This is a genomic window from Porphyromonas crevioricanis, from assembly GCF_900167225.1.
GTDB lineage: Bacteria > Bacteroidota > Bacteroidia > Bacteroidales > Porphyromonadaceae > Porphyromonas > Porphyromonas crevioricanis.
In genome coordinates this window covers 1-57,671 of the sequence record NZ_FUXH01000008.1, presented here as the reverse complement: position 1 = coordinate 57,671, position 57,671 = coordinate 1, and the positions used below count along the sequence as shown (strand labels likewise).

At 45.4% G+C, this 57,671-nt stretch carries 31 protein-coding genes and 1 pseudogene (1 of these 32 running past the window's edge); 20 read left to right on the top strand and 12 right to left on the bottom strand.

The genetic code is table 11. The features are described from left to right. The 11 genes from ftsH to feoB form a co-directional block, all read left to right on the top strand. Positions 1-1,127, top strand: the 3' portion of a protein-coding gene (ftsH, locus tag B5D48_RS05650) for an ATP-dependent zinc metalloprotease FtsH (protein ID WP_042120078.1). 877 nt of this gene lie to the left of the window's left edge; the window shows 1,127 of its 2,004 coding nt (coding positions 878-2,004); the start codon falls outside the window, past its left edge; the stop codon is at positions 1,125-1,127. Between the two features lie 18 nt (positions 1,128-1,145). Next, on the top strand, positions 1,146-1,991 hold the full coding sequence (locus B5D48_RS05645) for a phosphatidate cytidylyltransferase (RefSeq protein WP_023935768.1): 846 nt from the start codon (positions 1,146-1,148) through the stop codon (positions 1,989-1,991). 69 nt (positions 1,992-2,060) lie between these two features. After that, the gene (locus B5D48_RS05640; RefSeq protein ID WP_023935770.1) at positions 2,061-3,476 is read left to right on the top strand and encodes a DUF389 domain-containing protein; all 1,416 of its coding nucleotides are present in this window, start codon (positions 2,061-2,063) and stop codon (positions 3,474-3,476) included. A 188-nt stretch (positions 3,477-3,664) separates the two neighbouring features. Beyond that, the gene (locus tag B5D48_RS05635; protein WP_023935772.1) at positions 3,665-4,216 is read left to right on the top strand and encodes a pyruvoyl-dependent arginine decarboxylase; all 552 of its coding nucleotides are present in this window, start codon (positions 3,665-3,667) and stop codon (positions 4,214-4,216) included. Positions 4,217-4,427: 211 nt separating this feature from the next. After that, positions 4,428-6,092: a T9SS type A sorting domain-containing protein gene (locus B5D48_RS05630; RefSeq protein ID WP_023935774.1), complete on the top strand. Its 1,665-nt coding sequence runs from the start codon at positions 4,428-4,430 to the stop codon at positions 6,090-6,092. A 425-nt stretch (positions 6,093-6,517) separates the two neighbouring features. Beyond that, positions 6,518-7,855 (top strand): NADP-specific glutamate dehydrogenase, encoded by a 1,338-nt coding sequence (gdhA, locus tag B5D48_RS05625; RefSeq protein WP_023935776.1) that lies wholly within the window; start codon positions 6,518-6,520, stop codon positions 7,853-7,855. A 104-nt stretch (positions 7,856-7,959) separates the two neighbouring features. After that, positions 7,960-8,502: an HD domain-containing protein gene (locus B5D48_RS05620; protein ID WP_023935780.1), complete on the top strand. Its 543-nt coding sequence runs from the start codon at positions 7,960-7,962 to the stop codon at positions 8,500-8,502. Positions 8,503-8,605: 103 nt separating this feature from the next. Further along, complete coding sequence (locus B5D48_RS05615; RefSeq protein ID WP_023935782.1) at positions 8,606-9,850, top strand: N-acetylmuramoyl-L-alanine amidase family protein; 1,245 nt, start codon at positions 8,606-8,608, stop codon at positions 9,848-9,850. A 44-nt stretch (positions 9,851-9,894) separates the two neighbouring features. After that, positions 9,895-10,788, top strand: coding sequence for an MlaD family protein (locus B5D48_RS05610; protein WP_042120079.1), 894 nt, complete (start codon positions 9,895-9,897; stop codon positions 10,786-10,788). Positions 10,789-10,852: 64 nt separating this feature from the next. Further along, positions 10,853-12,388 carry an MBOAT family O-acyltransferase gene (locus B5D48_RS05605; protein WP_023935786.1) on the top strand — a complete coding sequence of 512 codons (1,536 nt, stop codon included), beginning with the start codon at positions 10,853-10,855 and terminating at the stop codon, positions 12,386-12,388. 179 nt (positions 12,389-12,567) lie between these two features. Further along, positions 12,568-15,126 carry a ferrous iron transport protein B gene (gene feoB / locus B5D48_RS05600; RefSeq protein WP_042120080.1) on the top strand — a complete coding sequence of 853 codons (2,559 nt, stop codon included), beginning with the start codon at positions 12,568-12,570 and terminating at the stop codon, positions 15,124-15,126. A 771-nt stretch (positions 15,127-15,897) separates the two neighbouring features. Here feoB and porU read toward each other — a convergent pair. The 3 genes from porU to B5D48_RS05580 form a co-directional block, all read right to left on the bottom strand. Next, positions 15,898-19,386 carry a type IX secretion system sortase PorU gene (gene porU, locus B5D48_RS05590; protein WP_023935796.1) on the bottom strand — a complete coding sequence of 1,163 codons (3,489 nt, stop codon included), beginning with the start codon at positions 19,384-19,386 and terminating at the stop codon, positions 15,898-15,900. Between the two features lie 65 nt (positions 19,387-19,451). Then, on the bottom strand, positions 19,452-20,078 hold the full coding sequence (locus tag B5D48_RS05585; RefSeq protein WP_023935798.1) for a fumarylacetoacetate hydrolase family protein: 627 nt from the start codon (positions 20,076-20,078) through the stop codon (positions 19,452-19,454). A gap of 65 nt (positions 20,079-20,143) precedes the next feature. After that, entirely contained in the window at positions 20,144-21,370 is a 1,227-nt protein-coding gene (locus B5D48_RS05580; RefSeq protein ID WP_036888533.1) for an S-adenosylmethionine:tRNA ribosyltransferase-isomerase, read from the bottom strand. A gap of 163 nt (positions 21,371-21,533) precedes the next feature. Between B5D48_RS05580 and B5D48_RS05575 the strand changes: the two genes are divergently transcribed. The 7 genes and pseudogenes from B5D48_RS05575 (at position 21,534) to B5D48_RS05540 (ending at position 41,028) form a co-directional block, all read left to right on the top strand. Then, the gene (locus B5D48_RS05575) at positions 21,534-22,790 is read left to right on the top strand and encodes a hypothetical protein (protein WP_111759346.1); all 1,257 of its coding nucleotides are present in this window, start codon (positions 21,534-21,536) and stop codon (positions 22,788-22,790) included. Between the two features lie 151 nt (positions 22,791-22,941). Then, positions 22,942-23,550, top strand: a pseudogene (locus B5D48_RS05570) (transposase); the annotation flags it as partial. 783 nt (positions 23,551-24,333) lie between these two features. Then, positions 24,334-29,763, top strand: coding sequence for a DUF6603 domain-containing protein (locus B5D48_RS05560; protein ID WP_143742815.1), 5,430 nt, complete (start codon positions 24,334-24,336; stop codon positions 29,761-29,763). A 20-nt stretch (positions 29,764-29,783) separates the two neighbouring features. Beyond that, positions 29,784-33,464, top strand: coding sequence for a hypothetical protein (locus B5D48_RS05555; RefSeq protein ID WP_143742814.1), 3,681 nt, complete (start codon positions 29,784-29,786; stop codon positions 33,462-33,464). Positions 33,465-33,477: 13 nt separating this feature from the next. Continuing rightward, positions 33,478-38,244 carry a hypothetical protein gene (locus B5D48_RS05550; protein WP_042120243.1) on the top strand — a complete coding sequence of 1,589 codons (4,767 nt, stop codon included), beginning with the start codon at positions 33,478-33,480 and terminating at the stop codon, positions 38,242-38,244. Between the two features lie 25 nt (positions 38,245-38,269). Next, positions 38,270-40,165 (top strand): hypothetical protein, encoded by a 1,896-nt coding sequence (locus B5D48_RS05545; RefSeq protein WP_042120242.1) that lies wholly within the window; start codon positions 38,270-38,272, stop codon positions 40,163-40,165. Continuing rightward, positions 40,162-41,028: a DUF6734 family protein gene (locus tag B5D48_RS05540; protein ID WP_023937437.1), complete on the top strand. Its 867-nt coding sequence runs from the start codon at positions 40,162-40,164 to the stop codon at positions 41,026-41,028. The genes B5D48_RS05545 and B5D48_RS05540 overlap by 4 nt, the downstream gene beginning before the upstream one ends. A gap of 345 nt (positions 41,029-41,373) precedes the next feature. Here the strand turns inward: B5D48_RS05540 and B5D48_RS05535 are convergent, their stop codons facing one another. From B5D48_RS05535 to B5D48_RS05525, 3 genes are read right to left on the bottom strand one after another with little or no spacing between them, the layout of a single operon-like run. Beyond that, positions 41,374-43,122, bottom strand: a complete 1,749-nt coding sequence (locus B5D48_RS05535; RefSeq protein ID WP_023937436.1) for a DUF5689 domain-containing protein — start codon at positions 43,120-43,122, stop codon at positions 41,374-41,376. 56 nt (positions 43,123-43,178) lie between these two features. After that, a complete protein-coding gene (locus B5D48_RS05530; RefSeq protein ID WP_023937435.1) occupies positions 43,179-43,988 on the bottom strand; it encodes a DUF5689 domain-containing protein in 810 nt (269 codons plus the stop codon). 54 nt (positions 43,989-44,042) lie between these two features. Further along, a complete protein-coding gene (locus B5D48_RS05525) occupies positions 44,043-46,793 on the bottom strand; it encodes a carboxypeptidase-like regulatory domain-containing protein (protein ID WP_023937433.1) in 2,751 nt (916 codons plus the stop codon). A 252-nt stretch (positions 46,794-47,045) separates the two neighbouring features. Between B5D48_RS05525 and msrA the strand changes: the two genes are divergently transcribed. Continuing rightward, positions 47,046-47,528, top strand: a complete 483-nt coding sequence (msrA, locus tag B5D48_RS05520; protein WP_036889491.1) for a peptide-methionine (S)-S-oxide reductase MsrA — start codon at positions 47,046-47,048, stop codon at positions 47,526-47,528. A 53-nt stretch (positions 47,529-47,581) separates the two neighbouring features. Then, positions 47,582-47,797 carry a hypothetical protein gene (locus B5D48_RS05515; RefSeq protein WP_023937429.1) on the top strand — a complete coding sequence of 72 codons (216 nt, stop codon included), beginning with the start codon at positions 47,582-47,584 and terminating at the stop codon, positions 47,795-47,797. On the opposite strand, the gene B5D48_RS05510 is transcribed toward B5D48_RS05515, so the two are convergent. From B5D48_RS05510 to B5D48_RS05485, 6 genes are all read right to left on the bottom strand, one after another. After that, the gene (locus tag B5D48_RS05510; RefSeq protein WP_023937427.1) at positions 47,788-49,617 is read right to left on the bottom strand and encodes a peptidase U32 family protein; all 1,830 of its coding nucleotides are present in this window, start codon (positions 49,615-49,617) and stop codon (positions 47,788-47,790) included. The genes B5D48_RS05515 and B5D48_RS05510 overlap by 10 nt on opposite strands. A 3-nt stretch (positions 49,618-49,620) precedes the next feature. Continuing rightward, positions 49,621-50,271: a uracil phosphoribosyltransferase gene (gene upp, locus B5D48_RS05505; RefSeq protein WP_036888547.1), complete on the bottom strand. Its 651-nt coding sequence runs from the start codon at positions 50,269-50,271 to the stop codon at positions 49,621-49,623. 28 nt (positions 50,272-50,299) lie between these two features. Beyond that, the gene (gene mfd, locus B5D48_RS05500) at positions 50,300-53,710 is read right to left on the bottom strand and encodes a transcription-repair coupling factor (RefSeq protein WP_078801694.1); all 3,411 of its coding nucleotides are present in this window, start codon (positions 53,708-53,710) and stop codon (positions 50,300-50,302) included. Then, positions 53,694-54,647, bottom strand: a complete 954-nt coding sequence (locus B5D48_RS05495) for an alkaline phosphatase family protein (protein WP_023937424.1) — start codon at positions 54,645-54,647, stop codon at positions 53,694-53,696. The genes mfd and B5D48_RS05495 overlap by 17 nt, the downstream gene beginning before the upstream one ends. A 29-nt stretch (positions 54,648-54,676) precedes the next feature. Continuing rightward, entirely contained in the window at positions 54,677-56,386 is a 1,710-nt protein-coding gene (locus B5D48_RS05490; protein WP_023937423.1) for a putative transporter, read from the bottom strand. 227 nt (positions 56,387-56,613) lie between these two features. Next, positions 56,614-57,671: T9SS type A sorting domain-containing protein (locus B5D48_RS05485; protein ID WP_143742813.1), on the bottom strand; the 1,058-nt coding region annotated here is incomplete at its 5' end.

Sequence of the window (57,671 nt, the reverse complement as noted above, 5' to 3'; positions counted from 1 at the left end):
AGATAGATGCGGTGGGGCGAGCTCGTGGTAAGAATGGTAATTTCGGAGGAAACGATGAGCGAGAAAATACGCTTAATCAGTTGCTTACCGAGATGGACGGATTTGGCACCAACTCGGGGGTGATCATCTTGGCTGCGACGAACAGGGCCGATATTTTGGACAAAGCTCTGCTCAGAGCCGGGCGCTTTGACCGTCAGATCTATGTGGATTTGCCTGATCTGAATGATCGAAAAGAGATCTTCCTTGTTCACTTAAAGCCTATCAAGACCGATGCTACCGTGAATGTCGACCTTTTGGCTCGACAAACACCTGGCTTTAGCGGAGCCGATATTGCCAATGTTTGTAACGAAGCTGCTCTTATTGCAGCTCGTGAGGGTAAGGCTTTTGTCGGTTGGCAGGACTTTATGAATGCAGTAGACCGTATCGTTGGAGGGCTGGAGAAGAAAAACAGGATCACCACGGCAGAGGAGAAGAAAAGTATTGCTATCCATGAGAGTGGTCATGCTACAATTAGCTGGATGCTTGAGTATGCGAATCCTCTGGTGAAAGTGACGATTGTTCCCCGAGGTAAGGCTTTGGGGGCTGCATGGTATCTCCCCGAAGAGCGACAAATCACCATTACAGAGGCTTTGTTGGATCAGATGTGTGCAACCTTGGGAGGCCGAGCTGCAGAGGAACTTTTCTTGGGACGTATTTCCACCGGAGCTGCCAATGATCTTGAGCGAGTGACACAGTTGGCCTATGCCATGGTGACTATATATGGGATGAGCTCCAAGTTGCCCAATCTGAATTACTATGCCATGCAGGGTGATGGCTACAATTTTACCAAACCCTACAGCGAGTCTACCGCTATGCTTATAGATGAGGAGGTGCAGCGGATTATAAATGATCAGTATGACCGGGCGAAGAGGATTTTGCAGGAAAATAAGGAGGGACATGCCCGACTTTCCGACCTTCTGCTTGAGCGAGAAGTCATCTACACAGAAGACGTAGAAAAGATCTTCGGAAAACGTCCATGGAAGTCCCGTACAGATGAGTTGCTTTCTTCCTCGTCGGAGGTAACTGTCAAGGACGAACCCTCTCCGGTAGAGGAGTCTGATCCTCATTTGCCCGACAAAGAATCGTAATAAAGACTTTATAGCACGATGAAGACCTTGATTATTCGCTCCATCTCAGGCCTGGTATATGTGGCACTGCTTGTTTGTCCCATTTTTTTCAAATTGCCGGGTTTCTATGTTGCAGTCTTTTCCCTGATTGCCCTATTGTCTTTGAGAGAGTTTGCCTTATTGGTAAATCTGAATCGTAAACGCTGGCTGCGTACCATATTAGATTGTCTGGCTGGGGCTTACCTTTTTATGGGGCATCTGCTATACTGCACGGACACGATGGGGATAGAGGTCTTTTTCCCCTACCTTTTCTATCTGTTGTACACTTTGATCCGCAATATCTATTCGGATAGAGAACAGATGGTACGAGATACATCCTTGACTTTTATGGGGCAGGCTTATGTTGTGTTGCCTTTGCTTTGTGCCAATTTGATTGCCTTTGGACCTCATACCACCTCTTTTCAGGATATGAGAGTCGGGTTGTTGCTCACTGTCTTTGTGTTGATCTGGGTCAATGATACTTTCGCATTCCTTTCCGGCTTGTCTTTTGGTCGCAGGAAACTTTTCCCCTCAGTCTCTCCCAAAAAGACTTGGGAAGGTTTTTTAGGCGGTGTATTGGCAAGCATGATAGCAGCGACTTTAATAGGCCGCTTCTTGATAGAAGGAGGTGGTGGGTCGAATTTTTTGATGTGGCCATTGCTCGGACTGATTGTTTCTGCGACTTCGACTTGGGGAGATTTGTTTGAATCCAACCTAAAGCGTTTGGCTGGTGTCAAAGACTCTGGAAACTTGATCCCGGGGCATGGAGGGATGCTTGATCGTATAGATAGTGCTCTTTTTGCTTTGCCTGCAGCTTTTTTTGTCTACACCGTATTTATCCCGTAGATCATTATCGCCACCACGGGACAGCAGGTGTTCTTGTGAAGTCCAACAATATAAATAGCAGCTCGGATCATGGAAGAACATTCAACAACTGATACCTCCAATAATCAACCGGAAGAACAGGAGAGAGGTACCTTCTCTATACTGTGTGAGTTAAAGGAACGATTTCTCCATATCATCAACCTGAAGGAGGGACGGGAGGATGATCAGTGGATTATCGAGAATATAAAGGCCGATGTCGATTTTCGAGGATCTAAATTGTGGATTCTTGTTTGCGCTATTTTCATCGCATCGTTAGGGTTGAATGTCAATTCTACGGCCGTAATAATAGGAGCGATGTTGATTTCCCCTCTCATGGGGCCTATCATCGGTTTTGGTTTGGGGTTGGGAATCTCCGATTTTGCCCTAATCAAACGCTCTTTGCGCAATTTAGCCTTGACAACGGTTTTCAGTATCCTAACGGCTACGATCTATTTCCTCATCTCTCCTCTTAATCAGGCTCAATCCGAATTATTGGCCCGTATTCAGCCGAGCATCTACGATGTATTGATAGCTTTTGTCGGTGGTGCCGCCGGTATGATTGCCGGTAGTAACAAGAGCAAAGGGAATGTCATCCCGGGTGTGGCTATTGCTACAGCTCTTATGCCTCCTCTTTGTACAGCCGGCTATGGCTTGGCAACTTGGCAGATGCAGTTCTTTTTCGGAGCTTTTTATCTCTACATCATCAATTCTGTTTTTATTGCAGCTGCCACTTTCCTTTTCGCCCGTCTTTTGCACTTGCCTCGTAAGGTGTTTGTGGACAAAGAGAAAGAGAGAAAAGTGCGCCGATTAGTGACCGTTTTTGCTGTCGGAACTATTTTGCCCAGTATATACCTGAGCTATGGGATGATCCGTGAAAGCTATATGGAAGACGCCGCCATACGCTTTGTGAAGGAGCAATTCAATGATCCACAAACACAAGTGATAGGTAGTCAGTTGCACAAAGAAGAGAAAGGCAGACATCGTTTGGAGGTAATTCTTTTCGGAGCCAGTTTGTCTGATGTGGAGATTGAGGATTTGTCTGCCAAGATGCCGAATTATGGTTTGAATGATGTCTCTCTGATTGTTAAACAGGGCTTTGAGCAGGAGGCAGATATGAAAGAGTTGCGAGAGGTATTGCTCAGAGATATGTATGATAACAGCGAGCGAATAATTACACGTCAGCGTTTGCAGATAGACTCTCTGACAGCCGTACTATCGTCTTACTCCAAATATGCTCAAATAGAAAGACAGGTGAGTAAAGAGGCTTCGCAGCTTTTCCCTTCGGTCAATTCTACTTTGCTTGTTCCCTCGGCGGCATACATCAGTGGTCAGGATTCCACTCTTACAGTGATCGTTGAAGCCGGCAACAAACTGAGTGAGAAAGATCGTCAGAAACTGGAATCCTGGCTCCACACCCGCACCGATGCCAAGAAGTTGAGAATGGTCGTAATGAATGCTACTCCGTGACACTGCACGGTATAGGAGGAGAGGTGCATCTCCTTTCTCAAGTGTGAGTTTCTATCGTGTTTATGGCAAATGGAAACTTTGCTACCTTTGCAAGGCTGTACTCGGGGGAGTTTGCTTTTGAAGTCTTGCTCCATAGTAGCCGGCATAAGTGATATTTTTAGTAACGTTTAAGTATTCAGCTGATTGAGATGAACAAATTCTATGCGAATGTAATACCCAACAAGTTCTTCGTTACCAAAGGAAGTGGCGAATCCGATTTGGAGCTTCATGCCGGCTCATACCATATGGCTCTCTACGATGCCGGTATTTCGGATTTTAATATCATGACTTACTCCTCTGTCTTACCCGCTACTGCCCATTTGGCAACGATGGATGAGATCGATTTACCTCCCTTCGGATCTGAAATGAAGACTATCATGTCTGTCTCTCATGGTTTCCAAGATGAGTTCGTTTCTGCCGGTGTGGTGTATGCTTGGATGTACAAAGACGAAAACTTCGATGAGAAAGTCGGAGGTTTGGTTTGTGAGGTAAGTGGTCGTTACCGTATTGAAGAGTTGGAAAGCCGTCTGATACGTGTTATCAACGATCTGCACCGAAAGACATATTCTCAGTATTACCTTGGTGAGCTGAATTTTATCACGGAAGGGATCACTATAGAGAAACGCTATGGGACAGCCTTGGCAGCTCTCTGTTTTGTGGACTTTATTACACCAGAGATACAAGTCAATCCGGAGCATTGATTCTTTTTGATTTTTTACTAAAAACAGGACACCCTTTATGCAATGTTTCGTAGAGGGTGTTCTTTTTTTAGAAGGATAGAGATGAAAGACGGATTTTTTTTCTACATTTACCTCGCGCTTTCGGGGTCCTTTTGTGAAATATTCTTGCTCATATATAGGGAGGACTAAAGATGTAAGTTTTTTTAGGTGTAGAAAACATAAAGTTTTAGTTATGAAAAAGATTACAAGATTTTTCTCTGGAGGGTTATTTGTTGCTTTGGTCATCTTATTGTCTGGGTTGTTGCCATGGCAGGTTGCTGCTCAGTCTGACAAAAATGTCATTACAATAGAAACAAAAAAAGAGATAGGGGTAGAAATCAAATTGAAGATCTCTGCTGAGGGTAGCGTAACCATCAAGGGAGTAAAAGATCCTGAGAAATTCCAAAATGGTAAGGAGATCGTTTATAGAGTTGATAATTCCAAGATTCAGATTGAGGGGAATGTAACTGATTTCCAGTGTCGATTTGGAGAGCTTTCTGCTCTTTTCATCTCAAATCATACTTCGATTGTCAATTTGGTATGTAACAACAACAAGTTGACGAAGTTGGATGCTTCGAATTGTGAGAAGTTGGAAAGTTTGAAATGCTACAATAATCGCTTGGAAGCATTGAATGTTTCTGGCTGTACTTCCCTAAAGGAGTTGGATGCTAGCAACAATACGATATCAGAAACAAATTTTGCTAAATGCCAAAGCCTTGTATCGTTGATATGCAGTGAAAATAGTCTAGCAGAGATAAATCTTGAGGACTGTAGATCTTTGGAAGAAGCACGCCTTCAAGAGAATGCCCTTAAAGGCTTGGATGTTAGTAATAATAAAGCCTTGAAGAAACTATCCTTGCACACTAACTTTATCCAAGGGGATAGAATGAGGACTCTCGTTAATAGTTTGCCCGAACGGGATAATAAAAATCGAGGAGAATTGGTAGTGGTAAACCAATATGGAGATAATAATGTATGCCTCGTGGAAGATGTGGAAATTGCAAAAAATCGCAAGTGGGATGTCCTAAATAGAGAGAGGGGTTTTTACCCCGGGCGTGCTCCGATAGGGAATGGTGTAACTCGGTTGATCTTCGATGAGTCTGTCGAAGTTGGTCGTGTAATCAATCTCAACATCAAAACAGTAGAAGGCGATTTTGATGTTGAGGGGGCTTGGGTGAAGAGTGCTACATCTTGGAATAGTACCTATGTAATTACTTCTAAAGAGCTGGTGATAAAGGGAGACTTATTAAGATTGAGTTGCAATAGGAATGACTTGAAGAGTGTTGATATTACCGCTTGTCCTACAATGTCTTCTTTGGATTGTAGTGTAAATAAACTCACGAGCTTGAAGATCTCACCCAATTCATCTCTCACAAGGATAAGCTGTTATTCAAATCAGCTTGTAGGAGAGGAAATGGTTGATATGCTTAATAATTTGCCCGATTTATCTTCTGCTCCCCAAAAAGGAGAATTGTATGTGATTAATACCAAGGCTCAACCGAGAGATAAGAATGTTTGTACTCCAGAGGATATCAAGATACCTTACGGGCGTGGTTGGATTGTATATGACCAAAAGGGGAATGATGTCGTGGAATTCCCAGGTCGTTACCCCCTGTCTGTTGCAAGTGATATGAAGTCGGGATCTGTGAAGCTGTATCCTAATCCTGCACGAGCTTTCCTGAATATAGAGGGCTTACCGGTTGGCACCATGGTGCATGTATATTCTCTTGTCGGGGAAAGGCTTCTTTCCGCCGAGAGTTCTGTGGTGGGCAAGATGACTCTTGATGTTTCTAGTTTGCCTCGTGGAGTCTATCTATTGTCTGCAGGAGAGACGGTTTTCCGTGTTACATTGAAGTAAGTGTAGGTACGCTTTTTAGTCGCTGTCCTGCGTATTGAAGGGAAAGTGTATATGCGAGCATCCCACAGCCTCCTATCAAGTTGTGGGATGCTCGTTTCTGAGAAACTTGAAGAGACTGCTGCATAGCACGGACACTTGCTTAGTTGTTTTTGATATTCGAGCTTGGCATAACGAAAAGTATACTTTTTATTCTCGTTTTCAATTTCTTGCATTTTCCGTATCCTGTAGAGTCAATGAAATGGTAAGTTTTAATGGTTATTTCGAGGCTTATGCAAAATTCTTTTTAGAGAAGGAATACAGGGAACCATTAGTTTGTTGAACAGTCTCATTCGGAAGCTTTTATTCCTTCAAACCGTTGTTTATTGCAACGCAAAGCTCTACCTTTGCCGAAGTGATTATTCCAAACCTAAAACAGTGTTTCTATTATGAAGACTAGTGAAATCATGGCCCAGCTTGAAGCCAAGCACCCGGGCGAAAGCGAGTTCCTTCAGGCAGTTCGTGAAGTACTTCTTTCAGTTGAGGAAGTTTACAATCAGCACCCTGAATTTGAAAAGAATGGTATCATCGAGCGTATTGTAGAGCCCGATCGTATCTTCACTTTCCGTGTGCCTTGGGTAGATGATGCAGGTAAGGTGCATGTTAATATCGGTTACCGTGTACAGTTCAATAATGCTATTGGGCCGTACAAGGGGGGGATTCGATTCCATCCATCTGTAAACCTCTCTATCTTGAAATTCCTCGGATTTGAGCAGACATTCAAAAATGCTCTTACAACACTTCCTATGGGTGGAGGAAAGGGTGGTTCAGACTTCGCTCCTAAAGGACGTAGTGAAGCCGAAATCATGCGTTTCTGCCAAAGCTTCATGACCGAGTTGTGGCAAAATATTGGTCCTGACACGGATATTCCTGCAGGTGATATAGGTGTAGGTGGTCGTGAGGTGGCTTATATGTATGGTATGTACAAGAAGCTCGCACGCGAATGTACAGGTACGATGACCGGTAAGGGCTTTGAATTTGGAGGCTCTCGTCTCCGTCCTGAGTCTACAGGTTTTGGTGCCGTATACTTCGTACACAATATGTGCAAGGCTCACAACATCGATCTCAAGGGTAAGACTGTAGCAATCTCCGGCTTCGGTAATGTGGCTTGGGGTGTAGCTATGAAGGCTACCGAATTGGGTGCCAAGGTTGTAACCATTTCTGGTCCTGATGGATACGTATATGATGAGGAAGGTATCAACACTCCTGAGAAGTTCGCCTGCATGCTTGAACTTCGTTCTAGCGGTAATGATGTTGTATCTGACTATGTGAAGAAGTTCCCCAACGCTAAATTCTTCGCAGGTAAGAAGCCTTGGGAGCAGAAAGTAGATATCGCCATGCCTTGTGCTACTCAAAACGAGATGAATCTCGAAGATGCCAAGATGCTGCACAAGAATGGTGTAACGCTGGTTGCCGAAACTTCTAACATGGGTTGTACAGCTGAAGCAAGTGAATACTATGTAGCACAGAAGATGCTCTTTGCTCCAGGTAAGGCTGTAAACGCTGGTGGTGTATCTTGCTCTGGTCTTGAAATGACACAGAATGCTATGCACCTCTCTTGGAGCAACGAAGAAGTAGACAAGTGGTTGCACCAGATCATGAACGATATACATGAGCAGTGTGTTACTTATGGTAAGCAAGGCGACTATATCGACTACGTAAAGGGTGCCAACATTGCCGGCTTCATGAAGGTTGCCAAGGCTATGGTAGCTCAGGGCGTATGTTGATGATCGGATCGAAAATATTCAGATCATAAATAATGGAAAAGGGGGGCTCGCAGTTGCTTGTGAGTACCCCCTTTTCTCTGTTTAAATCTCCCCCTACAAAGAGAATGAATCCCATAGCAGTTATAGAGAAATACTATCGACCTGAGACAGAGCTGTATCAGATATTGATGAAACACAGTACCGATGTGGCTGAGTATGCTTGCCGGTTAGCCCAGAAATATGGCTCCGAAGCAAACAAAGACTTTGTCTATGAAGCAGCTATGTTGCACGATATTGGTATTTTCCTTACCAATGCTCCATCCATATGCTGCAGTGGAGAGTCCGGATATATCTATCATGGTATCCTTGGTGCTGAATTGTTGAGACGAGAAGGCTTATTGGAGCATGCTTTGGTGGCTGAACGACATACTGGTACAGGGATTTATCCCGAAGAAATAGCAAGCCGAGGTTTGGATTTTCCTCCTGATAGGATATACTATCCGATAAGTTTGGAGGAGCAGCTTATTTGTTACGCAGATCTTTTTTTTAGCAAAACGAAGCTGGAAGGCCCTAAGAATGTCGAGCAAATCCGGAGATCTGTGAGTAAATGGGGAGAGGAAAGTCTGGCTAGATTTGAAGAAATGCACTCTCGTTTTTCTCTCCTTTGAGAGAAGTGGAGATGATGGAAGGTTGTTTTTCGCTTGAGGAACGAAAGAACCAGAAAGATCTTTCATGAGATTAATGACTACCTTTGCCCAATGTATATAACAGATGTGTACACTGCATAATTTTGGTCGTATGGCGCAGCCGCTGAGTATTTCCTTTGGGAGAGTGCGAGGGATGTTGCTTCTGCTTCTGACTTTGCTGTGGGGGATAGCCTTTTCTTCTTCTGCCGCAGAGAGACGATCGCAGAAGTCTTTTGTTGTGGTTGTAGATGCCGGACATGGAGGACACGATGCCGGCACTTGTGGAAACGGACTCAAAGAAAAGGATATTACTCTTGATATTGCACTTAAGGTAGGGCACTCTATTAAGGCTCGTTACCCTCAGGTCAGGGTGTTGTACACTCGAGACAAGGATGTTTTTGTCAAACTCCATGAGAGAGCCGGATTTGCTAATCGCAATAAGGCCGATCTTTTCATCAGCATACATGTCAATAGTGCTCCCAATAAGGCTGTTTATGGTACAGAAACCTTTGTCTTGGGATCGGACAAGGCAGACAAAAATGAGATTGTAAACGAGACGAACTTGAGAGTTGTGATGAGAGAGAACCAAGCAATCACCCTCGAGGATGACTATCGAGAGACTTACCATGGATTTGATCCTTCATCTACAGAGAGTTATATTGCTTTCTCCATGATCAAGAACATACACTACGACCAGAGTGTGGAGCTGGGCACTTATATTCAGGAGGCTTATCACAGTGCCGGTCGTAAAGCAGATCGAGGTGTAAGGCCTGGAGATTTGTTGGTTGTTCGCAATGTGGCGATGCCCAGTGTATTGACGGAAGTTGGCTTTATTACAAATAAATCGGAGGCGCAGTTTATGGCCGGTCAGACCGGACGCAAACAACTGGCTGATGCCATTGTTAGAGGGTTTGGGAGGTATTACCGTCGTTTTACCGGATCGGTTTCGGAGACGACTGTTTCCGAAGATTCAACAAAAGAGGAAAAAGTTGTGGGTGATGATTCAGGAAAGGATGAGAATGCCACTGAGGTTGCACCCGAAACGACTGTCCGGACTTCTGAAAAAACTCCCAAGCAGGCGTCTCAAACTCAGGGGACAACCTATGGGGTACAACTCATATCGGCAAGCAAAAAGGTCAAAGTCAATGATCCTCAGTTTAAGGGCTACGCAGTGCGTTGCGAACTGGTGGGCAAGCGCTATGCTTACATCCATGGATCTGTGAACAGCCTCGACAAAGCCAAACAGCTAAGAAAAAAGGTGCGTAAGCATTTCAAAGACGCTTTTATCGTTCGTTACAAGGATGGAAAGCGGGAAGAAGCAATCTACTGAACTTGAGTGCAATACAACAGTCTAAATCTCTCAATACCATAATCATGAAACTTTCGGAGAAAACCAAAATAGGTATCCTCGCTATTCTTGCTTTGATACTCGTTTATTTCGGTATCAATTATCTCAAGGGAATCAACTTGCTCAAAAAACCAAATATTTATCATGTCTCTTTCGAGGAAGTTCACAACGTCAATAAGGCTTCTCCCGTGTTGATAGATGGCTATAAGGTGGGGATTGTCAAGGATATGATTTTTGACTTTAAGAAAGGTCGTGGGATCACATTGGTGTTGGATCTTGTCTCGGATATGAAAGTCGAGAAGGGCACTTCGGTAGCTATAAAGCAAACAGCTCTCAGCGGTGCAGAGGTGCATCTATCTCGTCCGGAACAGGGAGGGCAGGGCTACCACTCCGTAGGAGATACCTTGCTGGCATCACCAGGTAGTGGAGATATTCTGGCTATGACCAATAATAAGATTATGCCGGCCATTGTAAATCTGCTTCCTAAGGCAGACTCTCTGCTGTCAAGTCTTACTCGGTTGGCAAACAGTTCGGAGTTTAGTACCATCCTGCTGAGTCTAGAGCTCAGTGCCAAGGAACTCAATAAATCAATGGCACAAATCAATCAGGTTGTGAGGAGAGATTTCGACCCTATGATGGCCAACCTGAATGAGACAGCCGGTAACATCAAACAAGTTTCGGAAACCCTTTCCAAGGTAGACATGGATCGTATACATCAGACGCTTTCGGATCTCAGTGCAATGACGCACGAACTGAAGCGAGCTGTCGCGCAACTTGAAAAGACGGATAATATAGCTGGCCTATTACTCAATGATGACAAATTATACAAGCGTATAGATAGTCTGGCGAATAGTGCGGATATGTTGATGAAGGATATACGAGAAAATCCGAAACGCTATGTACATTTCTCAATCTTTTGATTGAAACCTTAGCTCTCCCTTGTTGTTTTTATCTTTCTGGCCCGAGACTTTATCTCAATTCTGAATGGATTTTTTCTCTTCGCTCGACTTCTCGAGAGTTTGGGAGCTGCTTTGCTATGACCCACAGTCTCCTATTATCTTTTCCGGAGGCTTGTTTTTTCTCCTCTTCCTTCTGTTTCTCCCTATCTATATGATGCTCAGGCGTACAACCTTGTTGCGCATCATGTACGTTACCCTTTTCTCTCTCTTTTTCTATTACAAGAGCAGTGGCGTATATGTTGGCCTTTTGGTATTAGCTGCAAGCAGTGATTTTTTGATAGGATCGTTGCTATTCAAAACAGCTGATCAAAAAAGAAAAAAGCTCTGGGTTGCTCTCAGTATGTGTATCAATCTGGGAGTTCTTGCCTACTTCAAATACTTCAATTTTTTGTTGGATTTGTCCACCAATATTCTCCAAAATGTGGGGGACTGGTGGGGAATAGCCGAGTTGTCAGCTATCGAATACACTCCCATGGACATATTCCTGCCCGTGGGTATATCATTCTATACATTTCAGACGATGAGCTATATCATAGATATATACAGAGGTCGAATCAGGCCCCTAAATCGCTGGATTGATTATTTGTTTTATGTGTCGTTTTTCCCGCAATTGGTAGCTGGCCCGATTGTACGGGCGCGGGATTTTATCCCTCAAATCTACAAGAAGCCTCTCGTTACAAGGAGTGAGTTCGGCGAAGGATTGTTTTTGATTATTTCCGGATTACTCAAGAAAGCCGTCATCAGTGACTATATCAGTCTGAATTTTGTAGATCGCATTTTTGATCAACCCTTGCTCTATCATGGGGTTGAAAATTTAATGGGGATTTACGGATATACTTTGCAGATTTACTGCGATTTTTCCGGGTATTCCGATATGGCTATTGGCATAGCTCTTTTGTTGGGTTTCCGTTTTAACATCAACTTTGATGCACCCTATCAGTCGGCTACTATTACCGAGTTCTGGCGCAGGTGGCATATTTCTCTCTCTTCCTGGCTCAAAGATTATCTCTATATATCGCTTGGAGGAAATAGAAAAGGAAAGTTCCGTACCTATCTCAACTTGCTTATTACGATGTTGCTGGGAGGCCTATGGCACGGAGCCGCTTTGAGGTTTGTGTTGTGGGGAGCCATACATGGCACGGCCTTGGCTGTACATAAATTTGTGATGCATCTGTTCCCTCGTGCTAAGGCCGAGGGCGGAGATATGAAGCCTTTGTGGCGATTCTTAGGTGTAATATTCACTTTTCATCTTGTAGCTTTCAGTTGGGTACCTTTCAGGGCCGCTAATATGGAAACTGTGGTCCAGATTTTCTCTCAAATCATACATGATTTCCAGCCACAAGTCTTCTCTCAAATGTTGGTTGGATACCCCTACGTTTTTCTTCTTATGCTATTGGGCTATTTGGCTCATTTCACCCCTAAGAAGTGGGATTTGGGCATACGCTCTGTAGTCAGTCGTTCTCCTTTTGTGCTCCAAGCATTCTATCTGTTGATTGCTGTCTTTATTGTTTTCCAAATAAAGAGTGCGGAAGTACAGCCTTTTATCTATTTCCAATTCTGATAACACTCCTGTCCAAATACCTATTTATGGGTAGTTTTTTGGTGTATAAATGCCCCTCTGCAGGGGGCATAAATTCGTACTTTTGGACCCAAAGAGTTTCGGTTTGAGCATGGCATCTTTCCGGCAGGCTGTAAGTTCTTATCAAAGGGTCGGCCTAAATCCTCTTTTTGCTATCACAAATGAAATTGTCAGAATTAAAAACAGGCCAGCGAGCTGTTATTAAGGCGGTAGGGGGTAGAGGAGTCTTTCATAAGCGCATCATGGAGATGGGGTTTATAAAAGGCAAGGAAGTAACGGCTGTATTGGTAGCTCCTCTTCAAGATCCGGTCTACTACAAGATATTGGATTATAATGTGTCTCTGCGCCGAGAGGACGCTAAGCGCATTGAGGTAGAGTTGCTCCCCACAGTCGCTCATCAAGAATTTGTGGAATCCTCCTTCTCCATTACTTCTGAAGAGGAGGCTATTAACGTTTCTAGCGAAAGAGATGCTATCACTTACCCTTACCCGGATAGGCAGCATATACGTGTAGCTCTTTTGGGAAATCCCAATTGTGGCAAGACTTCTCTATTCAACCAAGCAAGCGGAGCACATGAGCATGTCGGGAATTATAGTGGAGTGACGGTAGAGGCCAAGACAGCCCACTTCACACACCGAGGGTGTCGCATCGAGATTGTAGATCTTCCTGGTACTTACTCTCTGTCTCCATACAGTCCGGAGGAGCTTTATATCAGGGAATATCTCACCGGAGATTCTCGCCCGGATATTATCCTGAATGTAGTGGATACGACAAATCTGGAACGTAATCTCTACCTCAGTGTACAGGCCAAGGAAATAGGTTTGCCTATCGTAATGGCCTTGAATATGTACGATGAGTACGAGAAGAGTGGAGACAGGCTCGATCACCGGCAGCTTTCCACACTGCTTGGGATCCCGATGGTTCCTACTATTTGTCGAACTTCTCGAGGATTGGAAGAGTTGTTCGATTGTATCCTAAGGGTTTACAATTCACAGGAATCTCGTTTGCGGCCTATCAGTATTGACTATGGAAGTACTTTGGAACCGGTCATTGAAAAGCTAAGTCGTACTGTGGCTGAACATCTGGGAGATTTGCCAGTTGGCTTGTTGCCTCGTTATGTGGCTATAAAATTGGTGGAGGGAGACAGCCACACCGAGGATTATATTAGGAAGCGTTGCAAAAAGGCTGACTTTGTGATTGCAGCGAGAAACTTTGCTCTAAAAAATGTCGAAGATGAGTTGAGTGGAGAAGAATCTCCCGAGACAGTCATTACCGATCGTCGATATGGCTTTATCGCCGGAGCTTTGCGTGAGACGTATATCGCACGACATAAAACGGCACATACATTCTCAGACCGGATTGACCATTGGATTGCTCATAAGGTGTGGGGGTTCCCGATCTTTTTGCTTTTCATGTTCATTATGTTCGAGGCCACTTTTGTTCTCGGTGCTTATCCAATGGACTGGATAGAACAGGGTGTTGCCTTGTTGGGCGATGCCATAGGCAATCTAATGCCTGATGGGTCGTTCAAGGATCTACTGCTCGATGGCGTGATAGGAGGGGTAGGGGGAGTGATTGTCTTTTTGCCGAATATCTTGATCTTGTACTTCTTTATCTCACTCATGGAAGATAGTGGCTATATGAGCCGAGCTGCTTTCATTATGGATAAGTTGATGCATAAGATGGGGTTACATGGAAAATCCTTCATCCCCCTTGTTATGGGATTTGGTTGCAATGTGCCGGCAATTATGGCTACACGAACAATCGAAAGCCCCAAAAGTCGAATGATCACTATGCTTGTGTTGCCTTTGATGAGTTGTTCCGCGAGGTTACCTGTGTATTTGTTGTTAGCCGGAGCCTTTTTCCCTCAGTACGCAGGATTGGCCTTGTTCTCTATCTACTTACTGGGGATTGTGTTGGCTATTTTCATGGCACGACTTTTCAAAAAGACATTGTTTGCAGGGGAGGATATGCCTTTTGTCATGGAGCTTCCCCCATACCGTTTGCCGACATCTCGTTCGGTACTTATCCATATGTGGGAAAAGGGAAAGCAATACCTGCGCAAGATGGGTGGAGTCATTTTGCTTGCCTCTATTGTCATCTGGTTTTTGGGCTATTTCCCTCGCAATGATGAGCGAGACTTTAGCACTTTGGCACAGATAGATCATGTAGAGCAGACTTTGATAGAAGCCGAACAAAGGGCCGTCGTTGAGAAAAAGATCGAACCAATAGAAGACGAGGTCTCAAATCTTTCCACTACTGATGAATCGATCCGAGAGAAAGCTGAGCAGATTGTACAGCAGGAGAACTCTTATATCGGACGGATTGGCAAGTGGATAGAGCCGGTGATACGTCCTTTGGGATTTGACTGGAAAATAGGGGTGGCCCTGATCTCCGGAGCTGCTGCCAAGGAAATTGTGGTCAGCACATTGGGCGTTATATATATGGGAGACAATTCGGAAGATGCCGATAACCGGCTGACCGAACGACTTAAGGAAGAGCGCAATAGCCGAGGAGAGCTCTCTTTTACTCCGCTGATTGCGATCTCACTGATGGTCTTTGTCCTTATCTATTTCCCTTGTATAGCCGTGATTACAGCCATAGGCAAGGAGAGCGGTAGTTGGCGTTGGGCTCTCTTTTCTGCTCTTTATAGCTGTGCCTTGGCTTGGCTTATGTCGTTTATTGTTTTTCAGCTTGGTAGGCTCTTCGGCCTGGGGTAAAACAGATGGTGAGTCCGCGCAGATTGCAGTAAGCGCAAGGCACTGAGACTAGGGTTTGTCGTACATTCGTATATGACTAAGCTCGAATGTCGAAAACAATGCAGTGAGTGCCATGTTATGCAACAGCCTTTGTGGTTGTAGTCAACTTTTCATTGGAGAGTGTCTGCCCTTCTTTTCAGGGCAGACACTCTCTTTTTTTGATAGAAAAGATTTGATGGTTTGACTTTTTAGGCTGTTGCATGGCACTCAAAAACTCCTGCCTCCGGCCATTTTGAATGTATATGTTTTGTAAACTCTTTCATCCTCCAAGAATTGGAAAAAGAGAGAAAAAAGAGACTATTGTCAGCAAGTAAACAGCAGTCTTTTTTGTGCCTTATTTTGACCTCTCAAAACCCCGATGAATAGGGCGTTCTGGAAGGGACAAAATTCTCTCCTGAGAAAAATTTTGCTCTCTCCTGTGTTAGTGAAAATTCTCTCAGGAGAGAATTTTGTTCTCTCCCGTGTCAGTAAAAAATGGCTCCTGTTGATATCGAAAAAAGAGTGGGAAACCCCAGTAAAAGACCTCCAATTTGAGCAAGGGAAATCCCTTAAATCGAAAACGAAAAGATGCAAAAAGAAATAGAAAGCAACACTCTGGAAGGCTGCCTTATGAAATGCAGATAAGTCGAGAAAAATGCAGTCGGAAACCCACACGGAGAGCTTGTACAATCCGGAAGAGAATAGATTGTAATACTCTCTCCATTGGGTGGAGAGAGTAACAAAGGGAAGCTGTCATTGTCTTTGCAATAACAGCTTCCCCTCGGAATGATTCATTTGATCATTGTTGTGGCCGATAAAGATTCGATATAAATACAGCCCATCAATTAGCCCGGGATCTATTGAGAAAGTCAGGATAGCCGGGGCATCCGGCTGGCTACTGATGGTCGTTTGAGGAGTACGTTGGACCACTCTCCCTGTGAAATCGTAGAGCTCGGCATAGCATTGCAGTTCTACAGAAGGCTGGTTGGTCTGTATGGCTATATTCACTTGATCGGAACGCACTGGATTGGGTCTTACTGTTGTTGCCACATCTACCGGACTAAGCCCAGGTACTACCCTAAAGGCGAAATCATAGGTTGTCACGTTATTGAAAATATCCCAAACCGTGAAAGTTGCTGTATGGTCTCCTTCATTCAGCGTTGGCAGCACGAACGCCACTTCTCCCTTTCCACTCTCAAGAGAAGAGGGTGTGAAGTAGCTGTTTAACTCGTGTACGGCTGTTGTTGCTCCATGGATGGAGAGAGAGATACTGTGTCCTGGCCCTAATCCTGAATGGTTGATCCCACTTTTGTCGAAGAGCTTGGCTACAAATAGGGGCGATTCGTTGACTTTGTCTCCGCTTCGGAACTTCTCCACACCGAGATAGCAATGCTCGATTACTGGAGGTTCTTTGTCTTCGACATCTTGGGCCAACCCATGGTCTATGAAGAAAGACTTGTCGTATCCGGTGGCTTCTAACCCTCTCTTTTCGTCATAACAGTAGAAATTAGCTCGTCCCTCGGTTCCGGTGTAAATAAGATCTTTGGGAACAACGAAGCGACATTCAAATCGACCATTGACAACTTCGGCCAAACCTGCATAGATAACGCTCGGATAATCCTGTATGGTTTGGGTTTTCCCAGATTTGTCGGGGAAAGTGGTTAGCTCTTGCCGACTATCGAAGATTGACACATAGAGTTTACCATTGTACTGTTCGTCAAGATTGTCCCCCCCACTCTCCGTTACTTCTCCCTCTATTACCACCGATTGCATGGCTCGTAGGGGGATAAGGTCTTTTCCCCCGCTTGCCAAACCATTGATTTTCTTTACTCTGATTTGGTGGGTTGGTAGGCGTAAGCTTAGGGCCGGATCCCCAATGAGGAAGAAGCTTAACTTGTTGATTGTGTCAGAGGGACTGACATATTCGTTGGGATTCTTGGCCTGAGACAGTACCGAGCCCAATCGATAGCTGCGTTTGTTGAGAGTTTGCTTGAATAGCCTTCCTGTCAAGGCTTGGTTAAGCTCGAAATTAGGCACATCGAGTACCACCCTGGATGTCGTAAAGAGGGCAGGAGCTCCACTTTGTTCATTGAAAAGGACTTCTTCTCCTGCGGATGTAGAGAAATGGTCGAAGTTGCAAAAGTCACAAGTGGCTGTGATCCAGATGGGAAGGTTTTTGTACTTGAAGTTTTTGATCATTTGCAGGGTCAGTAGCTGCTCGTCGGCCCAGCCCTGAGGTCCTCCATGACCATTGTAGTTGATCAGTAAGGCTCCCTTGTTGAGTACATCCATGAGCTTTCGAGTTGCATCCGGTACGGTGGTTTTGCCATTGACGGAGACTAATTTGTACATATCCATCAATACTTTATCAACGATCAGAGACGGGTTTAGCTCTTGCAGGCCATCAGCGATTCTGTTGCTTTGCCTGAAATGAGAGAAGCCGTCTTGGTTGTCAGCAACAAATATGGCTCTGGTTTTCCACTGTCCGGGTTTCCTATCTTCGGCATAGCGGATTGTTTTGGTTACAACGGTATGTGCTTCGGCTAGTGTCCGCACCGGGATGCGCCCAACGCCGATCGTGTATTTTTGTGCTCCTATGGGTTTGTTGGATTCATTTGCATTTAGGGCAGTGAAATAGGAGTCTGCGGTATACGAATCTAGATTGAGTGAATTTTCACTTTGATAGGTGAGCAGGAAGTTGTATCCCTTGGAGCGATATTGTTTCCAATCTGTTGTAACCATACGGTTGTCGTAGCTACCGTCTCCGAAGAGTAATAGCTGTATTGGACAGGGCTTTTCCGAGGTGGAATTTTCTATCAGGTAGCCATCATAATAGGTTTTAGCCAGAAGCCTATAGGCTGTGGCATCGGGTGTACCTCCGGTAAATTCGTTGTACACCTGCTCATCCGTAGCTACAACAACTCTCATCCCATCTGCCGAACGGTGGTATTCGGCAAGTCTTTCTGCTTCTGGTTTGAGCCCGGTCGGGGTGATGATAATCAGATCCGGCCAAGTTTCACCTCTGAGATTTTGATTGGCAACAGGTCCTGTAATTTGGACTTTCCGTGCATCTGATAATCGGAAAGCGATATAAGTAGCTCCTCTGTCTCCCGGGGCTTCATCGACAAAGCCGTAGGTTCCATTGTATGGGCGAAGAGGACAGAGATATGGGTTACCTATTTCAGATGTAGAGAAAACTCTCGTTTCTGAATCGGCTCCATCTATCATGTAGCGCAATGCTTGCCCTTTTTTCTCAGGGCGAGGTAGCTGGTACATAGGTAACTGTTTGCCCGGTGATAGACGAAGTTGGCCATCGATATTCAATTCATAGTAGTCCAGATATACAGATTGCCCGGTTCGAGAATATTTGAGCTCTACCCATAGTTTTTCAGAGGTCGGTTGTACAGCGTCCTTGCTATAGGCAATGCAGTCGTATCCACGGACATAGGAAGAAAAGCGTTCGTTGTTAGGATCGATGCGGGTTTGGATGTCTTCTATCACATGCCGGTTATTCAGGCTCATTGTCATTTTCCCTTCGGTAGATCTGCGAGATACATATCGGAGCTTGGCACGAATATCTCCTGTGGCATGTGGGGGGAGTATCTCTTCAAATTGGTAATCAGTGCGAAAGGCAAAGGATTCACCCCATAGCTTGCGCCCTGAGAAAGCAAGCGAGGTGCGGTCTTCTTCGTGTAACAACACAGCTATTGTAGACCGTTCCTCTCCTTGTGCAGCCTCGGAAGGAGTTTTCTCTTGTATGCGTACAGGATCTGCTGCATCCGACAAGAGATAATAGCCGGATGAACTGTATATATTGGTCGTGTGTTGATAACGCTTTGTCTTACCGTCGTAGTACCAGGTTGTCGTCCCGGGTGAGTAGAAATAGAGAGCATTCCCCTCCCTCAAAGAGGGTTGTGCAGGAAGGTCCGTAGCCTTGATACGACGGAGATCTTCTGGGAGCATTGCCCCTCCATAGCCATATACTCCCACTTTTTCGGGATCTTTGAAGCCGGCTCTACGCAATTCTTCGTCAGTAATGCAATAGACACCACTTTCGGTAACATCTACTTTGACCCAATGCCCTGAATTCATAACCGAAGTTTGAGCAGCCAAAGGAAGAGCCTCCGAAGATGGAGGAGGGAAAGATTGGGCTTGGACCCGAGGAGAAGAAATGAATCCTACTGTACACAAGAGAGAGAGGCAGAGTAGGGATAGGAGGTGGTGGTATCTATGTACGGTCATCTTTTTTAGTCTTAAATCGAAACAGAGGGGGGCCTTCCGGTATCTCTAACAAGAGGGATACCCGACTATTTAACGCTCATCTCAAAAGCTTTATTGTTTCCCACGTACCCTACGAGAGTTTGTCCTATGGCTATGGGGCCTACCCCGGCAGGAGTACCACAGTAGAGCAGGTCTCCCATTCGAAGAGGGAAAATGCGACTGGCAGCGGCAATCAGCTGATCTATGGAAAATAGCATGTCATGAGTGTTGCCTTTTTGCACACAGTGCCCATCAATTTCCAAACGGAAATCCAAATTGGTGAGATCTCCGAATTGCTCTTTCGGAAAGAATTGCCCTACTACGGCTGAACTTTCAAAGGCCTTGGCAGCCGTCCATGGCTTGCCTGCTGCTTTGGCTTGTCGTTGCAGATCTCGAGCTGTGAGATCCAATCCCACTGTCAGTTCACTGTAATAGCGATGGGCAAATCTCTCATCTATATATTTACCAATGCGATCTATTCGCACAACGATTTCCGTCTCATATTCTATTTGACTCGATAGATCCGGGTAGAAAAAAGGATAACCCAGTCGGTGCACTGCATCTCCTTTGAGGAAAAAAATTGGAGACTCCGGTTTCGTTTGGCAAAGGATTGTACCAGTGCTCATTTCTGCGATGTGATCGCTATAGTTAGATGCAACAGCTATGATCTTCATACAGAGCAAATATAAGTCTTACGCAGATTAGGAGAAACTCTTTTTCTTTTTGGGGTTGTGGCAAATTAGCGTAACAGGAGAGAGCTGTCTCCATAGCTCAGGAAACGATAGTCTCTGTCGAGTGCATGTCTGTATATATCTCTCCACTGCTCTCCCACAAAAGCAGCAACCAGCAAAATAAGTGTGGATTGGGGTTGATGGAAATTCGTCAGTATACCCTCTACTACTCGATAGGTGTAGCCTGGAGCAATTAGTATGCCAGTGGGGAAAATCAGCTGCTCCAATTCATTTCTTTCCATATACCTCAAGAGAGTTGCAAAGGCTTCTGTGCGGTTGGGCAGAGATGTGGAGCGGATATAGGGACTCCACTGTTCGACTTGTAATTCAGAAACGGGAATGGAAGGATTTTCGGCAATTAAAACCGCTAAATAATACAGACTCTCCAGTGAGCGTACCGAGGTTGTCCCTACGGCAATGGGTTTGCGAGCGGTTGTGGCCAGTTCCTTGATTAAAGACTGGGAGGCTACAACTAATTCTCGATGCATGTGATGTTCGCCGATGGTAGCTGTTTTCACCGGTCGGAATGTACCGGCTCCTACATGAAGAGTCAAGTCCAGTACTGGTATTTGTTTACGAGCCAAATCGGTGAAGACTTTGGGAGTGAAGTGTAGCCCTGCAGTCGGAGCTGCTACCGACCCTTTAGCCTGGGCATAGACCGTTTGGTAGGTCTGCAGATCTTGCTCTTCTGTCTCTCTGTGCAGATAGGGAGGAATCGGAAGTACACCGCACAGCTCCAGTAGGTCTCCGAAGCATAGTTGTGGGTTGTCCCAAGAGAAGCGTACGATTTCGCCCTCTCCTTCTCTTTCTCCGGTTCGTTCTGCTCGTAGTGTTACTTGAGAACCGTCTCGATGTTGTATTTGGCACTCTAAAGGAGCTCCTCGCCACTTCTTGGCATTTCCGATCATGCAAATCCAACTGCACGTCTCAGTGGTAGTTAGATTGGTGTCATAACCGGCAGGGAGGTGAGGCTCCAGACAAAAGACTTCGATACGGGCACCATCTCCATTTTTTCTGAAAAGTAATCTGGCTCGGATTACCTTCGTGTTATTGCGCACCAAAATGGCATCTGAAGGCAATAAATCGGGCAAGTCAACAAATAAATGATCGGAAATGCCCCCTCGGTTGTAGAATAGTAGTTTGGAGTGCGAACGCTCGGGTAACGGATATTTGGCAATCCGCTCATCCGGCAATTCGTATGTATAGTCCGATATACAGATCTCTGTTGTTTTCATGACTGCAAAACTAATCATTAGTGATTGTTACACCATTCTATGGTAATAGATGCTTAGATACCTCAGAGAAATTTGATTAGAACCTGATAATTCGAGGCTAAAATCTTAATTTTGCGTAAGATTAAAACTGGTATCTATCAAATAAATTGTATTTGTAATGAAAATGTCATCATTTAGAAATTTTTGTGGGTTTAGTCTGGTCCTCTTTTTCAGCTTAGCTCCAATGCAGGCGCAGTTTGGCACTTTTGGTAAGAAATTGAAAGAGAAAGTCGTAAAAGTAGCAAAAGAAGTTTCGGAAGAAGTGAAGCAAGGGGTTGAATCAGAGATCAAGCAGGAGAAAAATCCTGTACAAACACCGATTCAGCAATCGGTTGTAGATGTTACTAAGCCCAAGGGAGGAAAAGTATTACAGAAGGAGTCCGATCCCCTATCTATAATGAAAACAGTACAGGTGGCAGAGCAAACAGATGATAGTTTTTATGCTCAGGCTTATCAAAGAGATAATGGGGGAGCTTTTGATGAAAAGCTGGATCTCCGTGCCCAGTTTGAATGTTTGGCCTATTATTTATTGAAGTTGAAAAAGGCTGTAGAACGGCGAGATATTGAATATATGGCTTGGCCTGATGATAATAAACATTTGTTGTATTTCTCCTCAGTTTCAAACAATCCAAGCAATAGAAGCATAGCTGACTTTTCTTGGAATGATTGGTCTGCCGAATATGACAGAGTAACAGGGGCTGTGAATAAGATCATGTTAGCTCCTTTCACTGGGTCATGGAATGGGTCTTCAGTGAGTTTGATAGAATTACTCAGCAAGATAGACGGGTATATCAACAGTAAAGCGACCCCAAATCAGAAGAAGTACTATTTGTTCGCAGCGGTGCAGAAGCTAACTGAAGGCTTGTATGATGGGCGATTGAGAGATGAAGATCTTCAGGTTCAGACTTTGGTTGCTTCGTTGAAAAAGACTTATTCTTTAATGGATAAAGAGTATCAAGATATTTATCCCAAGCCGATGAATCGAAGAGAGATAGATGAGAGATATCAGCAGCAAAAAAAGGAGCAAATCTCACGTATACAGGAGGAGTACAATGAGCGGAAGAATCGCGTCTACGACATGCCAAAAGCAGGACGAATGAATACGCCTCAGATGGTCGCAACTTTTGAGCAGATTATGCAAAAACAGTGGCCTAATGATAAAATAGTTAAGACGTTGATTAAGAGTGATGAGTGGACTATTCAGGATAATTCAACAGGTCGCTATAGGGTGGTATTTGGGTATGTGATTGTGAAGAAGCCAGATGGACGTTATCAGGCCATACCTTGTTCAATGGCAGGAAAATGGTCTCCTGGTGCAGGTAAGTTTGGTGCCTATAACTATCATTCGCTCGGAACACCTTTCTATGTGAATTATCGTTGAGACTTGCTGTGTATTAGGCTTAGTTGCAAGGTCCTGACTTTTGTAGCCATTTAGCAATCTTTTTCGATTAAGTATGAGGAGATTGCTAGAGGCTTTTTCGGTAAAAACATTATCTGAGACCTTTGCAGGCCAATTGCCGTGCAAAGGTCTCTATAAACCCAATGGAAGCATTACGATTGAAGTCGCAGACGACAGGGAAGACAATCGGAGCGAGCAGGAAAAAGAGGCGGCGGAGGATTATCAAAAACAGCTTGTCCGTCAGCGTAAAGGGACGGATGAATAAGCACGTTGGGTGTACAAACAAAAGTGTTATCACTATGGATACAAAAAGCATTGTTTGACCAATATTCAAGGCATTGTTCAAAGGGTGATAACGACTGCAGCGAACCGCAGTGATACGAAGGAGCTTATTCCGCTATTGGAGAGTATAAACATTCCACAAGGCACAGCCATCCTGGCGGACAAAGGATATGCTTCTCGAGAAAATCGTTCGTACCTGCAAACACATCACCTTCAAGATGGCATTATGCACAAGGCACAACGCAACAGGGCATTGACCAAGCAAGAGAAACAGCGAAACAAAGCCATCAGTCCGATACGGACTACTATCGAACACGCCTTTGGCAATATTCGTCGGAGGTTTCATGGCGGACGATGTCGCTACCGGGGGCTTGCAAAGACCCATACCCAAAACATTCTTGAGAGCATCGCCTTTAACCTATACAGAACACCAGGGATAATTATGTCCTTATGTGTATAGGATAAGACATATTATTACCCTTGCGGAGATCGTTCATGTAGCTCCGCAAGGGTAATTTACAAGCCATTTTATTCCTTGTCCCTTGCTTCCCCCCAAATTCTTCCCTCCTTTTATCCGAAGAATACCTCTTTCCTACATCTCCTTATTTTTCAAAGATTTCTATATATAATTTGACCTCGAATAGTTCTTTTGTGGAAGCTTGGATGCCAAATCTTGCTTTTGGATGACAGTTTTTGCAATATTTGATTTGTAGGATTAAAAAATATATCTTTGTGACACCGTGCAGATAACACGATATGGCTATGCCTACACAGAGGAATACCTTAATGGGACTTTCCAGCCAGCCTAAGCCTCGCGATTTATTTGGAGTCTTGAGATACTTCATTAAGTTTAGCTTGGAAGAGGAGAGAAGGGAGTTTTCCCTTTTCATAAAATGATAAATAGGCTCTGCTGGCGGATTTAACGAGAGACTTCCTTCTTGGGAACGAGAGATTTTAGTTGTTAGTTCGCAGTAGTTGCAGATGTCTGAGTCAGGTTGATTCTTCTTGTTGTACTGAGGCTTTGTTACTATTCAAAGGGATAGTTGTTCGTTTTGTTTTGTGTCGAAAGTGTGTTCCCTGAATAGATGATGATATTGACAAAATCTATAGAACTATGAGTGCCCTCCCTACTCATCCCACCTCCCTGCAAGGAGCTGAGAGAATACTCTCAAAAATTGGACTTGTGCTATCTAAGAGCAAAGAAGCTCTTTTGAAGGATCTGCTTCAGAATATCTCTGAATATATGCCGGACAAATCTGAGTTGGAGGATTATTCTCCCAAAGATTTCCTGTCCGAAGTAGAATCCGGAAAATTCAAATTTGAGGACTATGTCAACGGCCTTTTCCATAGACTTGGTTACGATCTCTCACAGTTTGAGAAGAATAGAGAATTGTTCGATTTGGTCAAATCTTGCATGGCTGTTTTGGTCAAACTTGGGAATGTGGTGCAAAGTCTCTCTACAACAGTCGACTGGAAGAGTGAGATTGATTTGGTTCTGACCAATCCATCTTCTGCCGGATCGAAAGCAGCGTCTTTTCTGACGGCTGCCAAAAAACTGTATGACCAGGGAGGATTGGGAGACTCTGAAGTACCAACAGATGAAGGGCTTCTTGGCAATATTTACAGTCTTCTGGAGCTAATTGTAGATCTTTTTGACATAGTCCGTAAATTCAAAGATATAGAGGGGGAGAAGCTGGTTTCTGAATATGAGGGTTTTCTGGATTTCCTTGATGACAACTTTTTCAATAAGGAATTTGCAGATCGAATTCTGGATCATATCCTCATAACTATCCTGAGCAATGCCAAGGACGTATTCTCAGACGATATCTGTGCTCTTGTCGACGGAGCTTCAGACATTTCTAAATATATCAGAGAAGGTATTGAGGAGCATTTAACTCGCCCTGTTAGCGAAGTTGTCGATGAGATCAAAGCCCTCGAAAAGGAAATAGCAGAGCTTGAAAGTCAGTTATGTGACAGGGCGGAAGAACTTGCGAAAGCAGCTAAAGAAAAAGGCCTGCAAGCGGTTAGGGAAGTAAGTTCTGATTTGACAGCAAGACTCAAGACCGCCAAGGCTAGGTTGGAGGAATTGGGCAACGAATTGTTTGATGACTACAACCAATTCGCTAATATTCTGAACAAGATCTATGTTGTGTTGGATTTCCTTAAGGTCTTTGATAAAGAGACTATCAAGGTTGCCAAATACATTCCTAATTCTATCGAACTTCCCTATTCGTGCATTCGGGCAGATATAGATCTTGTTTCGCAGGACTTTCAGGCAATTTTGTCTGATGCAAAGAAATCTGTCAGGGAGGTAAATGATCTTCTTTCTGATGCAGTTGCGAAAATGAAGGCAACCGCACCGACTGTCGAGATCCAAGTGATTAGGTGGTCACGCTTAAAACGCTTGTTCACTGATCCTATTGATTATCTGAGGGAGATTTACCCTATTGAAAGCTATGATGATGCCATCAATTTGATGGAAAAAGTTTTGAAGGTGATGCGAGCCTTCAATCCGCAGGTTCCGAATATTGAGGACATCCAACAGTTTTTGCATGAACTCCTGATCCGTATCAGCGAAAAGATCAAAGATTTTGGAGCTCAAATATCCAATACTGAGGCTGTTAAGAATCTGGAGAAATTCCGAGATTTCATTTTTGATGTCTTAAAGGTCATTTCTGAGTTTGGGACTGCTGTCAGGCAGGAATTGACAGAAGCCTACAAGAATGCAAAGAACGAGGCCAAATCTGTGTTCGACTCTCTGTCCAGTGGCGTCAGGAAAGAAATTGATCTCCTCATTACAGAGGGCAGCTCTGACATTGAAAGACTTCTGTTCGATTCGAAATTAGATATCAATAATGAATTTTTCGAGCGCGCTTTTGTAGATCCTTTCATTCGTATACTAAAGGAGAAGGCAGCGGAGCACGAGTTGTTTAAAAATGTTGATCCTGATGCTTGGGGAAAAGCCATTGTTGTTTCGGGAGCAAAGGATGCCAATGTTCTTCTTAATAACTTCCGACCATTGCTCCAATCCATGGATAAAATGGCAAGGGCACTTTTCGAAGAGGAAGTCTGGAGGAATAGACTCAAAGGTGTGATTGATGATCTTGGAGAGGAATTCGAAAAGCAGACGGAGAATATTCCCTCTTCTGTCAAAGATGTCGAGAAATATGGGAGAGATGTAATCGAAAAATTGCTCAAAGGAGGTTTGCCGAACAATCCCTTCTCGGGGTTCAATATCTACAGATACTTCGAGATCTTCAGGGACGCAATAGAAGAAATTTTGCCGGACTTTGGACCTCTTTATTATGACAAGTTCTTGACAGCTGTTGAATCAACTGTGACATCCTTGACTGAGTCTTCTCAGATAAGGGGTACATTGAGGTCTGTCAGCAATACAGTCGATGACTATCCGGATAAGCTCAAATCTTTTTCTGTAGATGTGTTCAGAGCTTATCTTGATCATCTCCTCACATCTCTCTACAACAATATCCTCAAACCGTACAAGAATGCCATTGAGAAGGCGGTGAAGACTTGGCTTAGAGAAGAGTTGTTGCCCAAGGCTGTTGCCAGTATCAGGAGGAATCTACCCAATATTCCGGACTTGAGAGAGTACGAGAAGTTGTTCAATCCCGAAAATCTCAAGTTTGCCGAACAGTTGATTGCTATTCCTCAGGAAGCTGCGGAGATTGATTCTTGGCAAGATGGTCTCCGATTTGCGATCAAGTTCTATAAGGCTGTACCCACAAGCGTGAAGAAGTATTTCAGGGAGCTGGTCGATTTGCCAGATTTCGATTTTGGAGCAGTCAAACTTCCTCCATATTCGTTAGATGTCAAAAATAAGTTCCTCTGTGTAACTCTTTATGAGTATGCCTCTTCACAGAAACCCTCTTCTTCATCCATATCAGGCAATGTGTCCATTAAGATTATTGCATTCGTAGGATCTCGGAAGATTGGAGAAAGCGATAAGGCTGGATTGTATCTCCTACCTATGATTTCCGGTGATTTTGGAGTAGAAATCAATCTCGGAGCCAATCATAAGCTAAAACTTGGTGCTTCCGAAAGCATGAACGGAGACTTCGATTTTGAGCGCGTTGATGAGGATGCCAAGAAAAAACTTCAGGATTCGCAGAAGTTGGGAGTATTCCTTACAACAAAGCCCGGAGACCGGTTACCTTCTATCATCCCTCTGGACGAAGTCTCTGGTTCGCTCAAGGCTTATCTCGAGTTGCTGTTTTCCCGGACAGAGAACAACAAGTTGATGATCTTTGGACCCGACCCTGACAAGATTTCTGATGAAGACGATAGCATTGCTTCACTCTCCATCATGGACTACCCTCAGAAGATTTACGTTGGATACAACGAAGGGTTTGATGCGGGGTACCTCGGAAGTCTACGCGACTTGGAGCTGAATTTGTTTTTGGCCAGTATGAATGACTTCTTTGCCAAGATATTCAAGAAGCCTATCAAAGTTGGCTTGGAGTCATTGGATATCGGGTATAGTGTTAAAGACGGATTTCGGATCAATGGTGATTACCTTGTCCAGATTCCTTTGGACAAGAATGTGGACCTGAATTTCGTGAAATTCAACAATTTGATGATAGAATTGGGAGGAGGTCCCAGCAACAATCTGCTTGCGGATTTCAATTCCTCTTTTACCGCTGATTTTCATGGAATAGCCATTTCGTTCGCAGATCTTGGATTTGGAATAGATGTCAATGTCTTTAATGACAAAGGTGGATTTGGAGACTTCGACATTAGACCGCATTTCAGTTTCCCCGATGGAATAGGGATTTCTATTGATACCAAGGCTGTAACCGGTGCCGGAATCATCAAATGGAGTAAGGAGAAAGAGGAGTTTCTGGGAGCAATTAGTATCGGAGTCTTGAATCTCTGTAGCGTGGATGCACTCCTTCTTTTCCGCATGCGTATGCCTGATGGTAGCAAGGGGTTCTCTTTTATGGCTGCACTGAGCACGACTTTCAAACCGGGAATCCAACTTGGAATGGGCTTTCAGTTGACCAAGATCGGTGGATCTCTGGGTATCAATAGACGGATTGACCAAGATAGACTCATCAGTGCTACTCGAGATGGAACTTTGGGTGCCGTACTCTTCATAGACGACATTGCCCAACATTTGGATACGATACTGGGTAATATCACGACTTATTTCCCGACTCAAGAAGAACAAGTCTTTTTCGGTTTCATGACCCGAATCACCTTCTCAGATGTTATGGAGATAGATGCAGGGCTTTTCATTCAGGCCCCTGATCCAGTCGTGATAATTATCGCCGGAGGAATGCATATCGGCCTTTCGAAGTCTTTGGATTGGCTTCTGTCGCTCAATGTCTACTTCTTCGGGATGATTGATTTTAGCAAGGGCCTCTCCTTCGATGCTTCGCTAGTTGATTCTCACATCGTAGGCATTGACCTTTATGGCGATGTGGCCTTCCGGATGTACTGGGCCGGTGATACCAAGGGCTTCCTTTTCTCGGCGGGAGGATTCCATCCTAAGTACAAGCCGGAAGCTGGTTTTAATGTCCGTGATATGCGGAGAATCGGAATGAAGTTGAATTATTCCGTGCTCAAATTCTCCCTCGATACTTACTTTGCGGTCACGTCCAATACCGTCCAGTTTGGAGCAAGGATGGAAATGGACATCAACCTATACATCTGTTCTATCTCAGGCTTCTTTGAGTTTAATGCGTTGTTCCAGTTCAACCCCTTCCTATTTATGGTCGAAGGATCTGCGGGAGTGAAGGTAAAATGTTGTGGAATCACATTGCTCGCAGTAGGTATTGCTCTGGAATTGAGTGGACCTGCAAGATGGCATGCCTCTGGAGAAGCTACTTTCCGGATCCTATTCGTCAAAAAACGTGCACATTTTAGTAAGACTTGGGGTAGAGCTCTGGAAGGCAGCGAAAAAAAGTACATCTCTATATTCCCCATCTTTGAAGCCGGCTTTACTGACAACACCAACTGGCAAGTTTTCTCAAACGATGTGGTCGATAGACTGGTTTCCTTCTCCGAAATCGAATCTGAAGGACTGGTCGCGAAGCCGTCTGATACAATCGCTTTCAGCCAAAGTGGTGTGCCACTCGGAGAACGAATGGAGAAGTATGGTGAGGCTGAACCCGGTGATGTTTGTCAGATCGAGATGGAAAAGCTCTGCATTTCCGGAATAGAGCTTACAAAGGAGGACGACTATGAGTTCCTGTCCACTTCCTTCGCCCCCGCACTAATCAAAGATCTGACCGATGAGGAAAAATTGGCAGCCCCTTCTTACCAGAAGATGAAGTCTGGTTTTATTCTGACCCATGGATTGCAGGAAGAGAAAGGGGAGGGAGTGGAAGTCAAACCAGCTCAAGAGCGTGTTTGCCAGTTCTTGGACGATGATGTATGGACTAAGTGGCAGAGATATTCTGTGGAGACATCCCAAACCGAATGGAGTACTCGGGAAGCATTATCCACTCGTAAGATGGGGATATCTGCTTTGAGGAATGTAAACGGTCCTTCTGATCCTCTAACACGTAAATTTTCTAAAGAAATAATGAACAGAAAACATTCTTCTTCCCAAAGGAGGAATGCAGAAGGCATTCGCCGATATATACTGCAATCAGATTGCACATTAAAGCGAAAGGCTCGTACTTTCATTGACCAACTCGAAAACGTATAAAGCACAATCCTTGCATGAAGATGGAAAAATACGCAACCACATACTATTTCCCTTGGGTTAAGAAAGGATTGGGAAATAGGATTGCCGAGGAGGATAAGCTCACAACATCTGAGATTCAGAAGGATCTTTGGTTGACAAAGCATCGGGCCGCACTGTTTCTCGAAGCTCACTTCTTGAATACAGACACTGCTTCGCAGGACGGAGATGAAGAAAAATCTACAATCATTAAGACCAAGGAAATTCAGTTTGTTGGCCCAAGCGACATTACACAGGTATTAGATCAGGCTATTTCCAAGGTGACTCCTAAGCCTCTGAGTACATCAATGCCTCCCCAGTATTTGCCCTATATCGAGTTCTGGGAGCCGGATTTCCCTTGGCGTTTTTCTCCTGTTAAGCCTAATGCTGATAATCGGATCCGACCGTGGTTGGCATTGCTTGTATGTGAGAAAAATCTTTGTGCTGAGAAAAAATCCGGGGATTTGAACTACGTTTCATTCAGTATTTCCGGAGAAGAGGTATACAAGAGCATTTTCCCTTCTCAAGAAGATTCTTGGAAGACTGCGCACGCTCAAGGATTTTCAAAAGAGACTCCGGTCTTCTCACGATTGCTGGCGTTACGTGCCGGAGGAGATCTGAAACCATTCACGGAGTATGTCGTCTTTTTGGTGCCTGCTTTTGAGACGGGAAGGCTTGCCGGATTGGGGTTTGATACGGAGAAAGTGAAAGATACCACAGCCCAAGCGCATGCATGGGAGTCGAGTTTTGAAGAACAAAAGACCATGCACCCTCGTCCTTTCGACTTTCCTGTGTACCATTCGTGGTCTTTCGTGACTGGGCAAGATAGTTTCGATAAGATGGCGGAGGATTTGAGGGTTTGGACGGAAGCCAAAACCTTTATCGACGTTGATATCACCAAGATGGGTGAAGGTGTGAGCTTTGATACCTTAGGTGAAGATGAACGACCGGAACGTCGTTCTATCCAGATGCCTGCTGCGGTAAGCTCCTTGAATAGAAAAGACGAACAGTGTTTCCCAGCTCCGGATGGGACGTTTCGTGAAGGTACTGTTTATCGCAGGTTGAAAAATCTTCTTTCCGGTAGCCCGGTTCTCATAGAGAATAAGGACATTCTTTCAGGGGAGAACGAAAGGGAAGAAATTGGTGGTGTTGATGATGATCCTTGGGTCGTCCCTCCCTTGTATGGAGCCAAGCATATTTTTGCTACCTCCGTAGATGAGCGTGACAATCAGAAGAGTGGAACCTCCTGGTTTTCTCAACTCAATCTAGATATTCATTATCGAGCAGTTGCCGGCCTTGGCAAAAAAATCGTCCGAAAATTCCAGGAAGAGTTTGTCGATAGAGCTTGGAAACAGGTTGAAGATATTCAGGCATTGAATGTCGAACTGTACCGTCGTTTGGCAAGTGCTAATGTGACTACCTCTCTTCAGAACAAAGTCTCGGTTGTCATGGAGAATGGAGAAAAGCATCCGGACTATATGAGTACTATGCTGCAGTATTTTCGAGGAATGCCTCAGACTCAAGAAATTCTCCGAGACAGGAATATTCCGCGTGCTTATGCAAGAGCCTCTTTTCAGTCTATGACAGAAGCTTTGGCCAGGATCCAGTCTTCTGTGGATCCGAAATCCATCATGCAAAATATCGCTGAAGCACAGATATTCAGACTTGCGGACTACAAAATCCCCGAATTGCCAAGTGTCCATCAGTTCCGCAGTCATACCAATAGCATTTTCGCTATTCTTTCCAAAGAAATTTTTGATCAGTATCTCACTGGGTATTTTGATTACCAAAGGTTGAAAATTGACGAGTGGCATTTCCAATCAACCATCCCAGCTGAAACGAGAACCAACCCGGTTCGGAATGATCAGGACTTTGAGAACGGTCTGCGAATTGCGACTGTCCCGAAAGACAATCAAGAATATCTGTGGCACTATCTCAATTATGAGGCCACACGAACGCATTGTGGAGAAAAGCAAGATCTCTGCATGGAGATTATTCGGAAATTCTTGGATGGTGAGTTTTCTCGTCATGGAATTCTTGGAGTCACGAGAGCTTATAAGAACAAGTATTCTGTAGGATCTAATCCTTTTCATGGAACTGTTCTGTCCAATATTGTTGCTGTTGATGATCAGTTGTATGCTGAAGCTTTTGGTTCGGAGAAAGGTCTGACTCGAATAGGAGGCGAAGATGGTTGGTATTTTCTTTCTCGCAGGTTGTTGAAAAACGGTCAAGCGATTGAGGTACAGTATCGAGAACATGCTACTTCGTTCTTCAGAGATCCTCTTAAAGAGGTTGCACTCACACCTGGTGAATTGATTGGAAGATTAAAAAGAGAAATTGATGGAATTGTTACCAGGTCTGGTTCAGCCTCTGGTGAAAATTATAGGTTTAACCTTACGGGTCAATGGAAGCAAATGATGGAGAAATGGAAGAATTTTTTGGGTTTTGGCCCCAATTCCAATAGTCTTTCTCAAGGGTACGACATTTTACGAGAGCGTATCTACGACTACTTCAAGAATACTCCAATTGGGTTCACACTGCATTTGGACAAATATGATAAAAAGGATATGCAGTGCTTTGACTCTATCCAAGATTACATTGTTTTTCTCCGAGACTGCAATGACAATGGAACAAACGACTATCTGCGAGCTTGGAAACAGTTAGACGAGTGTGTCAAGGTTATTGAGATTCGAAAAGATGCTTTAAATGCTGCCGAGATCAAGGAGCGGAAAAATGCAGAGAGACTGAAGAAGGAACAGACAAGACAGATGCAATCGAACTACAATGGGTTCAAAGACAATCTTATTCTGGAACGTGTTCGTGAAATTGTTTCGGAATATATGTCGGAATTTTTTGCCGAGACTCTTTCCGGAAGGAAACTTCGTGAGAGCTATGTCAATGAACTGCTCCGGTCCAAATTCCCGGTTATGGCGTATCCAATTTTTCCGGAGCCGACCTATCACTACCTGCGGCTTTTGTCGGATAAGTTTATTCTCCCTTGTGTAGACGCCCTCCCGGATAATTCGGTTGTATTGATGCGGACGAACGAATCTTTTGTGGAAGCCTTTCTGTGTGGTATGAATACTGAAATGGGGAAAGAATTGCTGTGGAGGGAGTATCCTACTGACCAGAGAGGTTCGTATTTTAGAAAATTCTGGGATTCGGAGACCAGTAGAGAAGACATCCGAAATGACAACTTTTTCGATGTTAGACCTCTTCATACCTGGACTGGGAAGATTGGCGAGAATCATGCCTCTACCAAGGCAGGTCTGTTACTTTTCGTTGTCAAGGGCAGGTTGATGAAGCAATATCCAATGACGAAAGTATATCTGCACAAGGCCTCTGCTGATAAGTTCAAGCCAGGGGTTATTACTTTTGCGGAATCCGCCGATGAGGCCGATCGAAGTATTATCCGGCCGGTTTCTGAAGCATTCCTGCGAGATGATATTTATGTGGTGGGATTCAAGGCAAATTTCGATCAACTACTTGGTAATCCTGCAAAAGGTGATTATGGCTATTTGCTCACCTTTGAAGAGGATGTGCAGGATTTGAGTTTTGAGAAAAATCCTACTGATTCCGAACAGTTTATTCGGGCAAAGGATGCTGCCATTGCAGGTATGATCCTCAAAAATGATGCGACACTGTACGGCAAGCACCTATCTCTGTTTATTCCCAATCCATCTTGAATAAGAAAAAGTCATGGCTCCTATCACACAATACGAAAAGCAAAACGCTTTTGTGAAAGTTTTGAGTGACGTCCCAACCCATACCCCGTTGCTCCTTTTCCCAGTTAGGATAGAAACACACTTCCGCAGCAGAAAAGTTCAAAAGGAATTGTGTGTCAGAATCTTCCCGAATGAGATCTTTCTGGATTATCTGACTGATTCATTGACAAGGCAAGAGATCGAAGACGGAAAGTTTTTTTGGTTGCAATGGTTCATTGCCAGTGGAAGTCCCAGGCGAGAGTATGAAGCATGGCAAGTGCTGTGCGGGAAATATCCCTTGTATAGGGCAGCATGGATTTGCCGAACAATGAGACCGGAGACAATAGGTCTGTTTCGTGCAGGAGGAAAACTTTATTATCGGCGCCCTTATCAGAACTTGGAAGGCATTGATAATGCGTGTTTGTCGATCAAGAGACATTTGTCTTTTATCCATATTGATGAAAGACATCGGATTGATCCCGACACGGGAGAGTATATTTTTGAGAAACAGGTGCGGAAAAATATCAATGACATCAAGAATCAACTCTCCCTGATCGAACGAGAATTGCTGACGTGCAAGTATATTGTCGACTATCTCTACGACAGTGTCCAAGGAACTGTTGCGTATTTGCGAGAGCGATTGGATGGCTTCCTTTCCTTTTATGAGAAATATCCCTACTACGCTGACAATGCACGCCAGATGGAGTTGTGGGATGTGGATTATACAATGATCAGATCCTTTAGTGCTGAAGTGGATGATTTCATCAGTCGCATGAATAAAGGCCGGATTCCATTGAATGAGATGATCTGGATGTACCTTCGTGATCCGAAGCACGATATTTTTCCGAAAGTCAGGATAAAAGAAACGGAGGCTCCTGATATGCCGGTCTCGCATATCTTACCAAATAGGTTTATGATGATTGGGGAGGAAGCTGAATCCAAGAGAGTAATCACTTGGTATGGGAATCAGATCCCTTCGAATTTAGAAATAGGTTTCAATCCAACGGATGAGACAGTTGAACTTCCTTACAAGATTGACGAAAATGGGAATCTGATAGTCAATGGGAAATGCAAATGGATGGTTGACTATGACGAGGCCGAGCGAGTAGGAATGGCAATTACTGTCCCTATAGACAGTGATGTTCAGCGATTTAATTACATCTACATACTCGGGTTCAAACAGACGGGATTCGGTGATTTAGAGCATCTGAAGAGCCTCTTTAATAGTCATAATTATGCCTATTCCCGAATTGAAATGCTTAAGGCTGGTACTCCTACCAACCATGTTGAGCATGGGAGAACGTATGCACCAGTGGAGCATGAAGACGAAATGCAGCAACGCTATGCTGCGGAAGTAGAAGACCGTTATCTAATTCCTGCTTATGACCTTTCTGACTCCAAAAAGGTTGCTTCTATACTCGGATTTTCAGAGAATGATTACCGGAAGACTTGGGGGCGAGTCTTGAATGCAGAACGTTCTGAGAATGAGATGGCGAGGATGGCTTACAGAGCTTTGTGGGATCATTATCGGGATAAGGTTAAAGTCAAAGACAGCCAGCTCGACCGACTTTTGGATGTCATCGGAGATTTTGTGGTGAACCATGTCCGTGCCAGAGGTAACATCCCTTCGTTCCGAATTGACGACTTGCCCTATGGGATACTCCCGGTGACAGACTTCCTAAAACTTGACGACGATTTGCGTAATGCCGATCCTCTACTCAAAGAGTTGAACGGTTTTCTCGTTGCCATGGCAGATGAATGGAAAAGGCTACGCAAAGAGAGCGTTATCAGTTCGGAAGATCTCAAGGGAATTGATGCCGACAGAAAATATCTTGAAATGGCAGGGCAAGCTCCACATTCTATTTCTCACCTGAGACGTACCGTGATTGATTCCCCTTTGCTCCCCAAAGGAGATCAAAAGGTACCTTCCTATCTGAGTCGTCTTGAGGAAGTTGGTCATTTCTATCCTTGGGGTATTTCCGACCTGACAGAAAAGGAGGATCTGGCCGAACCTGTGGCGGTAGTCAAGAATGTCCTTGATAAAATTTCAGATGAGGATGCAGAATTGTTGGCAAGAGAGTTTCTGGATCTTTTCACATACAGGCTTGATGCTTGGTTTTCTGGTGAGCTTGACTATATCCTAAATGAACAATTTCGCCAAAGAGGAAATCGTGTTCCCAAAATTGGAGCTTTCGGCTGGGTTTTCAATCTAGAGGAGAATAAACGAACTGTTCTGGACAACAGCTCAGAAATAATATCCAAGATGAGGATAGCAGCCGAAGACAACAGTGGATCCAAGAATATTTATCAGATGTCCGGAAAGGACAAAGGGGAATTCGTTGTTGCTCCTTCTATCCAACACGCCCTTTCTGCATCTGCCCTACGGAGTGCTTATCTCCGAACAAAGAATAGTGCTCTGGATTCGCATATGTGCGTGAATCTCTCATCTATGCGAGCACGGCAGGCTCTTCGGATTCTGCAAGGAGTACGTTCCGGCATTTCGTCTTCTGCCATTCTGGGAGCTGATTTGGAGCGTTATCTTCACGAAGCATACCGAGAAGGCAGGTATATGGAGACTGAAATGGATCGATACATCCACCCTCTTCGGAAACTTTTCCCTCTGAAAGTAGAGATCGAAGCACAAGATCAGCGGGCAGACAACTATAACATGCAGGTGATCAGTGGAGAAGCTATTATCTCCTCTATTCTGGATAAATGGGCTTATCAAGAATCAGTCAGTTCCTGGCTGGAGAAAAACCGCAGCACCCTGGATTGGTACACGGTCTTGCATGAGGAAACAGGAATAGATGCCATACACTCCCATCGCATGAGTCTTTTCAAGGGTATCGAACGACTTGTCGATTCTTATGATGCTTTGAATGACTTGCTACTTTCCGAAGGTGTGCACCGTCTGATTCAAGGGGATATGGATTCGTTCTCTGCGATTACAAAATTTATGGTAGATGGTAATGGCAATCTCCCTCCTGCATCAATTCTTGATACCCCAATGGAGCATGTGGTTGTGTCCCACAGGGTAGGTGTTTTGATGCAATATCCTAAAGATGTCATTGGTACGGCTTTCTGTGCTGCAGAGCCTTCCGTAGATGGGTGGATTGAGGAAATGATAGGCTCTCTGTCCGGAATCTTTTTTTGTGTACAGCGATTTCATTCGGATGGAGTGCCGTCTTGGCATGTATGTAGTCTCAATGAGATTGGTATGCATCCAATCGAATATCTCTATCTATCGGAATACGAAACCACTTTCATCCGTCTCGTCGAGACTGCATGGAGATTGAAAAATCACTGTCTGAAGGACAAGGTTAAGATCTTTTGGGACTTCTCGGAGGCAATTACGGAGAGACCTGGTATCAGCTTGGCTGAAGCTGAATTCCTGATCAGGAAGTTGAGAAGTTTGCTACTTCGCAGCAGTGCTATGAAAGCAAAAGATTGGATTCCAATGCCTCCTGATGATAGCACTGCAAAAACTGTGATTGAGACAGGTCCGGATGACGAACAATCTCTTGATGTGGAAGACTTGAAGTTTCGCTACAAGTATGTTCTGGATCTCCACAAATCCTTGCATCTGAGTATGTCTCTCCAAATCTTGAACCTAAAGTCCGCTCGCTACATACCGGATATGGAGCTTGCCAAAATGTGGGATTTTTTGGCGAAATGTGTCAGCTATGGGCTTGTAAACAGTCTGCCTAATTATGATCCAGAACTCTTTTTGGTCAGTGAGGCTGAGGGAGAGCCAATTTTTAGAGTCGATCCGGTATTACAGCGGATCGAATTTGATAAAGTGAGACAGAAGCAGTTGGATTTTCTATCGACTTTTGCTATCGCTGCTGACACTGTAGAAAAACGCATCCAAAAAGCCGAAAAGATTATCAAAACCGATGTACAAGAAATTTATTCTTCAGCTGAATACATCAAGGCGTTGAGAGTTTTGACATTGGACTCTTTCAAAATTTTCCCCGGGTTTACAATGGATGTTATGCTCCCCGATGTCAAAGATCGGATCGCTTGCGATACTCTTCTCCGAAACGGGATTGGCCAATATTCCAATCTGGACTTCGATTCATTTGAAGATTGGCAGATGGAAGTCTCAGAAGTATATGGCGGAATGAAGCTTTGGCATGATGTGGATATGATTCGATCGGCTTTTGGGATGAGATCTCCGAATACTTCGATTCTACAGGTCAAGGATGGCAGAGAGATTGCCGGAGATAAATGGCTCGGTTGTGGAGTTGAAGATGAGGGAGATCTCCAGAATGTCGATTCTATCGTGTTGTATGGGGCTGACTCTGCAGCCAAACTGTATACCAGGACAGGAGAGCGGCATTATAATGCAGGGTTCATCATTGATTCTTGGATTGAATACATCCCCTACAAGAAGCAGACAGCCGGTTTGACTTTCCATTGTGATCAACCGGATAATGAGGCACCACAGACTTTATTGTTGGCTATTCATCCAGAATTCAGCAAAATCGGAACTGATGCCACTTGGAGACTGGAAGATGTGCTCGGACTGCTTGATACGACTCGCTTTATGCTCATGAATAGGGCTGTAGATCCAGATATGATTTATTCGGATCCCTACCTATCTCGATTCCTACCTCTCTTGAGTAATTTTGAGCTGCAAAATTTACCCGGCCACTCCTTCTTCTCGAGTTGTGCTTTCAGACCACGAAAGTCTTTCATTGGAGGGAAGAGCGTCGATATTTTTGACTGTATCCCTGGTGGATACCTTCTCAGAAACTAATGTTGAATTTAAAATTGAACTAAATATGCCTTCAAGCAGAAACAATGAAAGCAGCTGGTTGGTCAGAAAATTCGGCTTATCCGGGTATTTGGACGAAGTGAATAAAGCCCTCCCGAGGAATGCTGTAGTCTCTTCCAGAATCGAGCCTCGAACTCGCAAGGAAGATTTTGCCGATGCGCTTTCATTTGAAGTTTTCGACCCACTGTGGACATTGACTCGTCAGTGGCAGTTTGGCAGGTTCAAAGCCAATGACAGTGGGTCAATAGTCACGACCAAAATTTCAACTGTAAGAACTCCTCTTTCCAATATTGTTAGAGGAGGTGAGGTTTTTCCATATTCTACGGATACCCCTTTGGAGTATGAAGTTGAAAAGTTGGATCGAAGGATCACCCCATACATCCGAGTGTCGTCTGCTACTCATTTTAAGAAAATGCTTGAGAATCATTTTGGAGCAGATCAATCAAAAATCGATTTTTATTTGGGAGAGCTTCTTTCCAATTATCCTCTTGCAACATTTATTCCTCCTGTTAAGGATGCAGATAGAGATATCGAGACTTTAAAACGAGAAGCGAATAAGACACTGGTAAAATTCAGTGCCTGCTTCGAGAAGCGGATCTTCGATGGTTATACCCTTTATAGAGATGCAAATTTATTTTACGAGCAGCATCCGGAGCTGGAGACACTGCTGAAAAAATATTCCACTTGGTTCCGGAAAATGTACCTTCCGAATGATCTAGAGACATCTTGTTGGAATGAAAGAACACTGGGCTATGATGTCGAAGTGAAGGGGAATGGGACTGATTACAAAGCAGAAAGCTATGACTCAGACACCTTGTCTTGGTACTCGTTCGACGGAGAGGAGAAAAGAGAGAGTGATGGTGTGGGGATAGAAAAGATGCTGTCTTATTTGCCTACGCCTGCAGACATACCCGGTGCTCCTAAAAGACGGCTCTGGGAATTTGAATACGGGAAAGTCAGATTCGGAGAGAACACCGGTAAAGACTATTCTATGTTGGCAAACTCAGTGATCATGCAGTACACTTCCATGTATAGCAATGATTGGTTGCTTACTCCGCTTGAATCTGAGACAGGGACAATCCTTGATGTAAAAGGAATAATAGTGACGGATACATTTGGTGATAGGATTTTCATCAATACTACACCAGAAGAATCTGATAATCATGCTCCGGAAGTGGAGTTTTCCGATAGGTGGGGGCTATTCCGCACCACAAAATTACATGCATATGATACCAACGACTTTTCTTCTTGCAAAGGTCTGCTCTTTCCTCCCACTATTTTGCGTAGCGATATGAGTGACCCACTGGAAGAGATAGAGTTCTTGCGAGATGAGATGGCTAACATGGTTTGGGGTGTTGAGACGAAGATAAATGATGGATGCGGTGGAACGATGGATGGAGGAGGCTTATCGGATACTGTATTGTCTGTCATTGATGCCAGAAAAGATCCTGATATCGATGTTGGAGAAGAGCAAGATGCTGAGTACTACTATTTACTTCAAAATAGAGTTCCTATCAATTGGATCCCTTTCTTACCCATGAAGATACAAGGTGAGTTGCGAGACATTCAGTTGAGGAGATCGAAGATGCCCATATTCTTCAATGGGAAATATCAGCCGGTTCGGCCATCGACAGAATTACTTGCTTGTAGATATTCAAAGAACGCTGATGGTTCGCAGTCCAGAAAGATTATTCCCTTTGTTATCAATGAGGAAGAAATTCTTGGCTATGGGACGACCTTATCTCTGAAAACGCAGCGAGCACGCTGGTTCTTTGGTGATAGCTTTTTATGGACTGGAATCTCCAGAAAAATTAGCAACTATCAGGCAAATAGTGGATTGATGTTTGATGAATTAGTTCGACGAGAGGATGATAAAGCCATCCAGTTTAAAGAAATGAAATGATGATAACCGCCTTGCATGTAAACTGTACTCTCCCATTCCAGATTAGACAGAAGGGAAGAAAATATAGGATAGACAAATTCGAGATTCTTACGACCATTCTTTCTGCTCTCACTTGGCGAAGAGACAATGGAAATATTAAGCTCTATACGGACTCGATGGCTTTGGAATACTATGATTCCCTTGGAATTTTGGATTTGTGGAATGGAGGGATTGATACGGAAACTTTGGAGAATACTGTTGAATACATTGACCAGAATATCTTTTGGGCAGCTGGAAAGTTGCTTGCATTGAGAAATGAGCCGGCCCCTATAGCCATGATCGACACCGATCTAATTGTATGGAAGCCGATTACCGATGTGCTTGAGAGGGTGCCGATTTCCGTTCTTCATCGCGAACCTTTGTATCCCGGTACATACCTCCCTCAGGAATATCTCAAGGTGCGGAAAGGTTATCGATTTGATCCAGAATGGGATTGGGGAGAGCCTGCTTGCAACACAGCCTGTGTTTTCCTTGCAGACCAGTCTTTCAAGGATTACTACACAAATTGTGCGATAGATTTCATGACGGAAAATTGTGAACTTCCCAAAGAAATGGTTTCGCAGATGGTCTTTGCCGAGCAGCGTATGTTGGTAATGTGTGCCAAGAAGAAAATGTTCTCAATTCATCATTTTTTGGATGATCCTTATCAACGAGAGAATACGACATTTACTCATATTTGGGGAGGAAAAGACGTAGCACGCGCACACGCAAGCCAGAATGAGCTCCTTTGTTTGGCCCTTCTTAGGAAAATCGAAACACTGTTTCCTGCGTATTACGAGAAAATCAAGGAATCCGGATTGGTGTATAAAATTCTCTCCAAGTAGGGTCTGTCACACAAAGTAAGCCAACTAATAATTCGATAGTTACAAGAGTAAAACACGGCTAATTAAAGACTGTGCATGAGGTAGCCTCCAATTAGCCATTTTTGAGACCTCTGTACGAATTAGGAGAGGGACATAGACGCCCCTTCTCTTAATCGTGCAGAGGTCTCTGTTTGTAGTTTGCTTGCCATACGGAGAGAGTATTGCATATAATGTTGTCCTCACTGTATTAGACTGCTAATCGTCTCTTTTAGAGGGATTGTGCAACGGACTCATATAAGCAAGAACAGGTCGGAGCAATCATTGCTCCGACCTATCTAACAATGGGTTTATTCGATTGGTCTTATCTCAAAAGCGAGCTCCCTTGAGCTGTATGTCGCCTTCCGTTCTGGGGCGGATAGAATAGACCTCGTTGAAAACGGTAACAATGCCACTGATAGAACCACTGCCTACAAAGTCCGTCTTGCCGCCAAAACTACAACCCTTCTTAATCTCGAACTGGAATGTATTACCCTCTTTGTCTATGAGCATCCATTTGGTGTAGTGCTTTTCGGATGGATTCTCCAGCTTTGTGCCTTCCTCCGGTACTGTTTGGAGTTGTACATCGGAGATCTTGACCAACTTGTCTTGGTACATCTTCAGCTCCTTGGCTCCGATCACTTTCGGCTCGACAGCTTTATTTTCTTTTGTTTCCACTGTGGCTTTGTTCACATCAAAAGTAATTGTGCCAAAGTAGTTGGAAAGTTTGGCTCCTTTCACTGCAATAAGTAGGCGTGTACCTACCGGATAGACAGTGCCGGCATTCTGATTGGTACGCAGAGCCATGGCAGTACCTTCCTCGTCTTGTACATAGTGATAGTTTTCACCCGCAAGTTGCTTGGATTCGTTGTTTGCTGTTACTACCACATCAATGGTGAAGGCTTCGGTCAGGTCCCTAAATTCTTTTGGTTTGAGAGATTTACCAATAGTGATCAGCTTGCTCAATGGCTCGACGGTAGACGGTTCAGGGTTCGGGTTTGGCTCCGGTTGTTGTACCGAGAATCGCTCCCCACTCATCTGCATATCTGTGTAGAGACTGGGCTTGAGGCTGTATTTCACCGGTGTACTTTCATTCTTTTTGTAGACTGTCACAATGGCCGTGATGCTACCGCTTCCGGCAGGTACGGCTTGTGAGCCGAAAGTACTGTTTTTCATAACTTCCACATCGATTGCAGTCCCAGTAGGATCTTGCAACTTGTGACTCTTCATGAAGAACGTGCCCGAGTACATCTGCTCGTTTTCGTATTTTTCAAACTGTACTTTGGGCAGACGTACCAATACGTTGTGGTATTTTCCCTGGTTGAGCTCGGCAATGGTTGTATTGATGGGTTCTATTTTCTTATTTGGTACTACGACAGCCTTGTTTTTCTGGATTGTGAGTTGCACCGTACCATTGTAGTTAACCAGTTTGCAACCTTTGATATTGACGGTTATCTGATCTCCCGGTTCAAACGGTTTTTCACTTTTGTCGAGGGTTAGGACAATCCCATTTCCGTCTGTGTCTACTATGTAGTGGAAGTTCTGGAATTGGAATTGTTTGCCTCTATAGTCCGAAACTACTACGGCACGTATTGTAAGATCCTCTTCAATAATGATCCCTTCTCTGTTATCATTTGGTAGCAGAGCTTCTATTTCAGAAAGAGGAGTGAAAGTATAATCCTTGCCATCTACACTTTTTTGTGTGATTGTATAGAAGAAACTCTTGCCCGAGGCAACGATGCGGATACCTCCTTCACGAGCTACTCCGCTATTCGGGTGTACAAGGATGTTGATATTGTGCCTGCCTTCGTTCCCACTGGAGGGAGATGCTTTGATCCACTCACCGGCCGTCTCTACTCGCCAAGCCCTATTGGTATTGAGAGTGAGCAGGGAAACACCTCCATTCTGGTCGAAAGGGATTGTATTGTTTTCAAAATGCTGTTCTACACTCACTTGTGGCGATTCATACTTATCGTCATTGTCTTTGCACGAAATCAGCAGAAAAGACAAAAGGAGTGGAGCTATCATCCAAAGAGGTTTTATGCCGATAGCTCGATTGCTGAGGTTTGTCAGATTCATTGTCTATGCTTTTTTTTGATTTGGATACTGTATGGAATAAATCTCCTTTCCCTGGATTACTCGGCAAAACGTTTGCCTTGGAAGTTAAAGTCCGAAGGGTGGATAACGATTAATTGTGGTGTGTCATTGAAAAAAGACAGAAGCCCTACGGCACTACCGTTACCCTCGGGTAGTTTGTGTCCTGCAAACCGGGCATAGCTGCTGGTGCGTACGATCAGACGATTGCCTGTGCGGTCTCTCAGGGTACGCTCCACATATCCGGTCTTTTGTTTGTTTTCCGGATCGGCCCATGTTTTTCCCAGTTCATTTTCCAGAAATTGCACATCATCGACCTGTACCAGCGTGAATGCGTATTCGCTTTTCATCTCTGCAATGCTGAGTTTTTTTGGGTGCAGAGGAGCCGGGAGTCCGGGGATCATGACTCGTGTAACCATCTTTTCGGGTACAAATCCCGTTTCATACTTCGGGTCAGCAGATTTGTAGCCCAGATTCACTATTCCATAGTTTTTGCCAAGGCGAAGTCCTTGACATTTAACTAGAACACGACGACCCTGCTTGTATATCAAATTCATGTTACCCATGCCCATCTTGAGCTCTATGCCTCCAGTTTCATCCTGTATGGCGATACTGCGGTATAGGTTTCCCTCGCTGTCATCGCTATTCACAATGCCTGCAATGACAACATTGGTAAAGATATCCCTACCTCCCGGCTCATACATTTGTTTGAGCTCGGCAATGGTATGTGTGACTTTTACATTGTCGAGATCCTGTGCTATGGAGCCGGCTGTGTCGAACTCCTTCTTGCAGCTGCTTAGCAGAGACAAGAGAGAGAGGACCCCGATTAGTATGCCTATTTTGCTTTTCATATCTATCTTGTTTAGACTGTTGATGTTCTCGGATTACCCGTGTTGGGATCGATTTTAGAATTGCAGAGAAGCATTGAGGAAGAAGGTCGTACCGTACATATAGAAATACTTTGAGTCGAACGGACGAGTCATGCGACCATCTTCTTTCGCACGGCGTATGCGTAGTTGTTCATATCCTCCACTACGCAGATTTCTGTTGTTGAGTAAGTTGCTGGCCGAAAGATTCATTCGGAGGAATGTAGATCGACTCAGGCGGAACGATTTCCCTACAGAAGCATCTACCGTAAAGCCTCCGTCGAATGTTTCTCGTTTGATAAATTCTGCTGCAAGCTCTTCTCTGGCTTGGTCTGTACGGCGTATAGGATTCATCGCTACGAAGCTGCGGCCGAAGTAGTTTACATTGGCACTCAAGAACCAGTAGCGGGGGGAGTTGTAGGTAAAGCCTATCGTGCCCGCTGTTTGAGGGGTACCGGATGTGTTGAAGCCATCCCAGTATACTCGTTCACGAGCCAATTCCTTTTCGCTGTTGTCTACCGTTTGTACGAATTTGGGATTTGATACGTAGGTGTAATGACCATAAGTGAAAGCCCCGTTGAGTACCAATGTCGGACTGAGCTTGGCTTCAAGGCCTATTTCTATCCCAGCATTTTGCTCATCGATACCACTTAGTATATAGTTGGAGAAAGCTCTATGTCCGTCATCGTAGAAGCTCATGTTACGAGTCCGATCGTTGATCCGGGTATAGAATGCGCTCACACGACCACGTATAAGGGGCAGACGTAGCAGGTAGTTCAGATCTGCGGAAAATACCTTCTCGCTCTGAGGATCCTCTACGTGGGTATTGCGAGTACGAGGAGAGACGAAGACATTGCGGAAAACCGGAGCTTGCGACATAGCCACAGCATTGAGAGATACGAAATGATGCCCATTGATTTTGTATGTGAACCCCATTTTTGCTCCCCAATCGACAAAATCAAGAGTCTCGGATTTACCATAAGAATTGGTGGGGAAAAGTCCTCTTTGTTGTAGCCCTTCGCGGCACATGGAGGTAACGGATACCTGGCCACCCAGATATGCGTCCAGATGAGTATAGTTGGCTCTCAAAGCAAACCATGAATTGATGGCTTGTATGTGGGAGAGGTAGTTGTGCCCGATCTTATCTCCTTTGCGGGCAATATGGTTGGGGTTACGCATATCCATTTGAGCTTTGGTGGCATCGACAAATTCGTTTTCTGCGAATTTGTCTACATCATACCAATACTCTCCTCCCAAAAGGTCTTTGATGACATTGAAGTTTTCGGTCTTGTTGATTCGATAATTTACTCCTCCGTCTATACGATAGTTATCATTCAATTGAGAATTTAGTAGAAGAGAGCCATACCATTGTCTCTGGTCAGTACGTCTATCTTCGAGGATATATTCACTCCTCTTTCCCGAAGCAAGTAAGTTCCCTTGGGCATCGTATGTCTCCTTATAATTGTTGCTGTTCAGATGATACAGCATATCCCAATCTATATAGCGGACATTCTCATCACTGCGCCATAGCATGGCGTAGTAGTCTGCCGTTTCTTGATCGGGTGTTTCGCTTAGGTAGGTGTAGTAGGAAGGGAGATTGCGATAATAGTCGGGCCTTGGATCCTGTGCATTAGCCCAGTTGAGGGCCGAGTAAGCATTGTATCCGAAGCGATAACCTGTGGCTGCTGTCAATCTTGTACCCTTATTTATCTCCCATATGTAGCTCAGCGTGAGTACCGGTTCGTGGTTGTTGCGTACTCTGGCATTTCTCCACTGTCCGGCTTGTCGTCCGATATTCGGATTGTAGTAGTTAGACCCTACGAGTTTATAAACCTCTTCGGTTGAGCCACTGGCTACTCCTCGCTCGGTAGGTGCTGCCAAGAGAGAGAAAAGGAATGTATGACCGCCTGCAAGACGTTTCTCGATAGAAGCGAAGTAACCCCACGCATCATAGTGTTGCCCACGTACATAGGAATAATCTCCGGAGCCATATCTGCGTGAGCCAGAGAAAGCAAAAGCCCAGCCACTTTTTGTCAGCCCGGTAGCATAGGTGTACATCAGGCGATTAGTGTAGGTGCGGTTGCTAACTGAGTAGGTCAGACGGCTTCCAGCACGGATACCACTGGCCCGAGTGTCTATCAGGGTAGCACCACCTACACCTCCGAAACTGAAGTCTGCCGATTCATTGTTAAGTATCGAATGTTGGTTACGTACGGCGTCATTTAGACCACCCCAGAGAGACCACACCGAGTAGCCGGTATTCAGGTCATTCATTTGCAGTCCGTTGAGATATTGTAGCTGGTAGGGAGAGTCCAGACCTCTCATGCGGAAACGCATCGGCCCGAAAGTATAGCCGGCAGCATTGGCGTAGGGATCTCTGGAGGCTGTGAGCAGAGGAGAAGACTCTTGTATATCCTCTTCGGTAGTGGTGCCAAGGTCTTCGGTGAGCAGTTCGCTTAAATCTTGCATCGGCAACCTGGCTGCCAGAGGACGTAGCCTGATGATGGATAGATCTCCCTCTTTCCCTTGCCAAAAGAATTGCTGAGCTTCGTACCCGGAGGCCAATACTGTAACCGTATACTTGCCGGGCTTCATTTCTGGTATAAGGTATCTGCCTTCGTTGTCTACGGCTACCATCTTTTCTTGACGGCCTCGCACTTCCAACGTTGCCGTACTTACTGCTCTCCCATCCGTGGCATCCACCACTTGCCCGCGAGAGAAGATCTCTTGAGCCGAAAGGGAAGAAAGCAGAGTCAGGCTCAGACCTAACACGATAAGGAGCTTCTTCATAAGCAATTTATTTTCTGAATGTTTATTACGTTTTTCATGACACACCAATGGCGAATACACTCTGTAAATGTATTGTACACGAGAGCCTCGGCAAAGGTACGCTGCTTCCCTCTAACAAGCAAGATGACAGAGAGGGGCTAAAATCTCCTCTACCGAATACTTCCGATAGCTTGTGTTGCTAGGACTTTTTTGTGCTTTTGTCTGTGAAAGGTTTGTACATTTGCGATACAACTCAATTGTAGCATTAGTATTGTGATTAAGTTGATATATTTAGCCGCCGGATGTTTCTGGGGCGTGCAATTCCAGTTGGCCAAGTTGCCGGGAATTGTATCTACTGAGGTGGGTTATATAGGAGGGCATACCGAAAGCCCAACCTACGAGGATGTGTGCAGAGGGAATACCGGGCACTTCGAGGCCGTGAAGGTAGAATATGATGATGCTGTTGTCTCTTCGGAAGATGTGCTAAAGCTCTACTTTGAGATCCATGACTTTGAGCAAGCCGATGGGCAAGGACCTGATTTGGGGTGGCAATATCTCTCCAGAATATTCTACACCGATGATGAGCAACGACAAGTGGCATCAACGATCATAGACAGGCTCAGGGCACAGACTTATCAGGTGCGTACACTATTGGAGCCGGCTCCTAAGTTTTGGCCGGCTGAGACGTACCACCAGAATTATTACGAGAAAAAAGGAGGGCAACCTTATTGCCACACCAGGCGCAAGATTTTCTGAGAGAGAAACTTCCCCGATATGCGTAGATCACTTGCTTTAGAGATATTGTAGACATGAGTAAACACACATTGGCTTTGATAATTGTCACACTTTTGTTGGCTGCCTGCATCTTTTTGGTGGCTCTTATGGGGGTGTGGTTTGGATGGTTCTCTGTGCTTGAGGCTTTCTTTATTGCCTGCGGAGTAGCTATTTCTTCTCTTATTCTGGAACTGATTAGAGAACGGAAGAAGAAAAAGCAATCCTCACAATCGGAAGACCGTCAAGCCTGATAGAGGAGCATTCGACAGTTTTTGCAGTCGAAAAAGAGCTGCAATGCCCCTTTGCTATGTTTTAGATAGAGCGGTTCTATGTATGGCAGGGGTTTTTGTCCTAACCGAGGGCAGTGACCGAGTTCTCTTTTGATACAGTATTTGCAGGTCATGAGAGCTGCATTTTTTTTCGGCTCTAACTCAAAAGCCGGCTGGATATACCGGTACCCCAAATTTTCGTAGTGCCTTCGGGCGACACTGTTGGCTACATTTCCCATATAAGTCAATTCTTTGGACTGCCGGGATACTTGTTTGATTTTTTCTTGCCGAGGACTACGGTCGAGAGGATAATCTTCCAATGCTTTTTTGCAAAACAAATCGGTGGCTTCTCGTCTCAAAGCAGACAGGATGGAGACGGGAATGAAAAGATCTGCCACTTCAGTTACATTTACTTCTGTTGCGATAAGGGGTGTTTGCCCAAGTTTCCCCAACTCGGAGACAAGTCTCTCCGGATTGGGGTGTTCGGCTTTTTCGGGAACAAAGGCTATGCTCGCTGTTACCGGATTGTAGCTTTCCGGCCCTTCTATAGAGAGGGCTATCTTTCCGTCGCAAGAGGTGAGTTTTAGTCGCACCGGAATACGTCTGGAGGCAGAGGGTTTGGAGAGTAGTTTCTCGAACTTGAGATCTCTGTTGCAGTAGATTTCGGAGCCGGAGGAGAAGTATTCGGGATGATCTACACGACATCTCAGATCGTCGAGGATACCGATCACCTGCGTGCCTTCCACTTTGCCTGTCCTACTTATAAGCAACAGTCCATCCCCATTGCTCAATTGGTGAGACCTGTCCAGCCGGATCGTAGAGCCTTGTACGGCTACCAACCGGCCAACATATCGCCCACGGCTCTTGGGGGTAAGTGGCGAGGCGATGGGGTCTTGACTGCGATCTTTCATTAGATAGGAAGTAAATCCTCTATTGAAACTGCGCTCTACATCCGGGGTGAAGCTGTAGCTTACTTGTCCGAATGAGCTGCGTCTGTATTGCTCCGGCTCTGTCTGTATGAGAGAGCAAAGAGCTTGGTGGTAGCTTGCCGTTACATTCTTCACGTAGCTAATGGGTTTGAGTCGCCCCTCTATCTTGAAAGAGGTGACTCCTGCTTCTGCCATTTCGGAGAGCAGGTTGAGTCGGTTCATATCCTTGAGGGAGAGCCAGTGTTTCTCTGCTCCTCCTATTGTTTGTCCATTGGCATCGGTAAGCGTATAGGGTATGCGACAGAGTTGGGCACATTCCCCTCTATTGGCCGAACGCCCCATCAGAGCTTGAGACAGGTAGCACAGTCCGCTGTACGATACGCACAGGGCTCCGTGTACAAAAGCCTCCAGCTCTACCGGCAGCTTGGCTATCTCGGCTATTTCTTCCAATGTCAATTCTCGGGCCAGTACCACTCGTCTGATGCCAAGGGCAATCCATTCGGCTACCTGCTCCGGAAGACGATTGTCGCATTGAGTACTTGCATGGAGAGGAATGGGAGGAAGATCCAAATCCAGCAAGGCTCTGTCTTGTATGATCAAGGCATCTACACCGGCATCGTTCAGCTCTTGTATAATTCGGACTGCTGTTGCCAGTTCGTGATCATACAATATAGTATTGAGAGCTACGTAGACTTTGGCCCGATAGAGGTGAGCATAGCGGCAGACCTCCGCTATATCCTCAACGGAAACGGCTGCGACCGCTCTGGCCCCAAACATTGGTGCCCCTATGTACACAGCATCTGCCCCGTGATCAATGGCTGCTATGGCCGTTTCCTTGTCTTTGGCTGGTGCCAGTAGCTCAAGCTCTCTCATTGGTTACAGTTTACTCCCGTAGGAAAGGTCTCCGGCGTCACCCAGACCTGGTACGATATAAGAGTGATCATTTATTTTCTCGTCCACGGCGGCAACCCAGAGAGTTACCTCTTGCGGTAGGTGTTCTTCTAGATAGTCAATGGCTTGACGACTGGCTATTACCGATGCTATATGTACTTCGGAGGGACGACCATGGGTGAGTAGCGAATGGTAGGCAAGCTCCATGGAACTGCCGGTAGCCAACATAGGATCAGCAATGATAAGGACCTTGTCCTCTATGTTTGGGGCAGCAATGTACTCTATATTGATGTCGAATTTGAGCTTGTCTTTATACTTACGGTAGGCCGATACAAATGCGTTTTCGGCATGGTCGAACATATTCAAGAATCCCTGATGGAAAGGTAGCCCAGCCCTGAGAATAGTCCCCAGCACAATCTGTTTCTCCGGAGTGTAGGCCGGAGATTGGCCCAGAGGCGTTTCTACATTCACGCATTGGTAGTCGAGGTTTTTGCTGATCTCGTAGGCAATCAATTCTCCTGTGCGCTCTATGTTTCGTCGGAAACGCAGGCTGTCTTGCTGTATCTGTTTGTCGCGCATCTCCAGCACATAGCGACTCATGAGACTGTGTTGGCTTTCTAACTGATTTACTTTCATGTTGGTATATGATAGGATTGTTTTTTTCTCAAATACTCTGGATGTCTTGGGTAGACATTTGTTCGACTTGATGTAGACAGGCGATGGCATCGTCTACGGACTGTATGTGACTCACGCTTAGGATACGTTTCCCTCTTACCTGCTTAAACTCTGTTCGCCGGGTATGTGTCGATGCATAGGCCAAGAGCTTGGCAAAGGCTTGACTTTGGTAGTAGTGGCTATTGGGGTCTGTTACCAGGTGCAGGCTCATGCGAGCTTGAGACAGGACGATCTTTTCTATCCCCAGACTGCGGCCTATCCGTCTCAGGCGTGGTACCGCAATTAACTGCTTCCCCTCGGTCGGTATGGGACCGAAGCGGTCGATAAGACGTTGCTCAAAGCTGTTTAGTTCCTCATCAGTATTCAGGCTATCCAACTCTCGGTAGAGAAGTATCCGCTCTCCATCTTGAGGGATGTATTCGGCATCGAAGTAGAGTTGCAGGTTGGTTTCGACCTGTGTCTCTGCCACAAAGGCCTCGGCTGTTGCCCGTTCTTGTCCGCTTTCGTCTTTGTTGAAGAAATCGCTGAATTCATCAGTTTTGAGTTCGGACAGGGCCTCGTCGAATACTTTTTGATAGGCTTCGTACCCCAAGTCAGCCACAAACCCCGATTGCTCTGCCCCCAGAGCGTTGCCTGCTCCTCTGATATCGAGATCTTGCAGGGCAATGCGTATGCCGGAACCGAGATCGCTGAAACTTTCTATAGCTTGCAGTCGTCTGCCGGCCTCATCTGTAAGAGAGGATAGCGGAGGGCTTATCAGATAGCAAAATGCCTTCCGCTTACTTCGCCCGACTCGCCCTCGAAGCTGGTGCAGATCGCTCAGCCCATAGCGGTGAGCATCATCGATAATAATGGTGTTGGCATTGGGGACATCGATTCCATTTTCCACGATAGTGGTGCAGAGCAATACATCGTATTCGTGGCGATTGAAGTCGATGAGCAGGGTCTCCAGTTCGGCCGGCTTCATTTGCCCATGTCCTATACCGACCCTTGCATCGGGCACTTCACGCCGGATCAGCTCTGCTATTTCCTGTATATTCTGTATGCGATTGTGAACGAAAAATACTTGACCGGAACGGCTCATCTCAAAATTGATGGCCTCCCGAATAATATCCGGGCTGAAGCGTACCAAAGCCGTTTCTACCGGATAGCGGTTGGGTGGAGGAGTGTTGATATTGGATAAATCTCGAGCACCCATTAGGGAGAAATGCAGTGTACGTGGGATCGGGGTAGCACTCATTGTGAGGGTATCCACATTGAGTTGGAGCTTGCGCAGTTTTTCTTTTACTGCCACTCCGAACTTTTGCTCCTCATCTATGATTAGCAAACCTAAATCTTTGAATTTTACATCCTGAGAGACCAACCGGTGTGTGCCGATGATTACATCTATCTCTCCGCTTGCCAAATCAGCTAAAATCGCCTTAGTCTCTTTTGCCGACCGGGCTCTTGAGAGGTAATCCACCCTTACCGGCATATCCTTGAACCGCTGACTGAATGTTTCGTAGTGTTGATAGGCCAAAACAGTAGTAGGAACCAATATGGCTACCTGCTTTCGGTCGTTGGCTGCTTTGAATGCAGCTCGCACGGCAACCTCCGTTTTGCCGAATCCCACATCTCCACAAACCAGCCTGTCCATGGGGTAGGGACGCTCCATGTCCTTCTTGACTTCTTCGGTTGCCCGGGCCTGATCGGGGGTGTCTTCGTATAGAAAGCCTGCTTCCAATTCGTGTTGCAGAGTGCTGTCTGGGCTGAAAGCAAAGCCCTTTGTTTCTCGTCTGGCTGCATAGAGACGGATGAGGTCTCTGGCAATATCCTTTACTCGTTTTTTAGTCCGGTCTTTGAGTTTCTGCCACGCTCCACTGCCGACTTTGCTCAGGCGTACCTGCGAAGATTCTTTTCCGTGGTATTTGCTCAGTTTGTGCAGACTGTGGAGATTGACAAATACTACATCGTCGTTTTGGTAAATCAGCTTGATAACCTCTTTCCTTACGCCCCCTTCTTCGATGTTGATGAGTCCGCCAAATAGACCGATGCCGTGATCTACGTGTACGATCAGGTCTCCGGGAGAGAACTGATTGAGCTCTTTGAGAGAGAGGGTGACTTTTCCGGAGCGAACTTTGTCACTCTTGAGATTGTATTTGTGGTAACGGTCGAATATCTGATGATCGGTAAGCAATACGGTGGCATTGTCGCTATCTACAAATCCTTCGTGTAAGGTGAGTGGCAGGCGGATAGGCATCAAATCTTCCGACCCACGCTCTGTGAGGATCTCCCTAATGCGCTCTGCTTGCAGCTCGTTGGCTGTGGATAGATAGACTGTGTACCCTTGGCCTTTCCACTGGGCAAGGAATTTTGTCAAAAGCTCAAAGTTCTTGTGCAGAGACGGTTGTGGTTCCACGTGCAGTACAAAAGAGGCAAGCCGAGGAGAAGACTCCTCTCCCATACGTATCTGTACAAAATGAGCCAATTGTTGCTCAAAGGTCTCAGGGACAACCAGCCGGGATTGCATTTCTTCGAGAGAGCCAAATCCCTCTCCATCGTCTATCAGAGGTACATCGCTGTATATCTGTCGGATGCGTTCGCTCAGATGTAGATACGAATTGACCAAAAAGACGGTGTCTTTGGGCAAAAGCTCCAATATGCTGTTTCGGGCTTTGTCCGAAGCTCCTACGTCCGGCATCAGCGTTACCTCATTCACGGTCTCGACAGAGAGCTGGCTCTCTATCTCAAAAATCCGGATACTTTCTATCTCATCTCCGAAAAAGTCTACCCGCAACGGTAATTCTCCAGCATAGGAGAAGATGTCCATAATACTGCCTCGAATGGCAAATTGGCCGGGTTCGTATACATAGTCCGTTCGCTCAAACCCCCATTCTAAAAGTAGATCTCGGAGGAACTCCTGTCCGGGACTCTCTCCCTTCCGAAGGGAGTAAATCTCCTGCTCCAGTTTCTCTCGATCGATTACTTTTTCGAGCAAAGCCGAGGGATAGGTCACAATGATGGGCAGAGAGGCTGCTCCTGTGCCGGTTGCCTGTCCACTGTCTACGGCATTGCCTTTGCCAGCGACAAAAGCCAATACCTCGGCCCTCAGTACTTCGGCTGCCGGGTCTATATGCCCATATTTGATTGCCCGTTTGTAACTGGTTGGGAAAAACAAAGCACGCCCCGAACCGAAGAGAGTTGTCAGATCGGCATACAGATAGCCGGCAGTATCGGCATCATTCATGATACAGACCAGAGGAGCCGAACTTCCGCTCAACGAAGCCAGTATAGTGGCAAGTGAAGAGCCACACAGCCCTCGCAGGTTTACAGATCGACCGGCATCCAACTCTTTGCGAATGCCGGCAACGATTTCTCGTTTTGCGTAGCGGTGTAGAAAGGATTCAAGCTCTGTCATCATTCCTCAGGTGTAAATATGGTACAGGGATGGAAAGGTGTTCTCCCGTAGTACTGCTCGTATAATGATCGGGCATAATGGTCAATGCCTTGGGGCCACCGGAGCGACTGTGCCACCAACGGCTGACTTTGGTTATCACATCGCTATCTATACGCTCCAATACGTCTCGTACAGCCAAAGGGTCTTTGCGATGAGAGGCCTCGTCTGGAGCTTCGATATGCAGATAGACAAACTGAAAGTCTTGTAATAGCTCCAACGCTTTCGCTGCCTTGCCTGCAAAGTTGCTGTCCGTATCCCCCGTTGCTCCCTCCACGGTAGTTCGTTTCATCCCGAGAGCTAAGGCCATGCCCCACATGACGGGGACTGCCGAAATCATAGCCCCTTGCATTCCATAGCGATGTGCAAATGGGGTGAAATTCAGCCCACGCACAACGGAGCGACCCCACAGGCCGGCAGGTGGCAATCCACAAGACAAAATAAAGTTTTGCAAAGCATCCAAGCTCTCCTTCTCGGGAAGGGAAGGAGAGGGTACGAAGACGTGTCTATGCCGTACCCCCCGACAGAGACGACCGATAGAGGTTGGGAAAAGCGACATGTCGGGTAGCCCCGGCATATCGCAGCGGTAGCAAACAGAACCGGGAGGGAGGTCAAGCCCCAACCCTAAAGCCTCGAAGCCGGCCCGGCCGTCTACTTTCGTTGCTTCTTCGGCATAACCCAATATACAGAGGTTGGCAACCTCGCTGCCCGGTGAGCAACCTTCCGGGATAGAAGCAAAAGTGCCGCATCGGCCCAAAGGAAGAAGAGCATTCAGAGCCGGCATGGAGGCTGCCCGGTAGGGTGTACGGCCGTCAAGCAAACGATGCGGCTCATCGGCGGCACCGTCGAGCAATACCACCAATTGGCTGTAGCGGTGATCCAACCAGGGGAGAGTAGGAGACACTTTTCTTTTTAAGACCTATATGCCTTAGACTATACGAAGAACATAACAAATATCTGTGCCGTAATGATGCGTACAAACATCAGCAGAGGGTAAACCGTGGCGTAGACCACTGAGGGGCTGTCATCCGATACCTGACTGTCGGCATAGTCCAAGGCCATCGGATTGGCCATGGCTCCACAGACCATCCCGGCAGAGGCTCCGAAATCGACTTTGAATATGCGCATTGCCATGAGGCCTATCAACAAAGCCGGTACAACAGTAAGCAGGATACCGCTTACCAGCCAGGTAAGGCCGGTAGAGGTGAAAAGAACATCGAAAAATCCCTGTCCACTCATCAACCCCAATCCAGCCAGATACAATACGATACCGAGCTGCTTCATCATCTGGTTGGCACTACTGGTAACATAAGTCGCCATGCGGTAGCGTGGCCCGAAAGCCCCCATTAGTATTCCCACAATCACCGGACCTCCCGCCAAACCCAGTTTGATAGGCATACTCACGCCGGGTAAGTACAACGGAATCATCCCCACTAGACACCCCAGAAGGATACCGAAGAAGAAGCTGATCAAATTCGGTTTATCCAGCCTTTTCACCTGATCTCCCAATATGCTTGCCACTTCGGTTATGGCTGTGCGTTCTCCCACTACGGTAAGGCAGTCGCCCAATTGTAGATGTAATTCAGGCGAGGGCAAAAGCTCAATGCCGGCACGATCTATTCTGGTTATGTTGATGTCGTACAGGTTACGCAATCTCAATGACCCTAGCTTTACGCCGTTCAGCTCGCTTTTGGTCACGATAACGCCTTTGGATAATAGCTCCTTGTCTACGGCATTCCAATCTATGTCGGAGCGGTTCCAGTCTTTCTCACGGTGTAGCTTACCGAAAAAAGCCTCCAGCACTGGTACATCATCCTCTGCCGAAACGACCAGCAGGTGATCTCCGGCAGATACAACGGTCTCGGAGTTAGCTATATGGACTTCCCCCTCATGCCATATACGGCTTATCACAAAGCGACGATCTACCAAGTGGACTATATCCTGCACTCTCTTGCCACAGATAGCCGGGTTAGTCACCCCGAATTCTGAGAAGAATGCTTTGCGTTGCTCATGTCCGCCGGATTGTCGGTTTTGCTTACGGAATGCAGCCATTATGCCAAGCACAAGTATAACGCCTACAACGCCCATCGGGTAGGCCACGGCACAGCCTTGCGCCATGGCTGCCAAGTCCGAACCTAGTGTAGGACTATTCCCGGCAACCTCTGCCAGTGTTGTTTGCGCAGCTCCGAGTATGGGCGTATTTGTTACGGCTCCACTCATTACACCTATTATATCTGTCATGCTCATCAGCGTATCGGGCAATACCCAATGTATCACGAGCATGAGAAAAAGAGTGAGGGCTACCATAGCCAATCCCAGTATATTATAGGCAATACCTCCACTTTTGAGTGAAGGAAAGAAAGATGGGCCTACTTCCAATCCTAGCATATAGATAAAGAGTACAAGCCCGAAGCTTTGGGCAAAGGAGACCATATCGGCATGCAATCCGAAGCCCGGTATGTATTTGTAACCGAAGTAGGAGAACACAATGCCGATGAAGAACACAAATGTAATCCCCAGAGACACTCGTCCCAGCTTTATTTTTCCCAATACCAGACCTAAAGCCGATACGAGGGAAAGCACGATCACGGTTTGCGTAATGGAGGGAGAGAGGAATTGCTCCCGAAACCAGTCTACTATCATATCAAGTATATATTACAACAACAGGTGCGAAGCAAGTATTATGCTTCCCACCGTGGCTGCAAAAGTACGCTTTTGCGGTGAAACGAATTCTTGCTATTTGGAGTAAATTTTCCCGTGAGTCCTAAGCACGTGTAACGTTCCCCCAACAAAGGGATAAAAAACATAGAGGGAACTGCCGAATGGTAGCCCCCTCTGTATTTTTCTTCCGGTTTGGCATCGCCTGTGATTTATGGAACGATCAGTTTTCCGCTCCATGATTTTTGCATTTCTCCGGAGATTTGCCAGAAATATACCCCACTTTCGAGCGAAGAGGCGATGGATACTTGTTGCTCATTGTTGTCGAGATCATGGCTTCGCAGTATTTCTCCGGCTGCGTTGTAGAGGGTGATCCTTTGTTTGCTAAAGCCCGCAAGCGATGAGGTTTTTGCATAAAGGGTCGATCCGTTGTGCCAGATGCTGTATGGAGCGACATCTCTATCGGGTGATGCCGGATTGTCAATGCCCGTATTGATAAACTTCTTCTCTCCGTAAGTTCGCCCCTCCTGATCCTCTGCATAGATCAGCAAGTCGGGACCACCACCACAAAGGCCGATAGCATACGGCCAGAAGCCTTGGTCCCAGCCGACACCTTCGATCCAGGAAAAAGGTGTCTCCTTTTTATGGTTGTTCTTGTTGTCCCGTCTTCTGTTCTTGTTTTTTTTTGCCTTGTTTTTTTGGGGAGGCGGCGTTGTTGTCCTTGGCGGTTGGCCTTCTTTCGGTTGGTTTTTTAGAGACGATCCTGCTGTTTTTTTTTTGTCGTCGTGTAGTGTTTTTTTTTCGTCGGGTTTTTTTTGTTTCTTCCTTTTTCCGGAAAGATATTCTGTTCCTTGCTCTGCATCATAACGGAGGTAGAAAAAGTTTTTGTGTGGAGTGTCGGGGCCATCGAGGGAGAAGTATCTCTCTATTACATGGTATTGTTTACCTTCCTGCTCTATGACTTGCCCAGTGAGGTGATAGATATCTGTCCGAAATTGCCCATTACTGCCACATCCCCCTATCTCGTGTCTTATATACCATAGCCGTCCCTTTGTCAAAGGATGATCCGTAAAGGCTGTTGATTCATCCACGATAGCATCGCGAGGGGCAGCTCCGCTGGGGGCATGGGATATTCCTCCTCCTTGGTAGTAGCGCAGGCCTCCGCCTTGCATTGCAACAAAGATCTTATGCTCAACAGAACCCAGAGCCTCCAGACGGGACATCCCTATATGCTGAGTGACGGTATAAGAGCGTATTGTATCTGTCCCAT

What these genes read in the sequence shown, in the direction of transcription:
- B5D48_RS05645 (WP_023935768.1), top strand. Translation starts at nt 1,146, where the DNA reads ATGAAGACCTTGATTATTCGCTCCATCTCAGGCCTGGTATATGTGGCA.
- B5D48_RS05640 (WP_023935770.1), top strand. Translation starts at nt 2,061, where the DNA reads ATGGAAGAACATTCAACAACTGATACCTCCAATAATCAACCGGAAGAA.
- B5D48_RS05635 (WP_023935772.1), top strand. Translation starts at nt 3,665, where the DNA reads ATGAACAAATTCTATGCGAATGTAATACCCAACAAGTTCTTCGTTACC.
- B5D48_RS05630 (WP_023935774.1), top strand. Translation starts at nt 4,428, where the DNA reads ATGAAAAAGATTACAAGATTTTTCTCTGGAGGGTTATTTGTTGCTTTG.
- gdhA (WP_023935776.1), top strand. Translation starts at nt 6,518, where the DNA reads ATGAAGACTAGTGAAATCATGGCCCAGCTTGAAGCCAAGCACCCGGGC.
- B5D48_RS05620 (WP_023935780.1), top strand. Translation starts at nt 7,960, where the DNA reads ATGAATCCCATAGCAGTTATAGAGAAATACTATCGACCTGAGACAGAG.
- B5D48_RS05615 (WP_023935782.1), top strand. Translation starts at nt 8,606, where the DNA reads ATGTGTACACTGCATAATTTTGGTCGTATGGCGCAGCCGCTGAGTATT.
- B5D48_RS05610 (WP_042120079.1), top strand. Translation starts at nt 9,895, where the DNA reads ATGAAACTTTCGGAGAAAACCAAAATAGGTATCCTCGCTATTCTTGCT.
- B5D48_RS05605 (WP_023935786.1), top strand. Translation starts at nt 10,853, where the DNA reads ATGGATTTTTTCTCTTCGCTCGACTTCTCGAGAGTTTGGGAGCTGCTT.
- feoB (WP_042120080.1), top strand. Translation starts at nt 12,568, where the DNA reads ATGAAATTGTCAGAATTAAAAACAGGCCAGCGAGCTGTTATTAAGGCG.
- porU (WP_023935796.1), bottom strand. Translation starts at nt 19,386, where the DNA reads ATGACCGTACATAGATACCACCACCTCCTATCCCTACTCTGCCTCTCT.
- B5D48_RS05585 (WP_023935798.1), bottom strand. Translation starts at nt 20,078, where the DNA reads ATGAAGATCATAGCTGTTGCATCTAACTATAGCGATCACATCGCAGAA.
- B5D48_RS05580 (WP_036888533.1), bottom strand. Translation starts at nt 21,370, where the DNA reads ATGAAAACAACAGAGATCTGTATATCGGACTATACATACGAATTGCCG.
- B5D48_RS05575 (WP_111759346.1), top strand. Translation starts at nt 21,534, where the DNA reads ATGTCATCATTTAGAAATTTTTGTGGGTTTAGTCTGGTCCTCTTTTTC.
- B5D48_RS05560 (WP_143742815.1), top strand. Translation starts at nt 24,334, where the DNA reads ATGCCGGACAAATCTGAGTTGGAGGATTATTCTCCCAAAGATTTCCTG.
- B5D48_RS05555 (WP_143742814.1), top strand. Translation starts at nt 29,784, where the DNA reads ATGGAAAAATACGCAACCACATACTATTTCCCTTGGGTTAAGAAAGGA.
- B5D48_RS05550 (WP_042120243.1), top strand. Translation starts at nt 33,478, where the DNA reads ATGGCTCCTATCACACAATACGAAAAGCAAAACGCTTTTGTGAAAGTT.
- B5D48_RS05545 (WP_042120242.1), top strand. Translation starts at nt 38,270, where the DNA reads ATGCCTTCAAGCAGAAACAATGAAAGCAGCTGGTTGGTCAGAAAATTC.
- B5D48_RS05540 (WP_023937437.1), top strand. Translation starts at nt 40,162, where the DNA reads ATGATGATAACCGCCTTGCATGTAAACTGTACTCTCCCATTCCAGATT.
- B5D48_RS05535 (WP_023937436.1), bottom strand. Translation starts at nt 43,122, where the DNA reads ATGAATCTGACAAACCTCAGCAATCGAGCTATCGGCATAAAACCTCTT.
- B5D48_RS05530 (WP_023937435.1), bottom strand. Translation starts at nt 43,988, where the DNA reads ATGAAAAGCAAAATAGGCATACTAATCGGGGTCCTCTCTCTCTTGTCT.
- B5D48_RS05525 (WP_023937433.1), bottom strand. Translation starts at nt 46,793, where the DNA reads ATGAAGAAGCTCCTTATCGTGTTAGGTCTGAGCCTGACTCTGCTTTCT.
- B5D48_RS05515 (WP_023937429.1), top strand. Translation starts at nt 47,582, where the DNA reads ATGAGTAAACACACATTGGCTTTGATAATTGTCACACTTTTGTTGGCT.
- B5D48_RS05510 (WP_023937427.1), bottom strand. Translation starts at nt 49,617, where the DNA reads ATGAGAGAGCTTGAGCTACTGGCACCAGCCAAAGACAAGGAAACGGCC.
- upp (WP_036888547.1), bottom strand. Translation starts at nt 50,271, where the DNA reads ATGAAAGTAAATCAGTTAGAAAGCCAACACAGTCTCATGAGTCGCTAT.
- mfd (WP_078801694.1), bottom strand. Translation starts at nt 53,710, where the DNA reads ATGATGACAGAGCTTGAATCCTTTCTACACCGCTACGCAAAACGAGAA.
- B5D48_RS05490 (WP_023937423.1), bottom strand. Translation starts at nt 56,386, where the DNA reads ATGATAGTAGACTGGTTTCGGGAGCAATTCCTCTCTCCCTCCATTACG.